This is a genomic window from Liquorilactobacillus uvarum DSM 19971 (assembly GCF_001434935.1).
In the GTDB taxonomy this organism is placed as follows: Bacteria; Bacillota; Bacilli; order Lactobacillales; family Lactobacillaceae; genus Liquorilactobacillus; species Liquorilactobacillus uvarum.
Genome location: NZ_AZEG01000012.1, coordinates 1 through 57671, shown reverse-complemented (window position 1 = coordinate 57671; position 57671 = coordinate 1). Strand labels below are relative to the sequence as shown.

Sequence of the window (57671 nt, the reverse complement as noted above, 5' to 3'; positions counted from 1 at the left end):
CCAACACCACCTAAGTTTTGGGTTCTTTTGAACCGTTACTCGGTTACGGTATTCTTTACCATTATTGCTGTTATCAATGCTTTTTTAAGTCGAGAACCGCTGACTGTACGTTTCCTGTTTTTGGTGTGGAACTTTGGAACAGCGCTATTCAACGAAAAATTACTTTTCCATTTTTTCTATGCATCCTCGACTTCTGCACGTTATTCGAAATTAAAGGCCGTTTTGTGCCTTTGGCAGGTAATTCTTGCCGTATTGGGCTTTTATGTTTTTAGAATGTAGGAACTACGAAGAAATCAAACCTTTTTCTAGGCTTCATTTTGAAAGTACCTCAATACTCAAACTGCAGCTAGAGAGACAATTGAATCTTGGAAACACATTAATTTATATAGTAAAAATAAAAAGAGGCCTGACAAAACAAACTTTGTCACAGCCCCTTTTTATCTTTTATCTATCCACTCTTAATGCATGTGTATGGCACTTGCTGCAACTACTACAATTTACGACCTGGATTTAAGATCCCCGCTGGGTCAAAAGCAGCTTTGAGTTCCCGTTGAACCCTGACTAGATGCTCGCCAAGCTGTGGAAGTACCCATGCATCCTTTACATCTCCAACACCGTGTTCAGCTGAAATTGTTCCTCCTATAGACTGCACGTAAGTAAACAGCTTGTTAATAGCCTTCTCAACATCAGTTGGAATTGCTTCCAAATTACTTGGGATTGCAATATTCGGATGAAAGTTTCCATCTCCTGCGTGTCCGCCTAAAAATGTCTTAACAGGTGTCGAAAACTTAAGTTTATCCACAAACTCAGCCAATTCAGGAAGTTTTGAAAGTGGAACAGCCACATCTTCAACTATTAATCTTCCATAAGCTGCTTCCGCTTCATAATAATCTTGTCGAATCTTAATAATGTTTTGAGCATATTCTGCATCATCAGTGACAGAAACATATAATGCTTTATCAGCGTGCAAAATTTTCTTTAAAGCTTCAAGTGCACCAGCGGGAGTCACATCTAGTTGAAAAATAAGCAACGCTTCAGCTCCGCCCTTTGAAAGATCTGTTTTTTCCAATCTATCAAGCGCTTCGATCGAGTTTTTGTTGAGGGCCTCAAGCATTGAAGGATAAAGACCACTTCCTGAAAGATGCTCAACTGCCATACTCAAAGCTTCCATACTTTCAAAAGTTGCCAGTCCCGTTGTCGGATTACCAAATGGAATCGGCAGGATCCTGACAGTTGCCTCCACAATAATTCCCAACGTCCCTTCTGAGCCGATAAAAAGATCCGTCAAATCATAGCCGACATTATCTTTGAAACATTTACTTCCTGTTTCAATCAAAGTTCCGTCCGCAAGAACCACTTTCAAGCCAACAACTGATTGTTTAGTTGTTCCATATTTTAATGAACTCATCCCTCCAGCATTGGTTGCAATATTCCCTCCTATTGTGCTAATCGGCTTTGATCCCGGATCTGGTGCAAAAAAATACCCCTGTTTGCGAACAGCCTGATCAAGAACACCATTTAATACTCCTGCTTGGACAATTGCATATTGATCAGGGACACTAATTTCAAGAATCTTATCTAGCGGCGACAAATCTAACACTAGACCTTTTTCTTCCCCAGCAGACCCATTAACAATTGATGTTCCACCTCCTAGAGCCGTCACAGATAGATGCTCTTTATTTGCAAAACGCAGAGTAGCTTGAACATCACGAATGCTGGCAGCATGTACTACTGCTAGCGGGGTATTAACGGAAATAATGCTTTGCGTATATTTGTTTTGACCATATTTGTGTCTCACTTCTAAATCTGTTTCAATTTCCCCATCTAAATTTTTTAGTTCTTCGAAATCACTGACCATAACTATCTGCTTCTTCCCATTATATTAAATTTGAATAGTCCTCAGATATAAAAAAAGTACCCTTATTTTACAAGGATATCTCACCGTTACCAACTTTATCCTGTGCTGATAAACAATTCTGGCAATAACTCGTCTTTTCTTGCCTTTTCACTCAATTAAACAAACAAGTGTTTCCTGCAGGATTTTGTACAATCCACATAAACCTTAGTTTTTTAAAGCTGTCTCCCTTGTTTTACAATTCAGCTTGAACACAATTATGAGTATTAGATGAGAGGATGTCAAGTTTCATTTCCTAAACTTGAAATACATAATAATAAACTAAAAAAGCCCTTCTCCATAAAAAGAAAGCTTTTTCTTATTAATCTTGTATTGTTTTTATATACTTACTAATTCTTATTGTTTATTACTACTGGTAACACCACTGCTCAGCCGATAGTAAACAGGCAGTGCAACTAATGCACCAACTATACCTTGAAATAAATTAGTCGGGACACCCACCAGACCTGTCTGCACTGTGTAAAGCAGAGAATCTGCTGCAAAGTAGCCACCAACCATAACGATAATCCCCACAAATGATGCTAACAGAAATGCTGATTTTCCCTTGGTTGTCGTGCTGAGCAACATACCAGCCAAATATCCTTCCAACCCATGGATGACTAAAGAAAAAAGCATATACTGCGGATAGCCAGCAATCAGGTCCAACAAAAAACCGCTCAAACCACCGACGATTGCACCCTCGCGTTTTCCAAACAATAACGCGGCAATAAAAATTCCTGCATCACAAAGGTTAATATATCCATGAGTCATTGGGATCGGAATTAAAAATACTCTGGCAACAACAATATTGACAGCGATTAAAACTGCTACCAATGTCAACCGCTTCAAAGAAGATTTAGAATTATTTTTTTGCTTCATCTTTAGCGCACGCCCTCCCTTATATGCTACAGCTACGTTACATGAGAAAACAAAATAAAACATCTTAAATTACTCATAAATTATTAATCCATATTATAGCACTTACTCATAATTATGCCAGCCTATTTAGCGCTTTTTTGGGCCAGTTTCTGCATAACTGTGCTTATATCAACTCCATAACGTTTTTCACGCTTGGTGTCAGCCGTATGTTTTAACGCTTGGTATGTTAAAGAAGTAGCTTCGCTGACAGAACTCGAGAAAGACTTACCACACCACAAAAAGCCTGCCAACAAAGCTGCAAAAACATCCCCACTTCCATAAAAATGACCACTTAAGCGTGGAAACATCCTTTTCATCATCTGACCATCTTCATTCAGCCAAATACATCCAATTTTTTTTGCTTCTTCAACCCCCGTAATAACGGCTTTCCCTTCTTTTTGCATCATTTTTTCTAATTTTTTCAATAATTCAAATTCAGTAAATACTTTTTGTTCTCCCAAACCCGCTTTAGAATTTGCCTCCACCAAAAACTTGGCTTCGGTATAGTTCGGTGTAATGATATCGGCTTGTTCAATCAACTGCTGTGTAATTTTCAGTTGCGTATCTGACAACGCAGGATAGAGTATTCCTCTGTCAGCAAAAACCGGATCAATCAAGACGAAGGGTAATTTATTTTGCACTAAAAAAGAAACTAGTTTTTCTCCTATTTGAGTATCTTCAATATATCCAATTAATGCACCCTTAATTTTAATCTGTTGGTTTTTCCAATGCTGCAAAGTACGCGGCAACCATTGGGAGACCGATAAACTCACTGGCTTACCAAAGCCCTCGCTTTGCGTCGATAAAATACTTGTTGGCAATGACACTGTGGAAACTCCTTGCATCATCAGTAAAGGAAGAGCAACAGTCATTGACAAATCACCGAGCGCTGATATATCCTGAGCGACCATTAGGCATCCTTGTTTTTTAAAATTTTCCACCGCTGAATCCTCCTCTGCTTTAATACAACAAATCAACCATATTATAAAAAATTGAGAATTAACCGTTAAGTTTTCTCAACTTCTTGCGTCAGCTTGAATGCTTTCTGAAATCAAACCAACATCTATATACAAAAACCACCGATATACAGCACTTCACTGCTTTCAACCGCGATAGTTTGAAAATAAACCCCAACCGCCGACTCCAAGTGCAACCACAATTCCAATTACAAGCAGTATTTTCCCTGTATCATTTGACTTTGTTTTTTTTGAGCCCTTATCCGATTCTTTTTTTGAAGGCACATCGGTCGCGGCCGTTTTTGCATTATTTATACTCTTTTTACCAGTATTCTTTCCTGCTTTTATTTCACCTTGATTAGATTCATCAGCCGCTTCGTTTTTTGCAGTTTTATCTGTCACCTGATTATTTTTTCCCGCGTCACTTTGAGTAACACTTGATCCAGATTCTAATTTTGCTGCTGTTTCAGTTGCTGTTTTTGTGAGTTCGGGTATTTTTGCTGCATCTAGATCAAGATTAAAGCCGCCTTGATAATGATAATTGCTGCTATCAATATCAGCTTTAAACTCACCATATATTTTTTGATGAACATCTTGCGTTATAAATGAGAATGTATAATAATCCTGCTGCCCAAAAATCTTTTTCTCCACTTCAGGCAGTAAACCATTTATTTTTAAAATCTGAAACGGAAACGAACCTAGGTTATGATTAGTAATAATGCTGATTATAACTTTATAGTGATTTTTTTCTATCCTGACAATTGCCGGTTTATTGAAATATGTATCAACCTCAGCTTTTTTATTAGTGATTGGTTGCCGGATGGTATAATTCACATGATATTCAGTTGTATCAGCGGCTGCTGTAATACAGTTAAATGATAACCAAATAACTGCCCCTAATAATGCTCCAAGCCAAACTTTTTTCCCCATGCGTCCTCCTAAAGACATACAGTATTCTTATTTTTTTGTTTTTACTTGTTGATTCAGTTCATAAGCCACCATTGTCTCACGACTGGTATAACTATCTTGTATACCCATGAAATAACAGCCTAAACTTCCGATGACAACAAAAATAAAATCAATTGGATAAGACAACCAGCCATTACCCCCGAACTGATTACTGCCTACCAATGACATGATTGTCAGCCATAACATTTCACAAAAGAGCCAGCGTGTGCCACGAAGACTCGAAAACAACTTTTTTCTATTAGATGGCTGACGAAATTCATAAAAAACGTAAAAAACTAAGCCAAGCATAATCACTCCAAAAACTTCAATCGTTGTCGGCCACTTTGCCCAGTAAATAGCTAAACTGGCTAATATATAAGCTACAGGAGCCAATATTGCAGCTCCTCGCAGACGAAAAGGCCTTTTTAAATTTGTCCCATGTCGACGAAAAGACATCAAGGTGATTGGACCAGTTAAATACGCGATAAGTGTAGAGGTCGAAATAACATTGGACAGTGCACTCCAATTTCGAAAAACAGCTACCATAATAACTCCCAAAAACATGTTGACGACCATCGCTCTTCGGGGAGTTTTATATTTCTGATTCAGCTGTCCCAGAAGCGTAGGCAAATGCCTTGTTTGTGTCATTGCAGCTAAAGCCCTCGAAGTCGTTGCAACAAAGGAGACTCCCGTTCCAAACGGAGACACAAACGCATCAAGATAAAGAAGATTTGCCAGCCAAGACAAATTAAGCAGAATCGCAATATCTGCAAATGGTGATTGAAAATTAATTCCATGCCAGCCCATACTTTCAAGCCTGCTAGTGGGGACAGCACCAATAAAAGCAATTTGAAGAAAAGTATAAATGACCATACTTATTCCGAAAGCAATCACAATTCCCCAGAAAATATTTTTTTCTGGTTTTTCGATTTCATTTCCCATATTGATCGTTGTTTGAAAAGCATTGTACGAAAAAATAATTCCTGCCGAGGTCGTTGCCGTAAAAATTGTTGCACTTCCATATGGCATGAATCCAGCAGCTGTTTGAAAATTAGAACCATGAAACCCTGTTATAAAAAGAATAATGATCGTCATTAACGGAATAAGAATCTTAAAGACTGAAATCAAACTCGTAAAACTCGTTAATAAGCGTATAGACCAAAAATTCAATAGCGTGAAGGCAAGAATAAATAAGAAAACAACCGCCAATCCTAAATTCGTAATATTTTCTTTTTGAATAAATGCCTGAGTCCAATTTGCCCAACTCCATGGCCATGAGCTCATATATTGAACTGCAGCAACTGCTTCAATCGGAATGATAGTTAACAGTGAAATCCAGTTTGCCCAACCAGCAACGAAACCTAGTAATGGTCCGTGAGAAAATGATGCATACTGACTCATTCCACCACTAGTAGGAAACATCGTACCCAATTCTATATAGTTCAGTGCAATGACACCAATAATTATACCGCCTAATACCCATGAGAGAATTGCTGCTGGCCCGGCAATATGTGCAGCCATTCCTGACCCAAACAGCCACCCTGACCCAATAATTGCACTCAACGTCAGCATTACAATCGAAAATAAACTCATTTTACGCGGCATTTTTTTCTCTCCTTTATTCGAAATTCAATGCTTAATTATACCACAGCAGCTAAATAATACACTGCAAATTCCTGTAACCACGCATTTCAATCAAACATTCCGCTTAATGTTTTCTCTTAAGATGTGCGCTTTTATCTCAAAACTAATCATTTCTTTAATTGCTAAAAAAGCAACACAAAAAGCTTGCCTGTGAGGTTCACCTCTCAAACAAGCTTTTATTTTTTAATTGAAGTGTTTCTTTCCAATATGCAAAGCCCCTGCGCCGAAGGTAAAAAGAGAATACTGAACTTTCTCCAACCCGGCAGACGAAAACATCTCGGCTAATTTTTGAACTGATACAAAAGCCTTTGTCGTTTTTTGAAGATAATCGTAGTCTTGATAGCGACTGCCTGTTAACTTAGCCATCAGCGGAACAATATGAAAGTATCCTTCCCAGCCCAATCGAATAAGCGGTTGCTGTGGCTGCGATGTTTCGAGGCAAGCTGCTTGTCCGCCTGGTCTTAAAACCCGCACCATTTCACGTAAGACCTGATCAGCATCTGGAACATTGCGCAGGCCAAAACCGATTGTAACAAGGTCAAAATAGTTAGTTTCGAAAGGCAATTGCATTGAATCACCTGCAACAAAAGTCACTCGATCAGCAAGATGCGCTGCTCTGATCTTCTTTTTCGCTAATTTTAACATTTCTGTGCTTAAATCAAGTGCCACAACATGACCGCTCGGTCCAACAATTTGTGCCAAATCAAGTGTTAGATCACCTGTCCCACAACACAAATCAAGTGCAAAATCTCCTTTTTTTACATTTAATTTTTTTATTGTTTCTGTACGCCAATGCCGATGTAATCCTAAAGTGATCAGATTATTCATCTTGTCATATTTTGGTGCAACTCTGTCAAATAATGAATGTACCTGTTTCTGAGGTGTGTTATTTGTTTTTACCATCAAAAAAACTCCCTTTTGCAGCAACATTCGTACTGCTTTTTATTGCTAATCTTTCAATCAATATTACCACATCATATTTCACAAAATAAAAAAGATAACCGAATAAATTACTAGTTGACGCAAAAAAGCCAACACAAATTGTGCTGACCCTTTTGTATTCTGTTAAATTTTTTTATTTACTATAATTAGGTGATTCTTTTGTAATTTGAACATCATGTGGATGTGATTCAAGTAAACCCGCATTAGAAATCTGAACAAACTGTGCATCGTCTTGCAATCCTTGAAGATGTGCGGCTCCAACATAACCCATGCCGGCACGCAAACCACCAACTAACTGATAAACCATATCAGAAAGGCTGCCTTTATAAGCAACACGGCCTTCAATACCCTCAGGAACAAGTTTGTTGGCCTCATTAACCCCGCTTTGGAAATAACGATCAGATGAACCATGCTTGCTATCCATTGCACCCAAACTCCCCATGCCACGATAAGTTTTGAAGCGACGGCCTTGATAAATTTCTGTTTCGCCAGGTGCTTCATCAGTTCCAGCCAGCATTCCGCCAAGCATCACTGCATTCCCACCAGCAGCCAACGCTTTAACAATATCTCCGGAATATTTGATTCCGCCATCAGCAATAATAGTCTTACCATATTTACGTGCTATACTTGCAGCATCATAAACGGCAGTTAACTGAGGCACTCCCACACCTGCAACAATACGTGTTGTACAAATCGATCCTGGTCCAATACCGACTTTAACGATATCGACCCCAGCGTCATACAGTGCCTCAGTTGCAGCAGCTGTTGCTACATTTCCTGCAATCAGTGTTGCTTCAGGGAACGTTTTACGAATCTCCTTGATTTTGCGAATGACACCAGCAGAATGCCCATGAGCCGTGTCAATTACAATTGCATCCACACCGGCATCAAGCAACGCTCTGGCACGATCAAATGTATCACTTGTTACGCCAACCGCAGCAGCTACCAGTAAACGACCATGCTCATCCTTAGCAGCATTAGGAAATTCCACAACTTTTTCAATATCTTTGATTGTTATCAAGCCAGTTAATCTGCCATCTTTATCAACCATTGGTAGTTTTTCTATTTTATGCTTCTGCAAAATAGCTTCAGCTGTCTTTAAAGATGTCCCTTCTGGTGCAGTTACAAGATCATCTTTAGTCATCACTTTATCAATAGCTACAGTTAGGTCGCTAACAAAACGCAGGTCACGATTCGTAATAATACCTACAAATTTGCGATTTTGTAATGTGTCAACAATAGGAACACCGCTAATGCGATATTTTCTCATTAGTTTTTCTGCTTCAGCTACAGAATTTTCTGGTGTTAAAAAGAAAGGATCAATAATAACGCCACTTTCAGAACGTTTGACCTTACGGACCTCATCTGCTTGCCGTTCAATCGTCATATTCTTATGGATAACACCCAGCCCGCCTTGACGAGCCATTGCGATTGCCATAGCAGACTCGGTAACCGTATCCATTCCGGCACTAATGATCGGGATATTTAATTTGATATTCTTAGCAAGTTGCACGGTTAAATCAACATCATTTGGTAAAACATGGCTTTCCGCCGGTATTAATAGAACATCATCAAAAGTGAATCCTTTTTTTGCAAATTTAGTATCCCAGTTGGACATTACAATAGCGCTCCTTTTAATATTTTATTTTCTAACTTAACCAATTTTAGCAATAAAAGCAAGCATTCTCATCTATTTTTCACAAAAACTGCTTTTTTACTGCAAAAAAATAATTAATTCTAAATCAGGGTATATTTATAGTTGTTTTTACTTCGTCCTCAATTGCATTTTGATTAATTTAGCATTATGTATTGACTTGATTCATTAATAATGATTTAATTATTCTAACATTATTAACAGGAAGGGAATAATAACCTTGAATAATAGCAGAACTTCACAAACAAGTTCATATTATTATGGCTTTGCTTACTTTATGTAGACGTCCGTACTTCTGATACGGGCGTTAATCACACGTTCGTGTCTAAAGTTGCAAGGTTATTTTTGCTTTGTCAGTTAGACACTTAATAAAAGTCTAGCTGGCTTCATTGATTCTTTATTTTTAATTAATGACTATTAAACCAGCTGGATTTTAAAAATCCTAGCTGGTTTTTGTTTTTTAAATTAAGGAGGAATCTCTAATGAATGCACGTATGCAGAATCGACTCTCACTAAGCCTTTATTTAAACTATTTCGTCCATGGTATCGGCCTGATAATTTTAGCACAAAACATGCAGGCCCTAGGAAAGCTTTGGCAAACGCCTCTTGCAACTGTATCGTATGTTATATCCGGTGTTGGTATCGGTCGACTTGTCGCTTATTTGATCCTTGGCACTCTATCTGATCGTTATGGTCGTAAAAATTTTGTTTTTTTAGGAATGATTTGCTATTTTATTTTTTTCCTTGGTATGCTTGGTGCTCCTAATATACAGATAGCTTACCTTTTAGCTATCGTTGCCGGCATCGCTAACTCTGCACTCGATTCAGGTACATACACAACCTTTATTGAACTCGGTGGAAATGAGGGTGCCTCAAATGTCCTGATCAAAGCCTTTATGTCATTAGGCGAATTCGTTTTGCCTCTCCTTGTTGCTTCTTTGGAAAACAATAACTTGTGGTTTGGCTGGTCATTTATTTTAGCTGCTTTAGTTTTGATTATCAATTTTTTCTTGCTGTTACCAGTGAAGTTTCCTAAAACAAATCAATCTAAATCATCAATGATAGGTACTTTGAAAGGAGTTAACAAACTCAAAAAAATAATAATAACTGCTGCACTTGCTCTTTATGGATACACATCCATGGCTCTAATGATTCTATTTACTCAGTGGATTACTCTGTATGCATCCGAAACTTTACACATGAACAATGTTGCCTCACATTTTCTGCTTTCGCTTTACAGCATTGGTTCTATCAGCGGGGTTTTGATCATGTTCTGGTTGCTGCGGAAAAATATTTCAGAATTAACATTGCTGGTTTCATTAAATATTGCAGCGCTCATCTCATTAAGCATTATCTGTTTTATTCATGTCGCGTGGCTAACTCAAATCGCATCATTCGTATTTGGTTTAACTGCAGCCAGCGGTGTCATGCAAGTTGGACTTAACACCTTCTTGAAACTTTATCCTCAAATAAAGGGGATGATCACAGGTGTCTTTTTCACTTTTGGAAGTCTAGCTTCATTCACCATTCCGGTTATCACTGGTTGGCTATCTCAAAAAAGTGTTGCTGCAGCTTTAGAATTCGATCTGCTGATCAGCTGCGCAAGTTTGCTCCTTGTTGTGATCATTCGTATCGCTTTAGGTAAACAAAGAACTCTTGCAGGAACTAGAAGAACCATCTCATTTCTTGATAAAATAATTGTCCGTCTCCTAATTCACCGTTTTAAGGCCGTCGATACAATTATTACGCTTAAAGAGGAAATAAATATCCCTGTCCTCGACAGCAAGCGTGAAGAGAAAGTCTTATCAAATGTCTCTGCCGGATGTTCTGATCAAAAAATCGTTCCCCGACTGCAGGAAATCTACACTGCAATAATGGCTTCTTCACGCAAATATCAAGAAAATAAACGTCATAATAACAACTAAAATATCAAAACAACGGAGGTAAATATTTATGTATTTTTTAACAGCTGGTGAATCACATGGTCCTCAACTTACCGGAATTATTGAAGGTATTCCTGCCGGACTCAAAATCAACGTTGAACAGATCAATCTGGCTCTAGCAGCTCGTCAAGGTGGTTATGGTCGTGGTAATCGTCAAAAAATAGAACATGATCAAGTTCAGATTGTCGGTGGACTGCGTCATGGAATCGCTCTTGGTTCTCCTTTGGCACTAACAATCAAAAATCGTGATCATGCTCACTGGTCTAAAATAATGGATCCTATCAGCCCTGAAACTGCTGAAAACACTCTTCGCAGAGTAGATCGTCCTCGTCCAGGACATGCAGATCTTGTTGGTGGAATGAAGTATCGCCATCAAGATCTGCGCAATGTCTTGGAACGTTCTTCCGCTCGGGAAACTGCTATGCGAGTTGCAATCGGATCGATCTGCAAACAGCTGCTGAACCAATTAGATATTAATTTAATCGGCTACGTTCAAAAAATTGGCAAAATTGAAGGTTCAAAAGACTTTCCAACTAACGTTGAACAAATTGAAAAAAAGATAACACAAAATGATTTGCGTATTTTAGACACCCAGCAAGTCACAGCCATACATGAATTGATTGATAACACTAAACGCGATGGCAATACTTTAGGCGGAATCATTCGAGTTGTTGCTGAAAACGTGCCGGCTGGTTTAGGCAGCTACATCAGCTGGGATACAAAATTGGATGCTAAGCTTGCCGCGGCTGTTATGGGGGTCAATGCTATGAAGGGTGTTGCAATCGGTGATGGATTCACTGCCGCAGAAAATTTCGGCAGCGAGGTCATGGATCCTATTACTTGGAACGAAGGAAATGGCTGGAGCAGACTGTCCAATCATCTTGGCGGCTTTGAGGGCGGAATGACCAATGGGATGCCACTAATAATTCAAGCAGCAATGAAGCCCATCCCTACTCTTTACAAGGCACTCCAAAGTATTAACCTTAAAACACGCGAAGTTCAAAAAGCAAATGTTGAACGTTCAGATACCACTGCAATCGTTCCAGCATCGATCGTTATTGAAAGCGTGGTTGCAATCGAACTAGCTAAAATCATCACTGATACCTTTGAGAGCAGTAACATGTCACGTCTGCAAAAAGAAGTAACTGATTATCGTCAAGAATTGAAAGAATATTAATTCCGAGGTGAGTTCCTTGATTATCCACACTCTTGGTCCACAGGAAACTGACAGCAATGATGCAGCTCACTATTATCTCAGCAAAAGTCCAGATAAAAAAGCCCAAATTATTCTGCACAATAGTTATGAAGAAATTATCAGTGCCTTTGCCAAATACAGAAATGAGTTTTTTTTGATCCCAACAGCATTCAAATCTGCCACATTAAATATGACATGGGGTGAACTACACTACCATTATCTTGATCAATTAATTTTAAAGAACTGCTTTATGCATCGACTGAATCCATTAGTGATTCTTGAACGATGCGATCGAAAAAATGGGATCGCCTATTCCCATCCTGCAACAGCACAATTGTTGACTTCACGAATTCATTCCTGCCAAGTACGCTATTCTCCTAGCAAGTATCTTGCATATCAGCAATATATGAAAGATGGACAATATACACTGACAAACGAAAAGAATATTGTACTTTCTTCAAAGGAAAAGATCATTGCGCGCTATGAACCGCAAATGATCTGGAGTTTATATCAAATTAAGGGGTAATTAAAATGACACAAAGGAAGATGTTTAAGTTACCAAAGTCAGGCTTGCACGGAAAATTACTGCTACCTGGAGACAAAAGTATTTCTCACCGTGCTCTTCTAATCGGCGCTATCAGCAATGGACCGACTGTTATCAAACACTTTTTGCGTTCTAATGATTGTCTAAGTACTCTTCAAGCTATTAAAGATTTAGGAATCAATGTCGAGCAACACAATACAGATATCATCGTCCACGGTAAAGGGATAAAGGGACTGCAGCAAGCTGCGAAGCCTCTTGATATGGGCAATTCAGGTACAACAACACGGCTAATAATGGGCCTGCTTGCGGGCCAGGCCTTTGCAAGCGAACTAATCGGAGATGCATCCCTGCAAAAAAGACCAATGCGCCGAGTAAGCGAACCTCTAACTATGATGGGAGCTAAAATCCAAACAACAGATGATGGCACTCTTCCAGTTAAAATTACTGGTCAGGCACTCCATGGAGCCAAAATCAAACTGCAAATTGCCAGTGCTCAGGTAAAAAGCGCACTGATTCTGGCAGCTTTGCAAGCAGATAGTCCTTCAACTATCATCGAAAAGCTGCCTACACGAGACCATACAGAACAAATGCTACGCAAATTTGGGGCAAATATTCAAACCGCCCAAGATCAATTGACTATCAGTGTCGAACCTCATCCTGAACTTGAAGGCCAGACCGTTAACGTTCCCGGTGATATATCTTCGGCAGCTTTCTTCCTTGTTGCAGCAACAATCATTCCTAACTCAGATATAACTTTGTGCAATGTTAATATCAATAAGACAAGAACTGGGATTCTAAATGCCTTATTAAAAATGGGGGCAAACATCCAAGTCACTGAGCTTGAATCCCAAGGAGAACCGGCAGCAGACATTCGCGTTAGGTATGCACATCTTTTTCCTATCAAAATCAGTGAAGAAGATATTCCAGCAATTATCGACGAGCTGCCTTTGATTGCGTTACTTGCTGCATGTGCAGATGGTCAGAGTACTATTACCGGTGCGCAGGAGTTGCGTTTCAAGGAAACTGACCGCATTGCAACCGTCGCCCAAGAGCTTCGTAAATTAGGCATCCAATTGAAAGAACTGCCCGACGGTCTTATCATCGAAGGACAAACTGCATGGAACGTAACTGATCCTGTTTTGGATAGCCACGGTGATCACCGTATTGGAATGATGATGGCAATTGCCGCTTTGCGGTCAACCGATGATCTCTTTTTGAATGAACCCGAAGCAGTTTCAGTTTCTTATCCTGAATTTTTTACCGATTTGAATTCATTACTCAAAACAAGAAAGGAAGTGTAACTCAGCATGACAACTGTCTTCATTAAAGGACTAGGCCTAATTGGAAGCTCCTTAGTCAGAGCAATTCGCGCGCAGCATCCAACTTTTAAAATAATCGGAAATGACATTGATGAAAAAGCTTGTTCGTATGCACTAGAACACAAAATAATTGATCAAGCTGCTACTGATTTAGATGAAGCAGCTGCCGCTGATTTCATTATTCTAGCCACCCCGGTTTCTACAATAATTAATGATCTGCAGCAACTTGCTAAGTTGCCTTTAAAGAAAAAAGTAATCATTTCCGATGTCGGCAGTACCAAACAAGAAGTTCTAAAAGCAGCCATTCCTTTGCAAAAAAAAGGCATTACTTTTATTGGTGGACATCCCATGGCCGGTTCACATAAAACTGGTGTAACAGCAGGCAGAATTGATCTTTTTGAAAATGCTTTTTACTTTCTTGTAGAAACAGAAAGTAATAATCCTGCATGCCTGCAGCTTCAAAATCTACTCCAAAGAACAAGAGTCAAGTGGCTACTTATTTCTTCTAAAGAACACGATCAATTAGTTGGACAAATTAGCCATTTGCCACATGTTATCGCCTCCTCATTGGTTAATCAAACACAGCATTTTTTTGAAGACTCACCTTTAGGAATGCGGATGGCTGCCGGAGGATTCAAATCAATAACAAGAATTGCTTCCTCAGATCCAGTAATGTGGAGTGCAATCTTACAATCTAATTCAAAAATTATTGTCCACCAGATCGAACAGTACATCAGAGAATTAGAAAATATTAAACGTGCTATTGAAAATAATGATCAGACCCGTATTTTTTCTTTTTTCGAATCTGCCAAAAACAGCCGCGATCAGCTTGGGCCTGAAAAAGTTGGACAACTGCCTGATTTTTTTGATCTTTTTATTAACATACCTGATCAAGTAGGCGCAATTGCCGATATTACGCATTTGCTTGCGCTCAATCAAATCAATCTTGTAAATATCCATATTTTGGAAATCAGAGAAGATATTGATGGTGTTTTACAACTTACCTTTATGCGTGAGGAAGATCGTGTCCAAGCCGAAAAAAAATTATCACAGAATAATTATGTTGTTTTAAGAAGGGATTGAAGATAATGAAAGCTATTTTGATTGGTTTTATGGGTAGTGGAAAAACAACTGTCGGCAAACTTTTAGCAAAGCAACTTAGACTGCCGCATATTGATCTTGATGATCAAATCACTGTTGTAGCGGGAACTGCAATTAAAGACATTTTCAGTCAGCACGGTGAGCACTATTTTCGTCAACTTGAACATGAAGTTCTGTTGGACACTATCTCACAAGATGGCGTTCTTTCCACTGGTGGTGGAACTCCTGTTCAAGCAGAAAATCTCAAGGCTTTGAAAAAAGCTGAAATTCCGGTTATTCTGCTAGAGGCTGCAGCTGATACAATTTTAGAACGCGTCAGTGGAGACAGCCAACGACCACTTGTAAACTCATTGAACAAGACTGATTTGGTCTCTTTAAAAAAACATCGGCAACCACAATACCACGCATGTGCTGATTTAACTATCAAAACAGATGGTTCAAGCCCTGAAGAAATTGTCACTCAAATTCTAAACTACTTAGATAATCGAAATAACTAGATTTATTTTGGGTATAATCATACTTTGAACACAAGCTTGCCTATGTTTAAAACCTAAATGCTACGTATTCTGAAATGAAATCAAAAAAGCACCCTGAAAACAGCTGGGCGAAGTGGATCGTCAAAGCTAGGTTTTTCCCTAACTCTGGGAGACACTTCAGTACCCTATGTCCTCAAGAAGCTTTTATCTAGTCTCACAGCATCAATGTGTAAGGATCCTCCAAATACGAAATAATTTCAGCCAGAAAATCAGCAGCCGGAGCACCATCGATAATTTGATGATCAAAGGTCAGACTCAATGGCAATTTAGATAATTGTTTAATTTCCTGATCTTCGCCAAAAGCGAGCTCATTCAGTAAGGTTCCAACACCAAGAATGCCAATCTCAGGCTGATTGATAACTGGTGTAAAATACTCAATTCCGCTTCGCCCTAAATTACTGATTGTAAACGTTCCGCCGCTATAGGCACTGCTATCAAGTGTGCCTTCGCGTGCATTCGTTATCACGGTGTTTAAAGATCGGCCCAGCTCGGTTAAAGTCATGGAACCTGCTTCTTTAACAACTGGAACCACAAGTCCCTCGTCTAATGCTACAGCCATGCCGATGTTAACACTGTCAACTTGCTCATACTTACCGTCACGATACCAAGCATTCATCGTCGGCGTATCTTTCAGTGCCAGAATAACAGCTTTGGCTACTAATGTTGTAATACTTAGTTGCCCATCAACTAACGATTGGTTAACTTTCTGTTTCAAGTCTTTCCTAAACGCCATCAAATTCGTAATGTCAGCCTTGCGCTGCAATGTAACTTGAGCTGTGTTCTGTAAACTGTTCATCATCCGTTGTGCAATAATTTGCCGCATACCCGTTAACCCAGCTCCTGCAATTGCAGTTTCAGCTGCCGTGATCGCAGGCTGTTCAGCCGGAACATAATTTTCAACATCACGTCTGGTTATCCTTCCATTACCACCAGTACCTTTAATTTGGCGATAATCTAACCCTTTATCTTCAGCTATTTTACGCGCTAGAGGTGTAATGAAAATACGACTTGTCCCCATCTGCATATCTGACTTTTTAGGTTCATCCTCGCCAGGTTTTGCTGGTTCACCTGCATTATTTTCAGAAGAGACAGTTTCTTTCTCCGGTGTCTGTACCTGCTCAGAGGCACTACCTTCTCCGATCTTTTCTCCCGCGGCACCGATATATCCAATCGGTTCCTTGCACTTTGCATCTTCACCCTCTGGAACCACTATTTTAATCAATGTTCCGTCTGCGGGGGCATCAACATCGGCAGTCAGCTTTTCGGAATTGATCGTGGCGACGATCTCGCCTTTTTTAACTTCGTCACCTTCATTTTTAATCCACTCAAAAACGGTTCCTTCTGTCATAGTCAAACCAAGTTTTGGCATTATAATTTCTGTTGCCATGCTTACACCCCCCTTATTTTTTCAAATCATCAATCAGTTCTGCTGCAGTTTCAAGGACACGGTCAGCATTAGGCAGATACAATTGTTCAAGATTCGTTGCAAATGGAACTGGTGTATTTGGTGCGCATACTTTTTTAATTGGTCCGTCTAAATAATCAAATGCCTGATCGCCAACAACTGAAGCGATGTCCGTTGCTGTATTATTGTGCGGATTAGCTTCATCGATCACTATTAAACGTCCAGTTTTTTTAACCGAAGTGATCACAGTCTCTTGGTCCCATGGAGCGACTGTAATAAGATCAATAACTTCAACTTCAATCCCGTCTTTCGACAGTCGATCAGCGACTTCTAAGGCAACATAAAGCATTTTGCCGATGGTTACGATCGTAAGATCAGTCCCTTCCCGTTTTATTTTTGCCTTACCGATCTCAACTTTATAATAATCTTCTGGAACCTCATCCTTTATCCCATAGAGCGTCTTATCCTCTGAAAATACAACAACATTATCATCTTCAATTGCCGCTATCAAAAGTCCTTTGGCATCGTACGGATTGGAAGGAACCACCACTTTGATTCCTGGAATAGATGCCAAAATTCCATAATAAGAACCGGAATGCTGTGCTGCAGCACTAGCTCCTGCCCCATGGCAAGTTCGAATCGTCATTGGAATCTTTGCTTTACCACCAAACATATAGCGCATTTTAGATCCTTGGGCCAAAATTGTGTCTAAACAAAATCCAATAAAATCATTAAACATTAGTTCTGGAACAGGCCGCAATCCTGTCGCCGCAGCTCCTACTGATGCTCCCATATAACCCATTTCGGAAATTGGAGTATCAATAACACGTTCACGTCCGTATTTAGGCATCAATCCCTTAGTTACACCGAATACCCCACCCCAAGCATCCTCATTTTCTTTCTCCAAGTGTTCGACTCCAGCCCCACCAGCAATATCCTCACCTAAAAGAATGACACGTTCATCCTTTTCCATTGCCATGTCCAAGCCTTCATTGATCGCTTTCATAAATGTTATTCGTCTAGCCATTTTGCATTCTCCTTTCTTTTAAATCAATCAACAAAAACATCTTCATACAAAGACTCTGGTTTTGGAATCGGACTTTCTTCTGCAAATTTGATTGCATGCTCAATGTCTTCAACTGAATCTGCTTCAATTGAATCTGCTTTTTTAGCACTCAGTATTTTTTTAGAAATTGCATATTTGCGAAACTCTTTAAGGCAATCGCGATCAGCCAACTTCTTTTCTCCGCCTTCCTTTGCTTTATACTTCTGCTCATCACCTTCAAAATGACCATAGTTACGATAAGTAATGCATTCTATAATTGATGGTCCCTCACCTTTTCTGGCACGGTCAATTGCCTTACCAGCTGCTTCATAAACAGCCGTTAAGTCTTTTCCGTCAACTGTTTCACCCGGAATTCCATATGCCGATGCACGATCTGCAATGTGTTCAGATCCAGAAGCATATTTTTGTGGAGTTGCCTCACCAAACGAATTGTTTTCATTTACAAAAACGACCGGCAGCTTCCAAATTGACGCCATATTGATACTTTCATGGAAAGTTCCTTCATTGGCAGCTCCATCACCAAAAAAGCAAACCGCAACATCATCTGTTTTCAGATATTTATTACGTAAAGCAGCTCCAATTGCAATTGGGAAACCACCACCAACCATTCCATTAGCTCCTAGCATACCTTTGTCAATATCTGCAATATGCATCGACCCGCCTTTACCCTTACAAAGACCTGTCTCTTTGCCATATATTTCGGCCATCATTTTATCTAAATCGCATCCCTTGGCAATACAATGTCCGTGCCCTCGGTGAGTACTAGTAATATAATCGTTATCTGTCAGATGCGCACAAACGCCGGTTGCAATGGCCTCTTCACCAGCGTATAAATGAACAAAACCCGGGATTGATCCTGTTGAGAATATTTGGTGCACCTCATCTTCAAAGTTACGAATGTCATTCATTTTCTTATAAATCCATTCTGCTCGTTCCTTTGTTAATTTATCCATTCTTATTACCTCCTTGTATTGTTAAAATGCAAAACATACTTTAAAACAACTTAACATCCCCTAATTATGAATTGCTTTGCCAAATAATGAAGCAGCAACCTCACCCGTCAATTCTGATAAGGATGGATGTGCAAAAATAATCTTATCTAGCTCATCAACCGTTCCCTCTGCTTCACAAACAGCTAAAATAGTGTGAATCATTTCGGTGGCATTACTGCCGACAATCACAGCACCCAAAATTTCATGATATTTTTTCTCGCTTATTATTTTCACAAAACCGTTCGTTTCTTCACCAGCAATCGCCTTGCCGTTACCGCTATATGGTGCACTTTTAACAACAATATCAAATCCTTTTTCTCTTGCCTGAGTCTCATTCAAGCCGAAACTCGCAACCTCTGGATCTGTGTACAAACAGCGTGGAACATAACGTTGTGCTACAGGGTCCTCCTGCTTGCCACAAATTATATCTACTGTTCGAATTCCCTCTGCACTAGCAACATGAGCTAATTGATAACCCTTGATTAAATCACCAATCGCATAAATATGTGGGATATTAGTCTGATAATGCTGGTCGACCTTGATAAAACGTTTCTTCTCGTCTAAGGTAATGCCCGCCTGTTCTGCCAATTCTAGATTAGCTCTGCGACCGGTCGCTATCAGGAGCTGTCCAAATTCGTATGTCCCCGCACTTGACTGTATTTTTTGCCGAGAAACCTGTTTAATTTTCACACCAGTCTTAACAGTGATACCCATACTTACAAGTTTATTTTTAATTATCAGTCGTGCATCTTCATCTTCAGTTAACAAAATATCTGGTGCAACTTCGAGTAATGTCACTGCAACGCCTAGCGGCTGCATTGCAAAAGCTAGTTCGACTGCAATGATACCGCCGCCGATAACAACCAGTTTTTGAGGCAGCTCAGTCATTTGAAAGAACGTATCCGTTGTTAAGTAATCAACCTCATCGACACCTGCAATTGGCGGAACAAATGGATGTCCTCCTGTTGCCAAAAGAATATCCCGTGCAGCTATTTTTTCCCCGTCAACTTTTAACTGATGATCTTCTGTAAAAGAAGCCTCACCTTCAATATACGTGATCTGGTTTTCCTTAAATAAATGCTTGATACCGCCTTGAAGTGTCGTAACAACCCGGTTTTTACGCTGCACTAATTTAGGAAAATCAACTTTTTTTATCTCCATTGCAATCCCTAACCTGCTAGCTTCTTGAGCAGCTAATGCCCAATGACTGTGTTTCAAATAACTTTTTGATGGTATGCATCCAGCATTCAAGCACACTCCACCAATATCTTTTTTCTCGATCACAACAACTTTTTTCCCCATTTGCGCTGCATGAATTGCAGCAACATAGCCCCCTGGGCCCGCACCAATGACCGCAATATCATAGCTTGTCATAATTTGCATCCCTCCTCGCTAAAATTCTGGTCAAGCTCTTACTCTCTCACTCAAATAAAAAGCAATTTTCATGCCAACAATAATGTCTAAGCGCAATTGAAGACTCAAATATGTTAAATCTTTTTCTATGATTAAAATTTAAGAGTGCTTTCCGGATAAATTATTTTTTTCAAATCTTTGTATATTTTTACAAACAATGTTCCTATCTATATCCTTCATCATTCAAAAAAACGAACTATGACTTGAAAAATCAAGACATAATTCGTTTCATAATTTATGCACATTTAGACACTTAAGTAAAAAATAGACTGCTAAAAAACCTTAGTTCAATCTTGTCTTATTTTAGATTCAGATGTTCTATAAAACACCTACAAAATGTTTCATGTGTAACAGTTTGTTGCATTTGAACTGTTATACTACTTTTGTGCATTTTACTTGTTCAAGCCGTATTTCTTCATTTTTCGATAAAGAGTCGTTCTTGATATATGCAGATCACGAGCCGTTTGGCTAAGATGATAATGATTTTTTTCTAATTTTTGCCGTAGCTCATCGATTTCCTTAACCGCTCCATTTTTCCTTCTATAGCTTGGTATATCCTCAACATCTGCTGCAAGCTTAACGCTGTCATTGGGTAAAACACCGGCTTCTATCAATTTCTTGAGTTGCTCACGTGTTGGCACTTGAGATTCATAGAATATATGCAAACGCTCTAAAAAATTATTAAACTCTCGAATATTTCCATACCACGGGTAATCACAGCTTATATTGTAAATATCATTCTGCCAATTGATCCGCCACTTTTTGGATTCACAAAATGCTGCAATCAATTGTTTGATATCTTCTTTCCGTTCACGCAGAGGAGGAATTTGGATAGGGCAGACATAAATTCGATAAAAAAGATCCTTACGAAATTTATCTTGGTTAACTAAATCACGCAAGTCTTGATTGCTGGCAGTTATTAATCGAAAAGAAACCTTTCTGGGTTCGCCATTAACCGGCACGACTTTTTTTTCTTCGACTACACGCAAAAGAGCTGTCTGCATCTGTGCCGACATACTTTCAACCTCATCTAAAAACAAAGTTCCCCCATCTGCTTGTTCTATTTTTCCTTTCTGTCCTTTGGCATTAGAGCCGGTGAACGCTCCAGGAGCGTACCCAAAAAGTTCGCTCTCAAGCAAATTTTGATTTATAGCACCGCAATTAATAGCCACAAGCGGCCCATTTTTGACCTGACTGTTATAGTGGATTGTTTGAGCAATCACTTCTTTGCCTGTACCTGATTCTCCAAAAAGATGAATTGGTAAACTACTATCAGCTAAGCGTAAAACTTGTTGCAAAAACTGCTGGTAAGTTTTGTTGGCAGTTGGAACACCGGGATAGTAGAATTTATTTTGAGGAGATAAATCGGAAAAAATACGCACCTTATATCCAATCAGTCTGTTTTCAAAGTATATTTTTTCGCTTTTGTATATCGTTTTTGCTTTGATGTACATATGGATATCATTGCCTACGGCAAAACATTCTGCATATTTTTCAGGTACGCTAACTATTTTAAAATGTGTGTCGCACAAAAAATCATCCCGCTGGTGAAGGACACTATATTGCAGTAATTCTTTTTGCCGTTCAAGGTCTTCCCTTATCAAAATATTTGAAATACGTTGTGTTAGGAGTGTCAGCAACAAAAATGCATCTTTGGCAGACTCATTGTGTAATGTCGAAACATCCAAGACCCCCAAAAGGCTACCAGTTTCATCGAAAATTGGTGAAGCTGAGCAGCTCCATTGTCTTGATGCATAAGCATAATGCTCATTCAAAGATACATATTTATCTTTTTTAGTTCTCAATGCAATACCTATTGCATTGGTTCCGACATTGAGTTCAGTCCACTTTGTTCCTTCTTTGAAATAAAATTCGTTTGCACGTTCTTGCGCTTGAATATTTCCACCACGCCACAAAATATTACCAGTTTCATCTGTTAAAATAAAAACTGGCAGTTTCAAAAGCAAATCACCTTCAACTTTTTTGATTTGTTTTTTTACAATTTCAATCAAGTTACTGTACTGCTGTTGTTTATTAACTAGTTCCAAAACCGAAAGAATCTTTTGCGGTTTGACAAGGTACGGATCAATTTCAGCATGCGAGCAAAGCTTCCATGACTCAGCTATCTTTGCATCCAGTACATTTACAACAAACTCATCCCCAGAAATAAATTGTTTCCACAACTGCTGATCCTGCATGAACTCAACCTCCATTCCAAACACAAAAAAGCGCTCTTCACATATATTATATATGAGATCGCTTTTATTACTACTTTTTAGTTTTTTATTAACAGAGATAACTTTCACTAAAAACCCTTTTAATAATTCGAATAAGGGTTAATTCAGAGATTGCACAACATCCACTTGAAAAAACACGTATACCTTCTTTTTATTTTTATTTGAATAAATGCAGTTCACTGATCCGTTTCACGGCTTCAATCAATCTTTCAGGTGAAACAAGCAAACCGATCCGAACATACCCATCACCCATTGGGCCGAATCCTTTTCCAGGAGCAACTGCCACATTGGCCTTATCCAATAAAAGATCAGCAAAGCTTTCACTTGTATACCCTTCTGGGACCGGCATCCATGTATAAAAAGTCCCACCGGGAACAAATGCATTCCAACCAATCTTAGCCGCCTCAGAAATAAATGCATCGCGCCGCTGCTGATAGCGTGCCACTAAAGCATCAACTTCTTTTCTTCTTTGTTCTGAACGCAACGCTTCGATCCCAGCTTCTTGAATTGCCGGAAAAACACTGACAAATAAATGATCTTGAATCAAATTTAGAGCTTCAATAATCTCTGCGTTTCCAACAGCAAATGCCAAACGCCAGCCGGCCATGTTAAAGGTCTTAGAAAATGTATAGATTTCAATTCCAACATCTTTTGCACCCTCAGCTTGCAGAAAGCTTGGATTTTTATAATTATCAAAACCTAACGCACCGTATGCAAAATCACTCACAACACCAATGTCGTACTTTTGAGCAAACGCAACAGTTTCCTGATAGAACTTCTTCGTTGCTACAGCTCCAGTGGGGTTGTTCGGATAATTCAAATAAATGAATTTAGCCTTGCGAGCAACTTCTTCAGGAATTTCATTATAATCAGGCAGAAAATCATTTTCCCTGCGCAAAGGGACCGTATCATACTTTACTTTACCTAAAGCAACACCCGACAGATAATCTGGATAGCCCGGATCCGGCAGTAGAAGGCTTTCACCCGGATTCATCAAAGCCCATGGAAGCTCAACCAAACCAATTTTCGAACCGCCTAAAATTGCGATTTCCTTTTCAGGATTGACCTTAACACCATATTCTTGTTCGTAAAAATCAGCAGCTGCCTTCTTTAATTCAGCAAGTCCCCTGAACGGTGAATACTTATGTGTGCTTGGATCTTTTGCTGCTTCTCCAAGCGCCGAAACAATATAATCAAACGTTGGCTGATCCGGATTCCCTTGTCCAAGATTAATTACATCATTTCCCGCATCAATTTTTTTATTTACCTTTGCTACCAGAGCTGCAAAAAATTGCGCTGGCAGTTTCTTTAACATCTGTGACTCGTCAAATTTCATTAGCCATTTCCTTCCAATCCAATCATCTCTCGCAGCTGTTTCTTCAAAAGAGTGAGCATACCAAGCTTACTCAAAAAAACTTAACGCAATTTTTTTATAAATTTCTATTGTCTTCAAATAACTATCCACTGTTGTAAATTCATTCGCTTGATGTGCAGATTTCCAAGCATCTGGACCTAGGACAATAACTGGCATATTAGGTTTGCTTTGAATAAATACGCTAGCATCCGTTGCTCCATTAATTGTTTTCAAATCAATCTCACGATCCTTGTACTGTTCAGATGCAATTTTTTGCGCAAGCTTTACAAAACTATTATTAGGCGACGTCCCAATTGGATAGAAATTATGAACAATTGAAAATTCCAATTTGAATAGACTCTCATGATTTATTTTCTTGATTTTATTCCGTACTCGTTCAATAATCTGATCATTATTGAAACTTTTTGTAGGCCGGATATTACCATAGAGTTCTGCATAGCTTGGAATACTATTAACCTGCTGTCCACCTTTGATTAAGGTGACACTGTGTTGAACACGCCCTAAAAAAGGATCTGATGGAGTGTCATCAAACAATGTTTTCTCTGCATTGATATATTGTACGAGCCCACTGATTGCGTTGATTCCCTGTGCTGGTCGGGAACTGTGTGCAGATTTCCCGTAACTCCTAATTTGATAATTTAAACTTCCTGAGTGAGCATAAATGATTTGTCCGCTTGTCGGTTCACCTACCACCATTGCATCGATGTCCTCTGTTATTTCTTGAGAGTTTAAGCGATAGGCACCTTGCGCGCCATATTCTTCACCTGCAGTGGCAACAAAACGAACTATACCATTGAGGTTACGCTGTTCTTCGACTAGCTCAATTAGCATAATTATCTGGGCAGCAAGTCCGCTCTTCATATCTGCAGCACCACGCCCATAAACCTTTCCGTCTACAATCTGTCCTGAAAAAGGTCCATATTCCCAATTATCCCTTTCAGCAACAGCGACTGTATCTTGATGTCCAGTAAAACACAGAGCGCCTTTACTACTCGACTTACCAATTTCGGCGATCAAATTTGCCCGCTTGTCGTCAAAACGATCGATTTTAACTGCTATATTCCTTTTTTTTAATAACGCAACAATGTATTCAGAAACAGCAAGTTCATTGCCATTCACAGACCGTATTTTAATCAGATCCGTTAATATTTTCAATTTTTCTTTTTTATTCATAGATAATCGCATCTCTCTAAAAAATCAAGCTGGCAATTTTAAATCAGCTATTCTTATGATTCAAGATCCTCGCCAAAAAATCGCCAATCAACTGTACAAGCAACACAAAGATCAATACCAGTAAAGTTGCAATAAAGGTTGTATCATTTGCAAAGCGGTTATAACCATAAGCGATCGCCATATTACCCAAACCTCCAGCACCAATAGCTCCAGCCATTGCTGTTAACCCAATCAAGCTGATCAGCGTAACAGTTGTCACCCTTATCAGTTCCGAACGTGCTTCACGCAGATAAACGTCAAAAATGATGTCACTGAAGGTGGCTCCTAGAGACTGCGCAGCTTCAATAATTCCATGGTCAACACTTGCCAGTGCCACTTGAACCTGACGAGCATAGAATGGGAAAACACCTAGTGAAAGTGGAACAAGTGCAGCTGTTGTTCCAATTTGCGTTCCAACGATTTTCTGTGTCACTGGTGCAATAAACGCCAATAAAATAATAAACGGAATGGCTCTAAAAAAGGAAACGACTTTATCAAAAAAACTAAAAGTCCCTCGGTTGGGTAGAATTCCATCTGAATCTGTCAAAACGAGACCTATTCCAAATATGAGACCCAAGATTCCACCAAAAATAGCGGACCAAAACGTCATATACAGCGTTTGACCAATTGCTGGAAGCCACCCGCCATCACCGCCCCAACCTTGATAAACAACATTCGGAAAATACTTAGTAAATAACTCAGCCATTGAATATTTCACCTGCTTCCACTTTTGTCACAATAATATCCTGTTCCTTTAAAAATGTGATAGCTTTTTCACGATTTTCTGCACTTCCCTTAACGATAACAAAAAGTGCTCCGACAGGTGTCTCCTGAAGAATCTCAATATTACCATAAATAATGCTGGCAATAATATCAAAATCCTTGTACAGCTTAACTATCAGCGACTCACTGACAGATGAGCCAATATAAGTTAACTGAATGCATTCTTGATCACTATCAAGCTGGACCAGCTTAGCAGCTTTCAAAGTTGCCAATGCCTTAGCAGATCCGCTCTCCGTCCCAACAAATTCTCTTGTCAGCTTATGCTTAGCGTGCACAAAAATGTCCAATAAATTACCAGTTTCAATAATTTCACCATTTTCCATTACTGCTACACGATCAGCAATCCGTTTAACAGCTTCCATTTCATGTGTGATCAAAACCACTGTCAAGCCCAATTCATTGTTCAAACGTTTCAGCAGATCCAGAATTTGGATCGTATTCTTAGGATCCAAAGCTGAAGTTCCTTCATCAGAAATCAATATTTCTGGATCATTTGCCAATGCACGTGCAATAGCAACACGTTGCTGCTGACCGCCGGATAATTGTGAAGGATATGCGTTGGCACGTTCCTCCAAACCGACGAGTTTCAGCAAGTCCAAAGATTTTTTCGTTATTTCTTTTTCCTTCAATGAGCTGTGTTTAAGCGCAAAGGCAACATTTTGAACAACTGTCTGTTCATTAAGCAAATTAAAATGTTGAAAGATCATTCCTATTTTGCGTCGTTTTTTTCTTAGTTTATTGATTTCAATGATTTTCTCATGCCCATCAATATTTTCATAAAAAACATCACCATTGATTACAGCTTTTCCAGAAGAGGGTTTCTGAAGCAAATTAATAACCCTGACCAAAGTTGATTTACCCGCTCCTGAATAACCAACGATTCCATAGACATCACCCTTATTAATATCCAAAGAAACATTTTTTACAGCCTCGATCGTTTGATCTTTTTGTTTAAAAGTAACACTAATATTATCCAGTTCAATAATTTTTTCTGTCATTCTGCTGCACCCCATGACTTTCATAAATTGCTTCTGCTTAGCCAGCAAAGGCACATATTTACTTCAATTTAATATCCCATGCTGGCACTTCAGCAGTTCCATATGCATCTTTGATCGCTTTCTTTGTCGCTTCTGATTGGTAAGCTTTTACAACTTCCTTATATGCTTTCTTATTTTTGTTCTTTTTATTTGCCGCAATAATGTTTATCCATTGTTCAGAATCTTTGTTAACCGGTTCAACATAGATTGCAGACTTATAATTGATTCCTGCAGTTTGTGCATAGTTCCCATTGATAACTGCCGCTGTTACATCTGATAAGGAACGCGCAGTTTGACTTGCATCAAGTTCTTTGATTTGAAGATTCTTAGGGTTTTTAGCAATTGATTTAACTGTTGCTAACCCGCTGTTAGACTTCAACGTGATAAGTCCTGCATTCTTCAAAACATACAGTGCACGTGATTCGTTAGTTGCATCATTAGGAACGGCGATTGTTGCCCCATTTTCGATTTCTTTGATGCTTTTTACCTTATTTGAATACAGTCGGATCGGCATAATTACCGTCTTCCCAATGGCTTCAATGTTTGTTTTATTTGCCTTGTTCCACGCATTCAAGAAGGCATAATGTTGAAATGAATTAAGATCGATATTTCCGCTTGTCAGTGCTTTATTAGGTTGTGAATAGTCTGTAAATTTCTTGAATTTCAAATTAAGATTGTATTTTTCCTTAGCTGTTTTTGAAACAGCCTTCCAAACTTGGTCATCTTGTTTAGAACCTGACATAATTCCGACAGTGACCGTTTCAGCTTCAGCTTTTTTCCCACCACCAAAACTAAAGTAACCTGCAACAACAATAACTATCAAAACAAGTACCCCTATAATATACTTTAATGATTTTTTCATTATTTTCTCTCCCCTGTGTAGTTTTTATAATATGAATATGATAAAGATTAGAAGAAGCTGCCCTTTTTTAGACAAAAAAACACCCGTCCCTCTAAAAGGACGGATGCTTCCGTGATGCCACCTTCATTCGCAGCCTGCTCACACCGACTGCCTCGATAAGATACACTACTCTACACCTGTGTAAGATAAAGCAGTATAACTTTGCATCATTAACGGTCGCAACCCCGTCAGCGGCTAAACAACATTACCGCTACCATTCCAAGTCCATATTCCAAATCTTCATCACACTTCTTCGCACCACCCAGAAGCTCTCTTAGAGAATCCAACTTGTACTCTACTCTTCAATATGTTTATCGTTCATATAATTATTATAACCGTATTTTAACTTAATTAATAAAATTGTCAAGTGTTTTTTAATTAAGTATGCCTCTCAACGTAAACATAAAAATGATCACTATACTTAAGACTCATATGCTAAAAGATTCTTGCTTCTGGAAGTAAAAACTTTTTTAAGCCAGTTGTTATAGAACCCTTTTTGTGTCTCTTCCCAGCTAAAGATAGGCATCTCCATTTTCGCCGGATATTTAAAGTAATTCTTTGGCTTAACCAAATTCTGCTCGCTATTCGGATAGGCTACTACTTCACGCTGGTATTCCTTTAGAAGAGCATCCTTATCATATTCCAGGTGAGAAAATAAAAACGTTTGGTGTGCTTTCGCCGCTTCCACCAAAGTCAAATGTCCGTTCACATCTGAAGCCAAAATAGTGAGTGCCTCATGCTCAGCAATCTGGCGGTGGTCCATTTCGGCATAACGTGCATGTGGCGCTAAAAAGCCATCATGAGCGCCCTGCAAAAGTTCACTTTTGGCTTGAATATAGTTTGGATAAATACCAAAAACCTTGGCTGCCATCATATTTTTCTGTATTCTGTAAAAATAATTGAGTGCAGCCATTGCCCCCCAGCAGACATAAAGCTGTTCAATTGCATTTTCTTCCAGAACATCCAAAAGTTCTTCCACTTCAGGCATATAGCGAATTTCTCTGAAGTCTAGTTTTTCAATTGGAGCTCCCGAAACAATAAACGCATCCTGTTGTTTAACTTCTTCTAAATTCAATGGTCTGGCGATCTGTTGAAGTTTCTCTGGAACTGGTCGCTTTTTGTAATGTGTTGCCGGATAATAAAAAGTTAATTCAATCGGCATAGCTTTATTGCTTAAGACTTTTGCAAACTGTTGTTGCGATTCTTCTTTATTATGCATCAGATTAAGTATTCCAATTTTTACTTTCTCCTGCTTTTTCATATGTTTCTCCCTTTACAAGTCGTTTCTGTTTAGTATTAAATTCATTATTAATTTTTGGCTCTCCATTAAAGATACAAAAAAGGCACCAATCTCCATGAGATTCGTGCTTTCGAACATAGAATTGCTATTTTAAAAGATGAATAGCTCAACCGCCAACGCAGAAACAGCCATACTCCAAAATAGACGTATTCCAAATGCTCGTGCACGAAATACGACAACAACAATTTTGTACTGTTTTTGCGTTAAAAGCCATCATCCTTAATCCCCATCCTTTAATTATCTTAGATTTTACATTGCTCCCGCCTAAATTGCAAACTATTGCTAGTCCCTTAAATATTTTTTATCCATTTAGTCTTGAATTTGCATTAAAAAAGCTTTGACAGCTTTTTAGTGGTGGAAACTACCTTTATGCCCCAACTTCCAAAATAATGCTTTGGGCTGCAATAATGTCATCATATAACACCTTTGTTAAGTCAGCACTATACTTGCCCTCTGTATTTCGTTCCTTTATAAATCCAAGTTCAAACTGCAGAACATTCATCAGATCTATATTTTGCTGGTTTTCGATGTCCTGTGTACGTACATTTAACTTTTCGTTATTAATTTTTTCACGTAAGGCAACAACCAGCCCCTTATCTGAATTCTGCTTATCAACTTTTTCAATAAATGCGGCAACATCATCAGCCATTGCATCATCGATTTCCTTCATGGCCTTTATCCATCGATCTTTTTGTTCAGCATCCCCATAAACTTGTATCAGCGATATTTTTCTTTCAAATCTAGTAATCTTGGCTTGAACGTCTGCACGTTCCTCATTATTTACTGTACATTCTTTTTTATGCTCAAGTTTCCCAATTCGATGCCGATATTTTTTCACTCGATATTCTGTTTTCTGTTTATCCGTTAAAAATAAATTAAGCAATCTTTCCCAAAAACGATACAGCATATGCCTATATATTATTCCCTTTTTAATCCTTTTAACGTTTTGTTGCTTGTACTTTTTGCCTTCATTCATTCTATTCCAGAGCTTAATTGCATCTGTTGACAGCAAATCATCTTCGATTGCATTTTCAACCGCTTGATTGCGTACGTAATCCAATTGTTTAATCACCTGATTCCACGTCTCAGGATCCTTATTATATTTGTACCCTCGCTGCGTTTGGATTCGTTGTGTCAATTTTTGCCTTCGTTTGTCTGAAATCTCTAAAGTAGTAATATAAGCCATCGCCGCGTTCACGATTTCATTGTAAGCTTGATCTAATTCATCAACATCAAAAGCTTCATGTTCTTTAGATAAAACCATAGGCAGTAGAATCAACGGAACCACCAAACTGAACAGAATTACCAATGCTGAAACTGTTAGAATGTTTTCCCTAACTTTAAAAACCTGGTGATTGGCTAAAAAAAGCGGCAACGAAAAAGCCATTGCGAGAGTTACAGTTCCGTGAACCCCTCCTAATGAAAAAACGAGGGCATCTTTAAACACACCTTCGGGTATCTCTTTGTTTACTCTTTTTGCATCGTAAAGTGCATAAAAATATCTTAATATCAGCATACTTGCATAAATAAGAAAAGCGGTCAGAATAATGCCAGCACTTTTTTCTAAGCGAAAGGCAAAAATGTTCTTCAAAATTGGTACCAAACTCAACCCTAAAATAACGAAAACAACACCATTTAGTACTTGTGTAATAATTTTCCATAATTGTGTACTCAGATTATTCATTTGCGAAGAAACCAACAATGTTCGACTGCGCTCTTCATGGTGAATAATACCAGCGATTACTGCCGCAATAATTCCTGAAACTCCAATTTCTTCTGCTGCAACATAGATCAATATTGGTGTTAAAAGCTGCAGCATAACTTGAGCTGTCATATCATCAAATTGTTTTCGCAATAAATATTTTCGCAATTGAATAACTAAAAAGCCTGCCGCAAAGCCGAAAATGATCCCCCCAAGAGCAACAAATGCAAACTTCCGCAAAGCTTCGCCAACTGAGAGATGCCCCGTATTGATCCAAACGATGGCCAACTCTAAAGCAACGATGCCAGTTGCATCATTGAACATTGACTCAAGATTCAATGAACGCAAAACTCCTTTGGGCATCACTAGCCCCTTGTTAACTGAATTTAAAGCAGTCGCATCAGTCGGAGTTACAATTGCCGCTAGCGCAAGTGCAACCGCAAAAGGCCAATTCAAGAAATGATGAATCCCCCAACCTAGAAAAAACATAGTTATCAGGGCAAGTAAAATTGAAAGGCGCAGAATATTTCTTATATTCTGCGAAATAACTCTTCCTTGTGTCTGCTGGCCTTCAAAAAACAACAATGGAGCTATAATCAGCATCATGAACCATTCAGGATCCAAATTAACTATATAGCTGGATAATGATGGCGTCATTGCACACAGCAGTCCTAAAATAATCTGCCAGATAGATTGCGGAAAAAACGTAAATTTCTGTGCTATGAAGTTTGCCAGTATCACAGCCATTATTAATAAAAGTATTGAATAAACAAACGTCACTTTTTCTGTCCTCACTTTTCGTGCTATTTTACGTTCACATGTTAGAACAACTGCTCAAAAATTACTACTCAATTTTTTGATGTTCCACCAATGCTTTTTCACAATAACTAGGAATGAATAATTTTTTAGTATTAAACCAAAAACTGTCTGGTTATATTGCTTTAATTCTTCAACAGATTTTCTGTTTTTGACCTTAAAGCAGGTATCACTTGTGTAGCAAACCAGGAATTCCTAGCCATCCATATTTGATTACGCGGTGAAGGATGTACTATCGGAAAATATTCAGGCAGATAAGACTGATATGCACGGACAACATCTGTCAATTTAGCTGAACTTTTCAAGTTTAAGTAATGTTTGACTGCATAGCTTCCGACCAAAACTGTCAGCTGGATCTCAGGCATCGTTTTCAATAATAGCGGATGCCACTTAGCTGCAAATCCTTTTCTAGGAGGAAGATCACCTGATTTGCCTTTTCCCGGAAAATAAAAATCCATCGGCAGCACAGCAATTTTTCCAGAATGATAAAAAACTTCATCTGACACCCCAAGCCACTGACGCAGTCTCACCCCACTCACATCATTCCAAATGATGTGTGTGTCTTGTGCCTTTCTTCCAGGTGCCTGCCCGATAATTAAAATCTTTGCTTTTGGATTTGCATAATAAAGTGGCCTGATCTTGCCTCGTGTATATACAGCATTTTGTGGATCTTTGCGTATTTCCTCATTAATTTCATTGTAGTTTGCTTGTAGCAATATAAGTTCCTCCTTAACAGGAACAATCTACTTTTATTGTAGCATTAACCGCTGTTAAAGTTTGACATCAGGTTCTTGAATCCCAACAATATTTCGCTTATTCCAACATTTGATATTTTAAACAAAAAAATGTGGAAAACCAACTTTTAAAACCCGTTAACTCGCATAATAGAGATAAATAAAAAAGCTGAGTCAAAATAACTTTTAACCCAGCTCTCGTTCAAATTAGTTTATCTTTGTCACACTACCGTTTTTCAATTGCGGCATCTATTTGCTTTCTTGATCCAACATTTTTTTAATGACTGGCACTTGTCCTAAAGTTGTCATCTCATCTTTAGACAGCACGACTAAGTTAGTATTGGAGTTTGCTAAGCCTTCGAAAGCATGAATGCTTTGATCCTTAAAGTAATTACCATTAACATCTCTCAAGCTGTCTTGAATCTTATTGATTCGATAACTTTCGGCGTCTGCGCGTGTTTTAGTAGCCTGAGCTTGCGCCTGTGCTGTTTCAATGAGTGCTCTATTTTGAGCATCTGTTGTCAGCTTAATATTTTGTGCCTGTCCTTGCGCCTTAGCAATCGTTGCAATTCGTTCACGATCAGCAGTTAATTGTTTATCCATCGCTTCTTGAATTGCAGTAGAGGGGGTCAATTCATCGATATTGACACGATCAACATTGATTCCATAAACGTTTGTTAAATCTCCAATTGCAGCGGCAAGATCTGCATTTATTTTCGATGTTGAGCCTAATGCGTCTGTTAAGTCTAGGCGCCCGATAATGTCACGTAAATGGCCTCGAACTAATTGAGCCATTGATTCAACTGAATCAGTATTTTCGTAAGTGTATTTTTGTGCATCAGTAACATGATAGTTAAGTGTCACACTCGCTTTGATATCCGCATTATCTTTAGTGATAACCGAATACTGCGATAGCTGCAATGGCCTCATTGCTAGGTTGACTGAGCGGATTCGCTGAGCTAGTGGAATATAAAAATGCAGCCCCGCTTCAACATTTCTCCGATACTTTCCTAAAGTCTCTACTAATCCCTGACAATTCTGTTGCACAATCTTAACTCCAAACAATATAAAATCTCCCTTATTGCGCCAGACACGATCAAAGTTCAACCGGTCTCAGCGTTAATATGTTGCCATTTGCTTCAATCACGATATAGCTCTTACGTGAATCAAAATCCAAATTACTTTCAATCAAATAACGATAGAAAATTCCGTTAACCTGTACCAAACCATTATCCTGATCAATCTGCTTACTCGAAATAACTTGACCAATGAATTGACGATGTTCAAGTGAGGTAACTGGCTTATCAGCCATTCCCAATTCATCTTCAATCATTGTCTGCAGCATGCTGTTAACGCTTCTATTTTGCTTTTTTGCGCTTTCCTCAAGCCTTTTCTTCAAATCTTGCGGCAAACGCAATAAAAATGTTGCCATCTTATCCAAGATGATCACTTCCTTGCAAGTTGAGATCTTTTCAATTGATATCCTTATGATATCATTAAGATATCATAAGTCAACTATTTATTTTATCATCTCCAGCAGTCAGCATCGTGTAATAGCGCTGCTGTACAGGTACTTTAAGCCGTAGATCCAAGGCTACAATTGCTTTTTTGCGTCCATTTTTACCTAGAATCATTTTTTCCGATGCTGAGCTTCTGATTATTTCACTCTCGCCCAAATAAAAAAAATCTTTGCCTTCAGCATCACTTTTTTTGACAAATAAGTGAATTTTTACAACCGGTTTTCCTTCCTTGTCAGTTTGCAACAATCTCTGTACTTCATCCGAATAAAGATGACGCGGGCTGCGCGTAAACCAGTGAATAATAGATGTACTTAGAAATTCGTTCTCATAGTTTTCACCCTTACGTTTGCCACTCGTATCCTTTGTGTAAGTTATAAAAATAGGACAGTCATTTCTACCAACACGATATCCATACATTGGTGCACTCACATCTTTTTTCCAATTCAAAAGACGACAAACATCTTTGCGCGTGTACTTTTGATAGAGAGTAAAAGGAGTTGAATGATCAAACCTTTTTGCCTGTGTCAAACCTGTTTTAATAACGTCATTAAACAAACACTTGAAAGATGTATTTGTGTCGAGCATCTTTAAAAGCCGCTGATTCAAATAATATCTCCCCTCTTCATGATAAACTAATGGTTCTCCACCATATCTAGCTGATTTAAATTTCTTGCCTGCTTTAACATGAAAAAATTCAAGACTTAGAATTGTATCTACTGATTTCAAAACAGCATTATCTGCATAACATCCTTCAGTATGCAATAAGTTAGCAAATTTTGCTTCCGTAATCATGCTATTTTTCTCCAATTCTTGTAATAACAACAGTTCGTGACTCCTCATCCCATTTAATAATTCCTTTGTTAAAAAGTATAGAGTCTGATCTTGATAAGGAACCAACTTGATATCTTCTTTCATTTTTAAAAGGAAATGATAGTAATTAGGAAAAAGATTACTATTTGCAAAAACCATTGGATCAATTGAACCATACTTCTCAAAATCAATAAGTAAGGGAATTCTTCCAATCTTGCGTTTTAATTCCTGATAATCTTTGCGCATCTCCATCAATGAATCAAGCTTAGTTGCTTGAATCGAAGCATATATCTGCTGCCGTGCAATTTCAGTGAAGTTGATCGTAGAAATTCCAATAGTTGGTTGCATACTAACTTCAGCACGTGCGCTATCCTTGCTCCGCGACCTGTCTCCTGTTAATGCCATTGGTATTAAATAATTATTTTTGTAATTTCCAATAAAATCCAAAATCGTTACATAGTCCTTATGCGGAAACTTGCGCAAACCACGTCCAAGCTGCTGAATAAATACTATACTAGATTGAGTATTACGCAGCATCACAATCTGATTAAGACATGGAATATCAATTCCTTCGTTAAAAATATTAACAGTCACTATGTATTCGATTTCTCCATTTTCAAGCATTTTAATCGTTTCTTCACGTACTTTAATCGTCTCATCTGTAAGTGCAATTGCTGGGTGGCCCTTTTGGGTCATCAGCTTTGCCAGTTCATATGCCTCTTTTTGACGACTGCAAAAAAGCAGCCCATGGACTTTGTCACCTGAACACCCGTAATATTCCAACTGTTGCAGCACATAATCGATTCGTGGTTCGGAAGCTAAGTGCCGCAAAGGTGCTTTGTCATCAATTAGTTTCCCCTGATATTCATAATCTTGAAGTCCGACATAATGAAATGGTGCTAACATCCGTTCATTCAACGCATCCTGCAACCTGATCTCATAAGCAATATTATAATCAAATAATTGATAAACGTTAAAATCATCAGTTCGTTCTGGTGTCGCTGTCATTCCCAGACAGAACTCCGGCTTAAAATAAGCTAATACGCGACGATAGCTTTCGGAACCGGTTCGATGCGCCTCATCAATAAGAATATAATCAAACTCATCTGGATCAAATTGTTTAAGCCTTTCTAACTTAGAAAGTGTTTGAATTGTTGCAAACAAATACTTTGCTTTTTTATCAGTGTGATGACCCGATAAAATACCGTAGTCACTTGCTGGACCACCAAGCACTTTATGAAAGCTTGAACGGGATTTTTCCAAAATCTGTTCACGATGGACGATAAATAAAAAACGATGTGGTTTAAATTGACTGACATCAAAGGCACCCAGGTATGTTTTACCTGTTCCAGTCGCGGAAATAACCAAACCACGCTGCTCGCCGGTCTGACGCAACTCCTGTAATTTTTGCAAAGCGTGTTGTTGCATTTTATTTGGTGCAATCACTGAATCCGTTGAATATAATGCTTTTCGCTCGTTAAGTCGATCTGTTCCTTCAACAATTTCAACTCTTTTTTCTGAAAAAAGATGTTCATATTCATTTAGCCATTTGGATGTCAACGGTTCGGCTTCTGTCCAAGTACGTGAAATTTCAGTGTTGATCTGCTTAGTGATTGCTCCTTCTGCATACGAAGTAAAACGTATATTCCACTCATAATTGCGCAGCAATGCCGCTCTTGTCAGATTAGAACTGCCAATGATCACTGACTGATAATTCTGCTTTGCATGTTGAAATAAATAACCCTTAGCATGAAAACCTGGTTGTCGCACTATTCTAACATTCACGTTCGGAATTTTCAGCAGTTCGGCAAATACCTTTGGGTGGTTAAAATACAAATAATTTGAAGTTAAAATCTTTCCCTGAACACCATGTGAATTGAGATCGACAAGTACGGCTTTCAGTGGTGTCAGTATATCATCGGTAATAAAAGCAACCGCAAAAGTAAAACTTGAACAGCTATTTAATTCAAATCTGATACGTTCCCAAACTGTCTCTTGCTCACTGTTATTCAATAACTGCGGAGAAAATTCGGCTGCTGCGTAATTTTGATTCCGATCAACGTAACCATTTAAAATAGCAGATTGCAGCTCGTTCTTTATAATATCAGTCATCAAAATTCACCCTTCTCAAATCAGTCTGTGCAATTTTTTCAATAATCGGCCAATCAACCGGCGGCCATTCCAAGCTGCGTAATTCTGATGATCTAACCCAACAAATCTGGCTATGCGCGACCAGATTAAAGTTTTGAGTCAGCAATTTTGCATAATAAACCGTTAAATGAACCCTTCCAAAGCTATACTCGTAATCCGCCGTTACTGCAGCTTGCGGCCCAATGATAATTTTGTCAGAAAATTCCTCCTCAAGCTCTCTTTTAAGAGCTTCTTGTGGGGTCTCATTTTCTTTGATTTTGCCGCCAGGAAATTCCCACATCCCTCCTAGAGTCCGATTATTTTTTCTTTTTGCTGCTAGAATTCGATTATCATTAAGCAATGCTGCGCCCACTACATAAATTTCTTTTTTCAATTTAGCTGCCTTATCCTTTCATTATTCCTATATGCATTGAGTATAACAAATACTTTGTCATTTCTCTGATTCCAAAGTTCAATATTCAAAATATGGTTTTTTAATCATTTTAACGTGAAAGAATTCATAAAAAGTGTATAATTACAAAATGAGTAAAATTAAGACTTTTAATATATATCAATGAGGTGCAAATAATGAATGACCAGAAAAAAATTGAGATCCTCCAAAAAATTATTCAAATTAATTCAGTTAACTCCAATGAAACTCAAGTTGCAGATTATATAAGTTCACTATTTTCCAAATTCCCTGAAGTTGATATTCAAAAAATCGCTTATGCCCCTAACAGAGACAATCTTGTGCTGACAATCGGCAAAAATAAAGGCCCAATGCTAGGACTGACCGGTCACATGGATGTTGTTGCACCTGGAAACCTTGAAGATTGGAACTATGATCCTTTCTCCGCAACAATTGCTGATGATAAAGTTTACGGCCGAGGTGCTACTGATATGAAAAGTGGTTTAGCAGCACTCGTAGTTGCATTACTTGAACTGTTAGAACACAAAATAGAGCTTCCTGGAAAAATTCGTCTTTTAGCAACCGTCGGAGAAGAAACAGGTGAATACGGTGCAGCTCAACTGACTAAGGAAGGATTTGCTGACAATCTAGCCGGTCTACTCGTTGCTGAACCGACCTCTAACATGCAAAATATTGTCTATACTGCACGCGGTGTAATTGATTACAAAGTCAAATCATACGGCAAAACGGCTCACAGTGCCGAACCCCAGCTTGGAATCAATGCAATTGATAATCTAATTGTTTTTTACCATCTTGCTTTAGAAAGGCTCCTTAAGTTCAACAAAACTGACCCTGTTCTTGGTGGTGTAACTCATAACATCACTAAAATAAAAGGTGGTGAACAGGTCAACAGTATTCCTTCGTATGCCGAATTGATGGGGAATATCCGTACTATCCCAGATTATCCAAACCAGTACTTTTATGACGAATTGGAAAAAATCATTGCCGAGTTAAACCAAAAAGAAGGTTTCAAGTTGGCAATTACATATAGTTTTCCTGAAGAAGCTATTTCTGGCAAACCCGATTCGCAAATTATCAAAATTGCACAAAAAACACATCAGACCGTTCTGGGCTCTGCAGCCAAGATAACTGGTAGTTCCGGTGCAAATGATGGTGCTGAATTTTTGCAGGCGAAAGGTGATTTTAATAGTATCGAACTTGGCCCCGGTTCAAATACTTCGCACCAAAGCAATGAATATGTTGAAATAAGCGACTATCTGAATGCAGTCAAATTCTACAAACAATTTGCATTAGATTTTCTTCAAAATAAACAAATCAGAAAAACCATTTCTGAAACTGATTAGGAATATCATTACTGATACTTTTGGTGTATTGAGCATTTACTTTGTCCAAATAGCTGGCCTGCGCTACTGTTGAGTAGAGAGAAAAAACAATAGGAGGCTGGTTATATTGGAAAATGAGTACGATTATGATGTCCTATATCTTGGAAGCGGCCATGGCACTTTCGATGGTGCTATACCTTTAGCGGCTAAGGGTTTCAAAGTTGCCATCGTTGAAAGCGGCTTGATTGGTGGCACTTGCCCCAATCGCGGCTGCAATGCCAAAATTACGCTGGATGCCCCTGTTCCCTTGCAACGACAGGCTGAGGATCTGCAAGGTATTGTCACTGCACCGGTAGCATTGAATTGGTCTGAGACAGTCAAGCATAAGCATGATGTTATTAAGGGTCTGCCTGATTTTATAGCTGGCTTGCTAAAAAATAACGAGGTTACTGTTCTTCATGGTCATGGTAAACTCCTAAATCAGCACACAGTTGATGTCAACGGTCAAAGTACAACTGCTGCTAAAATAGTCATTGCAACTGGGCTGCGCCCGCACCACATGGATATTCCCGGTAGTGAATTGGCACATGATAGCTCTGAATTCATGGACTTAAAAGAATTGCCAGCTAAAATAGCAATTATCGGTGCTGGTTACATTAGTTTGGAGTTCGCCACAATTGCAAATGCCTTCGGTTCAGAAGTTACTATTTTAATGCACGGTCAAAAAGCTCTCCGTAAGTTTCATCAGCCATTCGTCGAACATATTATCGCCGATTTGGAAAAACGAGGTGTGCATTTTGTACGTAATGCTGCTGTATCGCGTCTTGAAAAGCATGGTATGGGAACAACTGTTCATTATGCTGGTAATAAAGCTGTTCATGTTGATTGGGTTCTTGATGCAACTGGCCGCATCCCCAATGTTGAAAATATCGGGCTTGAAAACACCGGTGTTGAGTATGATAAAGACGGTGTTATCGTTAATGATCACCTTCAGACAACAATTCCCAATATTTATGCAAGTGGAGACGTCATCAAGAAATCACAACCTAAATTAACACCAACAGCTATTTTTGAATCAACCTATTTAATGCATCTTTTGGCTGGTGAAACGAGTGCCGCTATCAACTATCCAGCAATTCCTTCTGTTGTTTTCACATCGCCACGCATTGCACGCGTCGGTGTTCCTGTTGAAGAAGCGGAAAAAAGCGATGAATACACAGTGGTTAAAAACAATGTCTTAGATAACTGGTATCGTCAAGTTACACGTGAAACATTTGGTGAGAACGCCCTTGTCTTCGACAAAGCACATCATCTTGTCGGTGCAACAGAAGTCAGTGAACATGCTGAAGATGTTGTTAACAGCCTGCTCCCAGCTATTGAACTTAAGCTGAAACCAGAACAAATTGAACGCATAATTCATCTCTTCCCAACTATTAGCTCGGCCTCATGGGAACTGCTGTAAAAAATTAATTTTTACTTTAGCACAAAAATCCAGCAAGAAACTGTTAATCAGATTTCTCGCTGGATTTTTATTTTGACTTCTGTGATATATATAATATGGAAACCAAAATCACTGTGTACTTTCCCAGAAGGACTCAATCTGTATTTGAATACTGATTCCATTTGGATCTGTAATTGATAGAACACCGGTCTTGTCTTTTTCATACACAACATCATGCTCTTGCCAATGCTGCTCTATCCTTGCCAATTCAATTGTATTTTCAACAAAAAAAGTGTAGTAATCCAAGCCTATATCATTTTTATCCATAGCAGGAATATTCTTCCCTGTCCAAATATTAGTTCCAATATGATGATGGTAACTTCCTGTTGCAAAAAATTTGGCTTGATTTCCAAAATTGGTCTTTAGCGACAAGCCTAAAATATCGTTATAAAAGGTCTGCGTTGCTTTTAGTTCTGAAACTTTAAGGTGTACATGGCCTACTTTAGTCCCCCGCGGGAATCCATTCCATTTCCTATCAGATGCATCAATAACGCCTTGAGCATCCATTTCAATCGTAATTGCCGGGATCTCACCATCTTCACGTACATCCCAGTAACGACGAGGTTTATCATGATACACTTCAATTCCATTACTTTCTAGATCAGTTAAATAAAGGGCCTCGCTGTATCCATGATCACTTGCTCCGATAAAAGGCGCTTTGACTGTCAAATAATGAATTAGAGCATTGCCTAAATCTCTGCGGCTTGGAAGAAGAAAAGCTACATGATACAGTCCTGTTTTTCTTGCAGCTGGAGCAGCATCCTCAACTTTATTCAAAATAAGCAGTGGAGTCTCATCGTTTTCAGCTCCCAAAATACTTTGTTTTTCTGTTTTTTGTATTATCTTCAACCCAATAACATTTTGATAAAAAAGAGTTTGTTTCTCTAAATCAGCCACCTTCAAAGCAACGGTCCCCGTATGCGTGTTCTCTGATAATCTGAACTTTGGTATAACTGCTGGCATTGTCATCAAACCTTTCTTCTTAACCAATTTTTTAAATCACTAACTGTTTTGCGATGTACTCCATGACCAATCGGATATTCCCGGTAAAAAACATGGTATCCGTGTTTTTGCAGATAATTAGCGAGATACTGCCCTGTTTGAGGTGCGAATAGTGGATCTTTCTCGCCTTGTGAAACAAAGATTTCTGGATACTTCACATCATTTTTGTCAATAAACATTCTTTCAAAAAAAACGGGCAGGCGTCCGCTTAACACTATTCCGCCTCTTAGCCATCCAGGATAAAGCAAGCTTAAACTGACCGTCAGAATTGCTCCCTGGCTGAACCCTAAAATAAATTTGGGTTGTTTTGCGATTTTTTCTTTGCTTAATATTGCATTGATCTGCCGATAAACAGCGGAGATTACCGGTCCGATTACCTGCTCCTCTGTCTGTTGCGAAAAATCAGGCTCAAAGAATGCAAAACCATTTCCAAATGGGATATTACCTTGAATATGCAATTGAATAACTGGAGTTTCAAAAATCCCAAGCAAAGGTCTTAAGTCGTAAAAGTTTGACCCCATTCCGTGCATCGTAATCACAATAGGAGTCTTTGCCTCAACTTTTTCCTTTGGATAAAGAAGTTCATACCGATAACCCATTCAACCATCTCACCTTCATATAACTATTGGTATCATTATATACACTTGTTATTAGTAAGTATATTTTTTGTTCTCGTTCGGAAATATGCAACCACAAAAGGAAATACTGAAACATAGAATATAGATTTTCATGTAATTTGAATTAAAATCTGCTTGCATCATTTAATTATATGTTCAAAAAAATTGATTGGCAGACGCAACAGCTGAGATAGCTTAGAGTGCAAAAAAAAGCTGTAGCAAAACGTTCGTTTTGCCACAGCCCATTTCTACATCTTTAAAAAATTTACAACTTGAAAAGCGGTAGTTCTTCTAAAAACTGAATATCTTTACGTTTAGCCGCTGATCCCTCAGCTAAAATAGCAAAACGATCAACTACATCTGCTTCTGCTTTGTGCAGCAATTTTGCGGCCGCTGCTATTGAGCCACCACTACTAATGACATCATCAATAATGACAACTTTTTTCCCTTTCAATAAAGCAGCATCATTTCCATCAATTACAAGTTTCTGTTGGGCACTCGTTGTAATTGCACTAACTGGAACGCTTAGAGGTGCATGCATGTAGTCTTTAATACTCTTACGTAAAACCACATACCGCGGTTTATTCAAAAAATGGCACATTTCCTGCGCCAATGGAATCCCTTTGCTTTCCATAGTTACCAGATAATCAAATTCGAAGTCTATTTTTTGAGCTAATCTCTCAGCCGCATAATGAGTTAGTTCAGCATCACCCAAAAGAACAAATGAGGCGATTGCTAATTCATCGTTAAGTTTTATCAACGGTAATTGCCGTGTTAAATTATCTATTCGAAGCTCATAATATTTTTCCAACTACTATACCCCCAGCCCTAATAATGGCAGAACAAATTTTAAGGCAGCGCCTGTTACTAACCCTGCAAATGGATCAAAAATAGCTGTCACGACTAGAGTAATTGCAGCAATCGTCATTCCAGAACCAGACATAGCTGCAGCTGCATTTTCGGGAAAGATCACAACTGCACCTAAGATGAACAAGAAACCTGCAATTGAGGTACTAGGAACATAGCGGCCGATCTTAGGAAGCCAACCTGCAAATAATATCACAGCCATAATCAGCATCATTAGAATTCCCGCAATCACTGGTTCAGGAGCACTGGCAGTTGCCGAAATAATCGTTTCAACTGGAGCACCACCTAGTAAACTCGTTCCCATGTCTGCTATTGCCTGCGTTGTCGTCAACAAGTTCAAATTAACCGGATTCGGTTTAACCCCCGTCATTTGACCAGTAATCAATCCATAAGAAATATTAGCCCCAATATTCAAGCAAGCCAGTCCAAGCGCACCGCGCAAAATTCGCAGATTGAATTGTGGACGCATAAAATTAAATTTTCGTTCTGTTACATAATTAGGAAGTTCCGCACGATAATGCTCAATTTTTACTGCATAGAGGCTGGAAAAGACTACGGAAATTGTAATCGTCCATACTAAATCTTTAGTTATTAAATATGTAACTGCCGCTAAAGCGATTGAAATCCAGCCTACCTTGCGCTGCTTTTTGGTCATTTCAATTGCAATCTTAGCCAGCATCAATCCGACACCAGCCATCATCCCTGTCATGATATTGTTTCCCAGATAAGAAACGATCTTTGTTAAAGTTCCAGTTAATCCGATGAAAACCATGATTAGCGAACCGCCAAAGATAATTGAAGTCCGTTCACGAATCGTTTTACCGAGATTCCCAGTCAACGCTAATGATTCAGCTTGAAAGGAAAGCGGCGCCACAGATCCATAAAACCCGTTGATCGCTGAAGCAAAAACAAATGAAAAAGTTGTTGGAAAGACCGCAAATCCCAATCCCATTGCCATTATACCTTGCGGAATTCCGTTCAAAACAACTCCGAGTGCTGCCATTAAGTCAGCTATAAAATGCATAATAATTTCTCCTTGCAGTAAACGTTTTACACTTTTCAGTGTTTATAGTTCGTATTTATGAACTATTTTATTATAAATAACCTCTTATAGCAATCATTTTTTACAATATTATGAACAATAAAAAAGCAGCCCTGTATTTAAGACTGCTTTTTCACCTGAAAACATAGGCGTGTACTATAAGTCAGTAAAATTTGAGCACTAAAGCAAAGCTACGAACACAGCTTGTTCCTTTGCTATGAAATGCAAAGTTAGCCGGGAAATTTTGACTTATAAACCACATTGCTATGGAATCCACAAAAGAACTAGAATCAAAAGTCAGTTTTTGACATTCATCTCTTCTTTTTACTAAACGTTTTAAATCCGAACAATGCAGCTACTGAAAAAAGTATTATTCCTGCTAATGAGGCTGGAGCATCCTTTTCTTCTCCAAGCTGTGGAAGTGAATAATTAGATCGTTTTTGACTTTTCTGTTTGCGTGTTGGAAGAAGTGCTGTCTCGTGTGAGGATGAATCACTTTTTTCATCGCTGCCTGAAATTTTCAACCTGCTTGTCACCATTTTGTTGCTTGAACCATTTTTTCTAATTAACTGCTGTTTTTCTTTTCTTAGAGCTTCAACTTGTACCAATTTTCTTGGTTCTGAGTGCATACTTTTTAGATCTTGTAGAGTCGAAAGTTCATTCTGATAATTCAGATACAAAGCTCCTAAGGCTGTCTCATGCAATGTATTAATTTGATTTAACTCGGCCTGCCGCTGACTTTGAAGCAGTATTGAAGCATGTTGACTTTCATTCTTGATGTTTAAAATATTTGCTTTGGCTATGCGAACACCCTCATCAGCTTCGACAAATGCAGTTATAGCAGCAGCACGTTTACCTTCAATAAACGCCTCCGAAGTTAACTGAACATCTGGTGCTTGAGTATTCTTCGAGCCACTTAACTCTGCCATTTCAAAAACCAGCTGATATGGATAAGTCATATTTTTATTGGCTTGAACACCAAATCCCATGTATTCTGCATTCTCGAAGTTCAATAAATGTCCATTATAATGAGCTTTATCCTGCCATATCATCGCCGTGATTGCATTCAACGTTTCCACTTTTAGCTGCAGTAATGTCGTTTCTTGTGAAATAGAGACTCCAAGATTTTCCCCCACTAAACTTAAATCATATTTTGAAAAAATCGCTGTTTCTTGATTATTAAAAGTAATGTGCTCAAAATCTTTGTTTTCTTCGTTTCGTAAATTGATTAATTCTAAAGTAGCCTCTTCAACGTTTTGATTATAATGAATTTGATCCATTCCATTGGCTGTACGCCAATTATTCAGTAATGTTAGCGCATAATCTGCCAATTCATACTGCTGATCATGTGTTAAAGTTCCGTTGATCTTATCCGAAGTGTCATTTTCTCCATTGTAGCCATAAAAATCATAATAGGTCGGCGCTGCAGCGTTCGTTATTTGTGGTTGAATCAAGTGAGTTGGAAGATCACCGTCTGCATTGACCACATGTCCTGTTTGATAAGCTTTCGCAGGATCATCTGTTTGTGCAATCGGAACTGCCGCTTTAATCTCCTCTTTTGCCGAATTTTGAGCTTGGGTTTGTGCTTGTGCAAGTTTTGCCTGTGCCTCATTTTGCTCCTGATCATTGTCCTGTTCTTGCTGGTCAGCTTGAGTATTGTAATCGTCATTGACCTTAACCGTTTTTTCGGTCAAAGTCTTATCAGCTAAATTTTTATTGTTCGTGTAATTTGCAGTTACTTCTGTGACCTGCTGTTTTGAGCTTACACTCTGCTCAGCTTTACTATCGGTTGCTGCCGCAACAGTTTTGCTCTGCTGCTCTTCCTTAGCTGAAGAACTGCTGCTTTGACTTGACGTTTCTGACTGCTGCCGTTGTGAAACTGTTTCCTGCCCATTCTTATTTTCCGAGGTCTCACTGCTATTAGACACCATATTGCTAGAAGAGCTGCTGCTTTCCTGATCATTCCCAGTTGAGACTGATTTTTCGGTCGTCTGGACAACGTTATCCGCCATAATCTCATCGTTATGTACTGTAACAAGTGTTAGTGCTGTTATTGTTGCTGCTGTTGCTGTAATAATTTTTTTCCTTTTTTCCATAAAAACCAACTCCGTATCCCGTTTCTTTTTATCAACAGCATGGTCCATGATCATGTGCCAAAAGGTCTTTTATCTGCTTTTCTATCATTAATTTATCCCTAATAAAACAAACACTAGCATAATGCATTTTAAGGCACAATAGTAAAATAAGAACCAAAACAGTACAGTAGTACATGCATTTCAATAATTGTCATTCAGCACATACTCTACATTTAATAATAACTATTTTATATTTATTCTTCAATAATAAAAAAAGATCCGAGGCAAACTTCTCTACCTCAGTTCTTTTTTTATTCTCAATCTAAGTCTTTTCCATTCGAAAAAATGACTTTTTTATACCAGTAAAAAGAATCTTTTTTAATTCGTTTCAATGATCCATTGCCATCATCATCCTGATCAACATAGATAAATCCATACCGTTTGGACATTTCTGAAGTTGAAAAACTAATAAGGTCAATCGGTCCCCACATCGTATAACCCATAAGTTGAACACCGTCTTCGATAGCCTGCTTCATTTGCTCGATATGCTTTCTCAAATAATCAATTCGATAATTATCATGAACATTTCCAGCTTCAAGCTTGTCTAAAGCACCAAGACCATTTTCAACGATGAATAACGGTTTTCGATAGCGATCCCACATCTCATTCAAAGTAATACGTAACCCAACAGGATCAATCTGCCAGCCCCAGTCAGATTCTTCAAGATATTTGTTACGGCCGCCTGTTGCCATATTGCCATTAACTTCTTCTCCGGCTTCAGCACTGGTAACAGTGGTCATATAATAACTGAAGCTCACAAAATCAACTGGTGATTCCGCAAGAACTTGCTGATCATCAGCAGACATTTTTATCTGAATTCCATTTTCGGAAAAATATCTGTTCATAAACTCCGGATACTCGCCACGTGCCTGCACATCAGTAAAAAACAAATTTTTCTGGTCTTCTAACTGTGCTGCACGAACATCTTCTGGTCTACAAGTTGCTGGATATGTTTGCATTCTTGCCAGCATACAACCCATTTTTGCCTCTGGATCAATTTCATGCAGTTGTTTAGTAGCTATCGCGCTAGCCACTAACTGATGATGAAGTGCTTGGTAACGAACGCTCTCCTGTTCTTGTTTCTTTAAATGACTATCAACAACGCCCGTTTCATGAAAACCCCAAGTCCCCGTGTTAATCTCGTTAAAAGTCAGCCAATAACGAACACGGCCACGATAACGTTTAAAAACAATTTCAGTATAGTGGGTGAAATCTGCAATTGTTTTGCGATCCAGCCAGCCATTTTGTTTCTGTGTAAGTGCGAGTGGCATCTCATAATGCGAGAGTGTAATCAATGGCTCGATACCATATTTTTCCAATTCGTCTAACACACGGTCATAAAACTCTAACCCTTTTTCATTTGCCTGCTGTTCATTACCCTTCGGAAAAATACGTGCCCATGCAATTGAAAAACGAAATACTTTAAAACCCATTTCCGCAAAAAGTTTAATATCTTCTTTATAGTGATGATAGAAATCAATTCCACGCCGCTTAGGATAATTAACTGTTGTCATATCATTGATGGCTTCTTTAATTGATTCAGAATCAACTACATTCATCGACATTTTTTTCCGATCATCCGCTTTTCTTACAACTTCTGCAGTCGTTAAACCTTTACCATCAACATTCCAGGCACCTTCGATTTGATTAGCGGCAGTCGCACCACCCCATAAAAAATCTTTCGGAAATTCTTTTGGAAAACCTGCTTTATACATGTAAATATCTCCTCTCATCAAAAAACATCTTATTTTGTCAACTGTAATGTTAGAACCATGTTTTGATCTGCTTCTGTATCTTTAGTAGTCTCGACTTCATACTGTTTAGTATTCGTGATGATCATCATAACTGTGTTGTCATATCCACTCGCCTTGATTTTTTCAGAATCAAACACGATCAGTTCCGCGCCTTGATTGACATGTTGACCTTGCTTAACTTTTGTTTCAAAATATTTTCCATTCAATTTTACCGTATCTATCCCGATATGGATCAATATTTCTGCTCCTTGATCCGAAATAATCCCAATTGCATGTCCAGTTGGATAGACCGCACTAATTGTTCCACTGACAGGCGAAGTAACCCTATCATTTGTCGGAACAATCGCTATTCCCTTACCCATAGCTTCCGATGCAAAGACCTCATCTTTAACACTCGTCAATGGAATAATCGTGCCCTTTACCGGTGCAGATAATTTGTCTAAATTCTGGTCATTTTCCTGTGTGTCTGCTTTACCCATTCCAAATAAAAATGTTAGAACTGCACCTAGAACAAATGATACTGCAATTCCGATCAAGGAACCAACAAATCCTTTGCCGACATATGTTGGGATAGCCAGTAAACTAGGAAGTGTGAAAGAACTGGCCCTAACTTGAAAACCGCCGATAATTGCTCCACCGATACCGCCAGCAATAACTGCACAAATAAATGGACGTTTCAGTTTTAGGGTCAAACCATAAATAATTGGTTCAGTAATCCCAAAGACACCAGTGATGACTCCTGAACCAGCTAAGGCCTTTTGTTTTTTGTTCTTTGTTTTCAAAAAGATCCCTAATGCTGCACCTGCCTGAGAAATAACAGCAGCACATAAAATTGGCAACAGCGGATCGTAACCCATTTTACTAAGATTATTCATCATTACTGGGACAAAGGTCCAATGTACCCCAAAAATGACAAATACTTGCCAGAAAGCACCCATGATCGCACCGGCTAATGCTGGCGCAAAATTATAAACTGATGAAACCAGCGTTGATAAAACATTTCCCACGGATGAACCAAGGGGTCCAACAACAATCATTGTTAGCGGGACCATAATTGCCAATGAAAACAACGGTGTAAAAATATTCCTGATTGCTTCAGGAAAAATTTTATTTAATACTGGTTCGATAAATGACAGGACCCAAACAGCCAAAAGAATCGGGATAACTGACGATGTATATGTGGTCGGGACAACTGGAATGCCCATGAAATGAAGAGTTTGCGACTTAGCAGCAGCTGTGACAAGTGTCGGATACACCAGTGCAGCAGCTAAAGCAACCGCTACAAATTGATTGACATTCAGTCGCTTAGAGGCTGTGAAAGCAAGAAAAATCGGCAAAAAGTTGAACAATGCATCACCAGCAGCATATAGAATTTCATAAGTTCCGCTCGCAGTGTTCATCCAATCCAAAGCCACAAACAGCGCAAGCAGCCCCTTTAAAATTCCGGCTCCTGCCAAAGCACCCAGAAATGGAGTAAAAGTCCCTGAAATAAATGCTATAAAACGATTAACAATATTTTTCTCTTTTTCTTGCGGTTGAGAACTCTGTTCTTCATTCTCCAAACCAGTTTGTTTGGCTAGAGCATTAAAAACGTTTGCTACAGCATTCCCAACAACAATTTGATATTGTCCTGCGGATTTAACAACTGTGATTACCCCATCTAAATCCTCAATTTTTTGTGTATCCGCCTTCGCTTCGTCTTTCAACTTAAATCTAAGCCGCGTTGCACAATGCCACGCAGTATTAATATTATCTTTTCCTCCGATATCTTTTACAATATCTGATGCTAGTTTTTCATAATCCATTTTATTTCACCCCTAAAGTTATTTTTAAAACAAAAACCCAAGTCGATATCAGACTCAGACTAAGAGGGTCTGGATCTCATATTGACTTGGGTTTTGCCTAATTTAATAGTTACAATCCCGTTTATTCGGTTTTTTTATTAATATCATCTAAAATACGCTGTACATGTATTGTTAAATAAATTTGCTCGTTTATTGAAAGATCAATCTGCAACTGTCCGCTAATAAAAGCTGTTACTTTCTTGGTACACTCAAACGATGTCGGATACTTTTTAACCAAATGCTGAAATAAAAAATCATCATCACTTCCAGAATAATTGATCTTCTTTTGCAAAATACGTTCAGCCAAGAACCTCAGATGGACTAAAAAGCGCCGATAGCTCATTGTATCCGGATCAAGCTTAATCTGTAATTGATACTGGACGATTTGAACGATATCTCCTATCAGCTTAGTCATTTTAACCGTATCACTGCTCTGGGGGTGGTCAACACTGCTCTCAAGCAGTTTCATTGCAATGAAACCAGCTTCATCTTCTGGCAGCTTTATTCCTATTTGCTGATTAACAGTTTCAAGTGCCACACTAGCAGCTTGATACTCATTCGGATAATAATTCTTTATTTCCCATAAAATCTCATTATGAATCTGAATACCCTGCTTATATCTAGTGACTGCAAAATCAAGATGGTCTGTCAGCGATATTAATAAATAATCATTGAATTTTGCGTGAAGTATCTCACCCGCCTGTTGGATTATTCGAGCCGATAACTCAAGGTATTCTGGTGAAATGTTTTGAATCAAATCATGAAACAACGTGAACCATTTATCGTCAGTTGGCGCAAACACCTGACTAACCTTATTTTTTTCAATAGGCATCCCCGGTTTCTGCTTAAATCCTATTCCACGACCAACTAATACCACTTCCTGGTCGCCTTGATTTGCTAAAAGAACATTGTTATTAAAAACCTGTTTGACCTTCATAGATTCTCCCCAGATTTCCCAGATGATAATGATGTAAAAAAACCTGTACACAAACCGTGATGTAAACTATTGCTAGTCTATACATCCAATCTGTGACAGGTTTTGCCCACTTATGACAGCGGTAACAATCCTTCGACAACTAGAATATTACTACTTTTAAATGATTTTTGCAAGTGCTTTATTTAACTTTCTGAACCGATTCCTGCCAGCTCACTATCAAATCGACTTGCAGCTTCTTGCCAATTTACAATGTGCCAAAATGCTTCAACATATTTTGGCCTGCGATTCTGATATTTTAAATAGTATGCATGTTCCCAAACGTCGAGTCCTAAGACAGGGGTTAACCCATCAGAAAGCGGAGAATCTTGATTTGCTGTTGTCACGATTTTTAACTCACCAGCCTCATCCTTCACAAGCCATGCCCAACCCGAACCAAAGACGCTCAAGGAAGCTTCTGTGAACTGCTGTTTGAATTTTTCAAGACTGCCAAATTTGCTATCAATCGCTTCACGTAATGGTCCTTCTGGATCAGTATCAAAATGTGGTGAAAGAAGTTTCCAAAAAAGTGAATGGTTGGCATGCCCACCACCACTATTGCGTACGGCCTTTTTAATCCCTTCAGGTACCTTATCCAATTGTCCCATCAACTCTTCTACTGGAAGTTCAGACAGTTCCGGATGATCTTTCAAAGCTGCATTCAAATTATTGACATAAGTTTGATGATGCTTATCGTGGTGCAAGCGCATTGTTTGTTCATCAATATAAGGTTCTAACGCGCTATAATCGTACGGTAAATCTGGAAGTGTATATGCCATATTATCGATCTCCTTTCGCTTGTAAGGGCTTCATTCTTATTTAATTCTAACCTACTGAGGCCAAAAACTCCAAGAAGATGCTTGTGTTTTTTCCATGTTTAAGTATCATCTCTATGCGTCTTTAAATCATATCCTTCAAATATATTGCTTGAATCCCACATGGGCTCAATTAAAGTTAAACCTACAAAAAAGCTGAAGAAAAAAATTTTTTTCCAGCTTTTCGTATATTCAATTTTGATTGCCTTTTGCCCAAGAGTCATACTTTTTTTCTTTATGCTAAATTTTCCCCATTAGAAGCAATCACATTCTTGTACCAGGCAAATGAATCCTTTCGAATACGGTTAAGTGTCCCATTGCCTTCATCATCCTGGTCGACATAGATAAATCCATATCTTTTAGACATTTCCGACGTTGAAGCACTTATAAGATCGATGGGGCCCCACATTGTATATCCAATCAAATTGACACCATCTTTGATTGCTTCTTTCATCTGCTCAATGTGCTTGCGTAAATAATCAATTCGATAATCATCATGTATTTTCCCGTCTGAGGCAACTTCATCAATTGCACCTAAACCATTTTCAACGATAAATAAAGGTACTCGATAACGATCCCAAAATTCGTTCAAGGTAATTCTCAGGCCAAGCGGGTCGATCTGCCAACCCCAGTCGCTAGTTTCCAAGTAAGGATTTTTACCTCCAAATGCAAAATTGCCTGTTGCTTTTTCAACTTCGTCATTTGCAGATGTAACTGTTGACATATAATAACTAAATCCAAGATAATCAACTTTACCATCGCTGATTATTTGCTGGTCATCGGATTGCATTTTGATTGAAATTCCATTCTCAGCGAAATAACGATTCATATATTCAGGGTATTCTCCGCGCACTTGAACATCTGTGAAGAACAGATTCAATTGATCCTGCAACTGTGCTGCCCTCACATCAATTGGATTAGGCGTGTTTGAATAAGTTTGCATCCTTGCCAGCATGCAACCAATTTTCGCCTCGGGGTCAATTTGATGGCACTGCTTGACTGCAAACGCACTTGCCATAAACTCATGGTGCAAGGCTTGATAACGCAGCTGCATCTTATCTTGTTCATCCAGCTCGCTATCGACCGCCCCCGTTCCTGTGAATCCCCAAGTTGAAGCGTTAATTTCATTAAAGGTCATCCAATACTTAACAACTCCCCGGTAACGTTTGAACAGAACTTCCGTATATTTCGTGAAAAATTCAATTGTTTTGCGGTTAGCCCAACCATTATACTTCAATGTTAAGCCAAGCGGCATCTCATAATGTGAGATTGTTACAACCGGTTCAATACCGTAATGCCTACATTCAGCAAAAACATCATCATAAAATTGCAAACCTGCTTCATTTGGTTCTGTTTCATCTCCGTTAGGAAATATCCGGGCCCAAGCGATTGAAAGCCTGAATGCCTTGAACCCCATCTCAGCGAAAAGTTTAATATCTTCTTTATAGTGATGATAAAAATCAATTCCACGCCGTTTCGGGTATAACTCATCTGTCTTGTCAGCAATTGCTGCTTCCAAACTCCCTGGTGTAACTTCATTCATGGTAAAATTCTGTCGATCTTCGGCTTTTTGGACAACTTCGGCTGTCGTCAAACCTTTGCCGTCAAGATTCCAGCCCCCTTCGAGCTGATTAGCAGCCGTAGCACCGCCCCATAAAAAATTGTCTGGAAATCTGTCTGGAATTGTTTTTGAATACATTTAAACATTCGCCCTTTCTTTTTCAAATAAAAGCTGCCCATTGCTTGCAATTACCTCAGCATACCAACTGAAAGAATCTTTTTTATATCTTTTCTGGGTTCCTTTTCCTTGATCATCACGATCAACATAGATATATCCGTAACGTTTGCTCATTTCACCCGATCCCGCGGAAACAAGATCAATACACCCCCAACTGGTGTAGCCCCAGCACTCAACGCCATCAGCGATCGCTTCACCCATTTCTTTGATGTTTTCCCTTAGGTAAGCAATTCGGTATTCATCATGAACTTCGTGTTCTTCAGTCAGTACATCTTTTTCACCAAGACCATTTTCAACAACAAATAGGGGCTTTTGATAACGATCATATATTTGATTCATTGTGATCCTTAATCCTAAGGCATCAGTCTGCCACCCCCATGAACTCGTCTTCAAGTACGGATTCTTCAATGAATCAAAAATATTATCTGCTGTTTTGCTGTTAACTTTAGGATCTGTACTTGTCAACCGCGATGAATAATAACTGAATGAAATGAAATCAACTGTATTTTTACGTAGTATTTGCTTGTCGTCTTCAGCCATTTTAATTTTTACTTGTTTATTTTCGAAAATCCGCTTAGCGTAGCTTGGATAATAGCCACGTGCTTGAACATCGATGAAGAAATAGCCCTCACGATCTGCCTGCATTGCAGCAAAAACATCTTCCGGTGCACATGTATACGGATATGTCTGACCTGCTGCCAGCATGCATCCCACCTTATTTTCGGGATCAATTTCATGCGCTAATTTAGTCACCAAAGCAGAAGCAACAAGTTGATGATGTGCAGCCTGATATTTTAATTGCTCAGCATTCTCAGCCCTATTTACATCCATCCCACCGCCTAAAAAAGGAATATGCAGAATCATATTTATTTCATTGAAGGTCAGCCAGTAATGGACTTGACCTTGATAGCGTTCTAAGACCGTTTTGCAATATTTGACGTAAAGTTCAATCAGACTGCGATTCGACCAGCCGTTATACTTATCAAATAAGGCCAATGGTGTGTCGAAGTGATTCAATGTAACTAGAGGCTCGATTTTGTATTTTCGACATTCTGCAAATACATCATCGTAAAATTTCAAACCTGCTTCATTAGGCTCATTATCATCCCCATTAGGAAAAATACGTGGCCAGCTCAACGACATCCTGAAAACACGGTACCCCATTTCAGCAAAAAGCTTAATATCTTCTTTATAATGATGGTAAAAATCAATTGATTCATGGCTCGGATAGTATTGATAATTCTTTTTCTCAGCCTCTTTAGGGTGGAAAAGTGCGTACTGTCTATCTTCTGAAGCAGTCGGTAGAATATCGACTAGCGAGAGCCCTTTCCCATCATCTCGATATGCTCCTTCACATTGATTTGCAGCAGTTGCGCCGCCCCATAAAAAATTTTTAGGAAAACTCATATTCAAACCTCCAATTTATTTTAGGTCAAGTAATACATCATTTCTTTTAATGCCTTTTCTTTGTGGATCAACTATACTAATTTCATGGTATTCTTTCGTATTCGTCACAACAATCGGTGTCGTCAGTTTGAAACCGGCTTTCTTGATTAAATCAATATCGAATTTGAGTAGTTCTTGTCCAGCAGTTATCTTGTCGCCTTGTTCAACTAGCAATTCAAATCCCTTACCATCAAGTTCAACGGTGTCCATTCCGATATGCATTAATAATTCAGTCCCTGTCTCTAACCTAAGTCCTACGGCATGTCCCGTTGGAAAAGCAAGTGTCACTGTCCCAACAGCTGGTGCAGTGAGCACACCTTCATCAGGTTCGATTGCAACACCTTTCCCCATCGCCCCAGAAGAAAAAACCTCATCCTCAATCTCTTCGAGTGCCACAAGTTTACCCGAAAGTGGACTATTTATCTTAGTTGCAGATTTGTATTCCTGTTTTTGATCGACAGCAGTTTCCTCTTTTGCTGGTTTTTCCACTGAAGACGGTACACTGCTTGCGACTACAGTTGCAGATTCAGTGTCATCCACAAATTTTCTTCCAAATAAAAGCTGTAATGCTAATCCCAATACAGTTGAAATTACCATTGAGAAAATTAACCCATAGACAGAGCTATCAATACCTGTCTTAGTCCCAATTGCCGAAGGAATACTAAAAATTCCCATGCCTCCCATCATATACATTTTCGAACCGGCTAAACCAATAATACCGCCGCCAATTGCAGCTGCGATACAGCTCAATATGAACGGACGTTTACGCGGCAAAGTAAGTCCGTAAATTGCAGGCTCTGTTACTCCGAAAATACCAGAGATAAATGCCGGAATAGCAATGCTGCGTGTTTTAGGATTCTTAGTCTGCATAATCATTCCCAATACAACACCTGTTTGTGCAAATGAAGCTCCCAAAGACAAGATAACAATCGGGTCATACCCCTTTGAAGCCAAATTAGCCATCGCAACGGCGACAAATCCCCAATGCAGTCCAAACATAACAAAGACCTGCCAGAAAGCGCCCATCACGATCCCAGCTACCAGTGGACTGAAATCATAAATACCAACGAAGATCGTTGAAATAGCATCACTTAACCATGTCGCAATCGGTCCAATTACGAGAAAGGTCAAAGGCACAGCGATCAACAACGTTACAAATGGAACTAAGAAGGTTTTAACAACATCTGGAATAACTTTTCGTGCCCACCTCTGGACATGGGATGCAAACCAGACAGCTAGAATAATTGGAATAACAGATGAAGTATAGCTCATCATGATAATTGGCAATTTCAAAAAGGTCGCATGTATGTCAGATTGGAAGAAAGTCCCATTAAATATCGTATATAAAACTGTCTTGCTGCCATTCAATGCTACAATCTCGGGATAACATAAGGCTGCTCCAATAGCCATTCCGATAAATTGATCTACTTTGAATTTCTTTGCTGCTGTCACTCCTAAAATAATCGGCAGGAAATAAAAGAAGCCGTCACCAATTGCGTACAATACTTTATATGTCCCTGAATTGGCACTTAGCCACCCTAGTGAAGTAAACATTGCTGAAAATCCTTTAATCATTCCGGCCGCACACAGAGGACCCAGGATAGGGGTAAAAATTCCTGAAACTAAATCAATGAACTTGTCTAAAACACTTAAGTTTTCATCTTCCTCATAATCGTCAGCAACAACCCCTCCATCTGCAAAGCCGCCCACTTTAATCAAGTCTTCATACACGTCTGCAACGTGATTTCCAATTACAACTTGATATTGTCCGCCTGATTTTACAACAGTGATAACACCATCCGTATTTTTTAATGCCTCATCCTTGGTTACACTTTCGTCTTTAAGCTTGAAACGCAGCCGCGTTGTACAATGAACAACACTTTTTACATTGTTTTTACCGCCTACACCATCGACTATCGCGCGACTCAATTCTTCGTACTTCATAATGGTTTCCTCCTTGTTTGTTTTGCCTGAGTAAAACAAAAACCCAAACATCCTTACTTAAATGACCTAGCAGACAGAACAGCTCTGTTGCATCACTTAAATAAAGATATTTGGGTTAATGCCAGTTTCCTGTAACACACCTAAAAATCCTTTCTTATTCAATTTTCTGGCGATGTGTAACTCGCCAAATATGAAGTGCCATATAAACCTTTCCATCTGATTCCAATTTCCAGCCCGCCTTTTCTTGCATAAAAGCATCGATCCGTTCAACTGTCGAAAAAGCCAGCGGATACTTGACGCGCATGAGTTCCAACAGTGAAGGATCTAGTTCACTTCCTCCACTTTGAGATTTACTGAGCTGCTGTACCATCATTGCTCTGAGATGAGTAATAAACCGATTATAATTGAATGATTCCGTATCTAAAGTTATATGATATTGATACTGGACGATTTCAACGATTCCAGCAATAAGCCGCGAAATTTTAATCGTTTCTTGTAGTTTAGAACCATCCGACTCCGCATTGACAAAGTGGTACGTCAGAAAAACAACCTCACTGTCAGAAAAAGTCATGCCTGTCTTTTTTTTAATCAATTCAACTGCTTTTTGAGCAACTTTGAATTCACATGTAAATAGCTTACGAACTTCCCATCTAACCGTCCCATTATCAATTTCAATTCCATCACGAGCACGTTTTAATGCAAAATCAATATGATCAGCTAAAGTAAAATATTGGTAATCATTGTAAGTAAGCTTCAACAATGGTTCAATCAGCTTGACTACCTCAGTTGTAAGCTGTAAAGCCTGTGGTTTAATATCCTTGAATTCCTCAATCTCTGGTGAATTTTTATCTGCTGCAACAAACTTATGTTCCACCAGTGAATCATCAACCATCTCACCTGTTTTTCTGCCAAAACCCACTCCCTTGCCAACAACAACCCATTCGACCCCTTCTTTATCACTAACCAGTGCAGCATTATTATTAAAATTCCTGATAAAATTCATAGTCACCGCCCCTAAAAAGTGATAAAAAAAACCTACACCTAGCCCAGCAATTTAATTCCATGCTAAACAAGTATTGTAGGTTTATGCCTGATCGAATCAGTAACACACGCTATCTTTAAAGTTATATTAGCAGTAAATGAAAACGGTGTCAATGTGCTCTTATCCTAGTATTTGGTACACAAATATTTAGACAGTTGTGCCATAATAAAAT

Annotated in this window: 46 protein-coding genes and 1 other annotated feature (1 of these 47 running past the window's edge); of the genes, 9 read left to right on the top strand and 37 right to left on the bottom strand. The window is 38.8% G+C overall.

What is annotated here, in order from left to right:
* On the top strand, positions 1-279 hold the 3' portion of the coding sequence (locus tag FD20_RS07270) for a hypothetical protein (protein WP_057737214.1). 3 nt of this gene lie to the left of the window's left edge; 279 of the gene's 282 nt are visible here — the last part of the coding sequence; its start codon lies beyond the left edge, outside the window; it ends in the stop codon at positions 277-279.
* 211 nt (positions 280-490) lie between these two features.
* Here FD20_RS07270 and FD20_RS07265 read toward each other — a convergent pair whose 3' ends face one another.
* From FD20_RS07265 to guaB, 7 genes are all read right to left on the bottom strand, one after another.
* Positions 491-1858, bottom strand: coding sequence for an FAD-binding oxidoreductase (locus FD20_RS07265; protein ID WP_057737212.1), 1368 nt, complete (start codon positions 1856-1858; stop codon positions 491-493).
* Positions 1859-2251: 393 nt separating this feature from the next.
* Complete coding sequence (locus FD20_RS07260) at positions 2252-2773, bottom strand: ECF transporter S component (protein WP_057737210.1); 522 nt, start codon at positions 2771-2773, stop codon at positions 2252-2254.
* Between the two features lie 122 nt (positions 2774-2895).
* The gene (locus tag FD20_RS07255) at positions 2896-3753 is read right to left on the bottom strand and encodes a PfkB family carbohydrate kinase (protein ID WP_057737208.1); all 858 of its coding nucleotides are present in this window, start codon (positions 3751-3753) and stop codon (positions 2896-2898) included.
* Positions 3754-3915: 162 nt separating this feature from the next.
* Positions 3916-4698: a hypothetical protein gene (locus tag FD20_RS07250; RefSeq protein WP_057737206.1), complete on the bottom strand. Its 783-nt coding sequence runs from the start codon at positions 4696-4698 to the stop codon at positions 3916-3918.
* Positions 4699-4725: 27 nt separating this feature from the next.
* Positions 4726-6321 (bottom strand): APC family permease, encoded by a 1596-nt coding sequence (locus tag FD20_RS07245; RefSeq protein WP_057737204.1) that lies wholly within the window; start codon positions 6319-6321, stop codon positions 4726-4728.
* Positions 6322-6543: 222 nt separating this feature from the next.
* Positions 6544-7263 carry a demethylmenaquinone methyltransferase gene (locus FD20_RS07240; RefSeq protein ID WP_057737202.1) on the bottom strand — a complete coding sequence of 240 codons (720 nt, stop codon included), beginning with the start codon at positions 7261-7263 and terminating at the stop codon, positions 6544-6546.
* Between the two features lie 172 nt (positions 7264-7435).
* Positions 7436-8920, bottom strand: a complete 1485-nt coding sequence (guaB, locus tag FD20_RS07235; RefSeq protein WP_057737200.1) for an IMP dehydrogenase — start codon at positions 8918-8920, stop codon at positions 7436-7438.
* 518 nt (positions 8921-9438) lie between these two features.
* On the opposite strand from guaB, the gene FD20_RS07230 reads away from it, so the two are divergent.
* The 6 genes from FD20_RS07230 to FD20_RS07205 are packed head-to-tail and all read left to right on the top strand — an operon-like array spanning position 9439 to position 15555.
* A complete protein-coding gene (locus FD20_RS07230) occupies positions 9439-10881 on the top strand; it encodes an MFS transporter (protein WP_057737198.1) in 1443 nt (480 codons plus the stop codon).
* 28 nt (positions 10882-10909) lie between these two features.
* Positions 10910-12076, top strand: coding sequence for a chorismate synthase (gene aroC, locus FD20_RS07225; RefSeq protein ID WP_057737196.1), 1167 nt, complete (start codon positions 10910-10912; stop codon positions 12074-12076).
* A 16-nt stretch (positions 12077-12092) separates the two neighbouring features.
* On the top strand, positions 12093-12620 hold the full coding sequence (locus tag FD20_RS07220) for a hypothetical protein (RefSeq protein WP_057737194.1): 528 nt from the start codon (positions 12093-12095) through the stop codon (positions 12618-12620).
* A 5-nt stretch (positions 12621-12625) separates the two neighbouring features.
* The gene (aroA, locus tag FD20_RS07215; RefSeq protein ID WP_057737192.1) at positions 12626-13939 is read left to right on the top strand and encodes a 3-phosphoshikimate 1-carboxyvinyltransferase; all 1314 of its coding nucleotides are present in this window, start codon (positions 12626-12628) and stop codon (positions 13937-13939) included.
* A gap of 6 nt (positions 13940-13945) precedes the next feature.
* Positions 13946-15040 carry a prephenate dehydrogenase gene (locus FD20_RS07210; RefSeq protein ID WP_057737190.1) on the top strand — a complete coding sequence of 365 codons (1095 nt, stop codon included), beginning with the start codon at positions 13946-13948 and terminating at the stop codon, positions 15038-15040.
* Between the two features lie 5 nt (positions 15041-15045).
* Positions 15046-15555, top strand: coding sequence for a shikimate kinase (locus tag FD20_RS07205; RefSeq protein WP_057737188.1), 510 nt, complete (start codon positions 15046-15048; stop codon positions 15553-15555).
* Positions 15556-15748: 193 nt separating this feature from the next.
* On the opposite strand, the gene FD20_RS07200 is transcribed toward FD20_RS07205, so the two are convergent.
* The 17 genes from FD20_RS07200 to FD20_RS07120 all read right to left on the bottom strand — a co-directional run bounded on the left by FD20_RS07200 (position 15749) and on the right by FD20_RS07120 (position 37421).
* Positions 15749-16981, bottom strand: coding sequence for a dihydrolipoamide acetyltransferase family protein (locus tag FD20_RS07200; RefSeq protein WP_057737186.1), 1233 nt, complete (start codon positions 16979-16981; stop codon positions 15749-15751).
* A 13-nt stretch (positions 16982-16994) separates the two neighbouring features.
* Positions 16995-18026 carry an alpha-ketoacid dehydrogenase subunit beta gene (locus FD20_RS07195; RefSeq protein WP_057737184.1) on the bottom strand — a complete coding sequence of 344 codons (1032 nt, stop codon included), beginning with the start codon at positions 18024-18026 and terminating at the stop codon, positions 16995-16997.
* A gap of 23 nt (positions 18027-18049) precedes the next feature.
* Positions 18050-19018 carry a thiamine pyrophosphate-dependent dehydrogenase E1 component subunit alpha gene (locus FD20_RS07190; RefSeq protein WP_057737181.1) on the bottom strand — a complete coding sequence of 323 codons (969 nt, stop codon included), beginning with the start codon at positions 19016-19018 and terminating at the stop codon, positions 18050-18052.
* Positions 19019-19078: 60 nt separating this feature from the next.
* Positions 19079-20431 (bottom strand): dihydrolipoyl dehydrogenase, encoded by a 1353-nt coding sequence (gene lpdA / locus FD20_RS07185; RefSeq protein WP_057737179.1) that lies wholly within the window; start codon positions 20429-20431, stop codon positions 19079-19081.
* A 431-nt stretch (positions 20432-20862) separates the two neighbouring features.
* The gene (locus FD20_RS07180; RefSeq protein WP_057737177.1) at positions 20863-22668 is read right to left on the bottom strand and encodes a sigma-54-dependent Fis family transcriptional regulator; all 1806 of its coding nucleotides are present in this window, start codon (positions 22666-22668) and stop codon (positions 20863-20865) included.
* A gap of 196 nt (positions 22669-22864) precedes the next feature.
* Positions 22865-24043: a pyridoxal phosphate-dependent aminotransferase gene (locus FD20_RS07175; protein ID WP_057737175.1), complete on the bottom strand. Its 1179-nt coding sequence runs from the start codon at positions 24041-24043 to the stop codon at positions 22865-22867.
* Positions 24044-24109: 66 nt separating this feature from the next.
* Positions 24110-25255 carry an ArgE/DapE family deacylase gene (locus FD20_RS07170; RefSeq protein ID WP_057737173.1) on the bottom strand — a complete coding sequence of 382 codons (1146 nt, stop codon included), beginning with the start codon at positions 25253-25255 and terminating at the stop codon, positions 24110-24112.
* Between the two features lie 43 nt (positions 25256-25298).
* The gene (locus FD20_RS07165; protein WP_057737171.1) at positions 25299-26000 is read right to left on the bottom strand and encodes a methionine ABC transporter permease; all 702 of its coding nucleotides are present in this window, start codon (positions 25998-26000) and stop codon (positions 25299-25301) included.
* On the bottom strand, positions 25993-27075 hold the full coding sequence (locus FD20_RS07160; RefSeq protein WP_057737169.1) for a methionine ABC transporter ATP-binding protein: 1083 nt from the start codon (positions 27073-27075) through the stop codon (positions 25993-25995). The genes FD20_RS07165 and FD20_RS07160 overlap by 8 nt, the downstream gene beginning before the upstream one ends.
* A gap of 58 nt (positions 27076-27133) precedes the next feature.
* The gene (locus FD20_RS07155; protein ID WP_057737167.1) at positions 27134-27976 is read right to left on the bottom strand and encodes a MetQ/NlpA family ABC transporter substrate-binding protein; all 843 of its coding nucleotides are present in this window, start codon (positions 27974-27976) and stop codon (positions 27134-27136) included.
* Between the two features lie 92 nt (positions 27977-28068).
* Positions 28069-28330 (bottom strand) — a binding site (T-box leader).
* A 106-nt stretch (positions 28331-28436) separates the two neighbouring features.
* Entirely contained in the window at positions 28437-29276 is an 840-nt protein-coding gene (locus tag FD20_RS07150) for a homoserine O-acetyltransferase/O-succinyltransferase family protein (RefSeq protein ID WP_057737165.1), read from the bottom strand.
* Positions 29277-29682: 406 nt separating this feature from the next.
* Entirely contained in the window at positions 29683-31764 is a 2082-nt protein-coding gene (locus FD20_RS07145) for a cation:proton antiporter (RefSeq protein ID WP_235807734.1), read from the bottom strand.
* A 194-nt stretch (positions 31765-31958) separates the two neighbouring features.
* Positions 31959-32549, bottom strand: coding sequence for a uracil-DNA glycosylase family protein (locus FD20_RS07140; protein WP_083489075.1), 591 nt, complete (start codon positions 32547-32549; stop codon positions 31959-31961).
* Positions 32550-32816: 267 nt separating this feature from the next.
* Positions 32817-33632, bottom strand: a complete 816-nt coding sequence (locus FD20_RS07135) for an SPFH domain-containing protein (protein WP_057737160.1) — start codon at positions 33630-33632, stop codon at positions 32817-32819.
* 31 nt (positions 33633-33663) lie between these two features.
* On the bottom strand, positions 33664-33999 hold the full coding sequence (locus tag FD20_RS07130) for an Arc family DNA-binding protein (RefSeq protein WP_057737235.1): 336 nt from the start codon (positions 33997-33999) through the stop codon (positions 33664-33666).
* Between the two features lie 79 nt (positions 34000-34078).
* The gene (locus FD20_RS07125; protein ID WP_057737159.1) at positions 34079-37009 is read right to left on the bottom strand and encodes a DUF3427 domain-containing protein; all 2931 of its coding nucleotides are present in this window, start codon (positions 37007-37009) and stop codon (positions 34079-34081) included.
* Positions 37002-37421, bottom strand: a complete 420-nt coding sequence (locus tag FD20_RS07120) for a (deoxy)nucleoside triphosphate pyrophosphohydrolase (RefSeq protein ID WP_057737158.1) — start codon at positions 37419-37421, stop codon at positions 37002-37004. Before FD20_RS07120 ends, FD20_RS07125 begins: the two co-directional genes overlap by 8 nt.
* Positions 37422-37615: 194 nt before the next feature.
* On the opposite strand from FD20_RS07120, the gene FD20_RS07115 reads away from it, so the two are divergent.
* Positions 37616-38800 (top strand): ArgE/DapE family deacylase, encoded by a 1185-nt coding sequence (locus tag FD20_RS07115; RefSeq protein ID WP_057737157.1) that lies wholly within the window; start codon positions 37616-37618, stop codon positions 38798-38800.
* Positions 38801-38906: 106 nt separating this feature from the next.
* A complete protein-coding gene (locus tag FD20_RS07110) occupies positions 38907-40241 on the top strand; it encodes a dihydrolipoyl dehydrogenase family protein (protein WP_057737156.1) in 1335 nt (444 codons plus the stop codon).
* A gap of 108 nt (positions 40242-40349) precedes the next feature.
* Here the strand turns inward: FD20_RS07110 and FD20_RS07105 are convergent, their stop codons facing one another.
* The 13 genes from FD20_RS07105 to FD20_RS07045 form a co-directional block, all read right to left on the bottom strand.
* Positions 40350-41243, bottom strand: coding sequence for a VOC family protein (locus FD20_RS07105; protein ID WP_057737233.1), 894 nt, complete (start codon positions 41241-41243; stop codon positions 40350-40352).
* Positions 41244-41248: 5 nt separating this feature from the next.
* Positions 41249-41881, bottom strand: coding sequence for an alpha/beta hydrolase (locus FD20_RS07100; protein ID WP_057737155.1), 633 nt, complete (start codon positions 41879-41881; stop codon positions 41249-41251).
* A 283-nt stretch (positions 41882-42164) separates the two neighbouring features.
* On the bottom strand, positions 42165-42710 hold the full coding sequence (locus FD20_RS07095) for a phosphoribosyltransferase family protein (RefSeq protein ID WP_057737153.1): 546 nt from the start codon (positions 42708-42710) through the stop codon (positions 42165-42167).
* Between the two features lie 3 nt (positions 42711-42713).
* A complete protein-coding gene (locus tag FD20_RS07090; RefSeq protein WP_057737151.1) occupies positions 42714-43790 on the bottom strand; it encodes a hypothetical protein in 1077 nt (358 codons plus the stop codon).
* A 329-nt stretch (positions 43791-44119) separates the two neighbouring features.
* On the bottom strand, positions 44120-45958 hold the full coding sequence (locus FD20_RS07085; protein ID WP_057737149.1) for a hypothetical protein: 1839 nt from the start codon (positions 45956-45958) through the stop codon (positions 44120-44122).
* A 242-nt stretch (positions 45959-46200) separates the two neighbouring features.
* On the bottom strand, positions 46201-47658 hold the full coding sequence (locus FD20_RS07080; protein ID WP_057737147.1) for a glycoside hydrolase family 1 protein: 1458 nt from the start codon (positions 47656-47658) through the stop codon (positions 46201-46203).
* Positions 47659-47687: 29 nt separating this feature from the next.
* Entirely contained in the window at positions 47688-49502 is a 1815-nt protein-coding gene (locus tag FD20_RS07075) for a beta-glucoside-specific PTS transporter subunit IIABC (protein ID WP_057737145.1), read from the bottom strand.
* 121 nt (positions 49503-49623) lie between these two features.
* Positions 49624-50478: a BglG family transcription antiterminator LicT gene (gene licT, locus FD20_RS07070; protein WP_057737143.1), complete on the bottom strand. Its 855-nt coding sequence runs from the start codon at positions 50476-50478 to the stop codon at positions 49624-49626.
* 182 nt (positions 50479-50660) lie between these two features.
* Complete coding sequence (locus FD20_RS07065; protein ID WP_057737141.1) at positions 50661-51293, bottom strand: superoxide dismutase; 633 nt, start codon at positions 51291-51293, stop codon at positions 50661-50663.
* Positions 51294-51564: 271 nt separating this feature from the next.
* Positions 51565-53028: a glycoside hydrolase family 1 protein gene (locus FD20_RS07060; RefSeq protein WP_057737139.1), complete on the bottom strand. Its 1464-nt coding sequence runs from the start codon at positions 53026-53028 to the stop codon at positions 51565-51567.
* Entirely contained in the window at positions 53029-54474 is a 1446-nt protein-coding gene (locus FD20_RS07055) for a 6-phospho-beta-glucosidase (RefSeq protein ID WP_057737137.1), read from the bottom strand.
* A gap of 15 nt (positions 54475-54489) precedes the next feature.
* Positions 54490-56457, bottom strand: coding sequence for a beta-glucoside-specific PTS transporter subunit IIABC (locus tag FD20_RS07050; RefSeq protein ID WP_057737135.1), 1968 nt, complete (start codon positions 56455-56457; stop codon positions 54490-54492).
* Between the two features lie 154 nt (positions 56458-56611).
* Positions 56612-57460, bottom strand: a complete 849-nt coding sequence (locus FD20_RS07045) for a BglG family transcription antiterminator (protein WP_057737133.1) — start codon at positions 57458-57460, stop codon at positions 56612-56614.
* Positions 57461-57671: the final 211 nt, after the last annotated feature.

What these genes read in the sequence shown, in the direction of transcription:
- FD20_RS07160 (WP_057737169.1), bottom strand. Translation starts at nt 27,075, where the DNA reads ATGACAGAAAAAATTATTGAACTGGATAATATTAGTGTTACTTTTAAA.
- FD20_RS07245 (WP_057737204.1), bottom strand. Translation starts at nt 6,321, where the DNA reads ATGCCGCGTAAAATGAGTTTATTTTCGATTGTAATGCTGACGTTGAGT.
- FD20_RS07240 (WP_057737202.1), bottom strand. Translation starts at nt 7,263, where the DNA reads ATGGTAAAAACAAATAACACACCTCAGAAACAGGTACATTCATTATTT.
- FD20_RS07065 (WP_057737141.1), bottom strand. Translation starts at nt 51,293, where the DNA reads ATGGCATATACACTTCCAGATTTACCGTACGATTATAGCGCGTTAGAA.
- FD20_RS07175 (WP_057737175.1), bottom strand. Translation starts at nt 24,043, where the DNA reads ATGAAATTTGACGAGTCACAGATGTTAAAGAAACTGCCAGCGCAATTT.
- FD20_RS07130 (WP_057737235.1), bottom strand. Translation starts at nt 33,999, where the DNA reads ATGGCAACATTTTTATTGCGTTTGCCGCAAGATTTGAAGAAAAGGCTT.
- aroC (WP_057737196.1), top strand. Translation starts at nt 10,910, where the DNA reads ATGTATTTTTTAACAGCTGGTGAATCACATGGTCCTCAACTTACCGGA.
- FD20_RS07170 (WP_057737173.1), bottom strand. Translation starts at nt 25,255, where the DNA reads ATGAATAAAAAAGAAAAATTGAAAATATTAACGGATCTGATTAAAATA.
- FD20_RS07145 (WP_235807734.1), bottom strand. Translation starts at nt 31,764, where the DNA reads ATGGCTGTGATACTGGCAAACTTCATAGCACAGAAATTTACGTTTTTT.
- FD20_RS07080 (WP_057737147.1), bottom strand. Translation starts at nt 47,658, where the DNA reads ATGTATAAAGCAGGTTTTCCAAAAGAATTTCCGAAAGATTTTTTATGG.
- aroA (WP_057737192.1), top strand. Translation starts at nt 12,626, where the DNA reads ATGACACAAAGGAAGATGTTTAAGTTACCAAAGTCAGGCTTGCACGGA.
- FD20_RS07190 (WP_057737181.1), bottom strand. Translation starts at nt 19,018, where the DNA reads ATGGATAAATTAACAAAGGAACGAGCAGAATGGATTTATAAGAAAATG.
- FD20_RS07085 (WP_057737149.1), bottom strand. Translation starts at nt 45,958, where the DNA reads ATGATCATGGACCATGCTGTTGATAAAAAGAAACGGGATACGGAGTTG.
- FD20_RS07265 (WP_057737212.1), bottom strand. Translation starts at nt 1,858, where the DNA reads ATGGTCAGTGATTTCGAAGAACTAAAAAATTTAGATGGGGAAATTGAA.
- FD20_RS07060 (WP_057737139.1), bottom strand. Translation starts at nt 53,028, where the DNA reads ATGTATTCAAAAACAATTCCAGACAGATTTCCAGACAATTTTTTATGG.
- FD20_RS07150 (WP_057737165.1), bottom strand. Translation starts at nt 29,276, where the DNA reads ATGAAAAAGCAGGAGAAAGTAAAAATTGGAATACTTAATCTGATGCAT.
- FD20_RS07050 (WP_057737135.1), bottom strand. Translation starts at nt 56,457, where the DNA reads ATGAAGTACGAAGAATTGAGTCGCGCGATAGTCGATGGTGTAGGCGGT.
- licT (WP_057737143.1), bottom strand. Translation starts at nt 50,478, where the DNA reads ATGAAGGTCAAACAGGTTTTTAATAACAATGTTCTTTTAGCAAATCAA.
- FD20_RS07090 (WP_057737151.1), bottom strand. Translation starts at nt 43,790, where the DNA reads ATGCATTTTATAGCTGACTTAATGGCAGCACTCGGAGTTGTTTTGAAC.
- FD20_RS07155 (WP_057737167.1), bottom strand. Translation starts at nt 27,976, where the DNA reads ATGAAAAAATCATTAAAGTATATTATAGGGGTACTTGTTTTGATAGTT.
- FD20_RS07230 (WP_057737198.1), top strand. Translation starts at nt 9,439, where the DNA reads ATGAATGCACGTATGCAGAATCGACTCTCACTAAGCCTTTATTTAAAC.
- FD20_RS07250 (WP_057737206.1), bottom strand. Translation starts at nt 4,698, where the DNA reads ATGGGGAAAAAAGTTTGGCTTGGAGCATTATTAGGGGCAGTTATTTGG.
- FD20_RS07075 (WP_057737145.1), bottom strand. Translation starts at nt 49,502, where the DNA reads ATGGATTATGAAAAACTAGCATCAGATATTGTAAAAGATATCGGAGGA.
- FD20_RS07180 (WP_057737177.1), bottom strand. Translation starts at nt 22,668, where the DNA reads ATGCAGGATCAGCAGTTGTGGAAACAATTTATTTCTGGGGATGAGTTT.
- FD20_RS07055 (WP_057737137.1), bottom strand. Translation starts at nt 54,474, where the DNA reads ATGAGTTTTCCTAAAAATTTTTTATGGGGCGGCGCAACTGCTGCAAAT.
- FD20_RS07200 (WP_057737186.1), bottom strand. Translation starts at nt 16,981, where the DNA reads ATGGCAACAGAAATTATAATGCCAAAACTTGGTTTGACTATGACAGAA.
- FD20_RS07210 (WP_057737190.1), top strand. Translation starts at nt 13,946, where the DNA reads ATGACAACTGTCTTCATTAAAGGACTAGGCCTAATTGGAAGCTCCTTA.
- FD20_RS07105 (WP_057737233.1), bottom strand. Translation starts at nt 41,243, where the DNA reads ATGCCAGCAGTTATACCAAAGTTCAGATTATCAGAGAACACGCATACG.
- FD20_RS07115 (WP_057737157.1), top strand. Translation starts at nt 37,616, where the DNA reads ATGAATGACCAGAAAAAAATTGAGATCCTCCAAAAAATTATTCAAATT.
- FD20_RS07205 (WP_057737188.1), top strand. Translation starts at nt 15,046, where the DNA reads ATGAAAGCTATTTTGATTGGTTTTATGGGTAGTGGAAAAACAACTGTC.
- FD20_RS07195 (WP_057737184.1), bottom strand. Translation starts at nt 18,026, where the DNA reads ATGGCTAGACGAATAACATTTATGAAAGCGATCAATGAAGGCTTGGAC.
- lpdA (WP_057737179.1), bottom strand. Translation starts at nt 20,431, where the DNA reads ATGACAAGCTATGATATTGCGGTCATTGGTGCGGGCCCAGGGGGCTAT.
- FD20_RS07260 (WP_057737210.1), bottom strand. Translation starts at nt 2,773, where the DNA reads ATGAAGCAAAAAAATAATTCTAAATCTTCTTTGAAGCGGTTGACATTG.
- FD20_RS07165 (WP_057737171.1), bottom strand. Translation starts at nt 26,000, where the DNA reads ATGGCTGAGTTATTTACTAAGTATTTTCCGAATGTTGTTTATCAAGGT.
- guaB (WP_057737200.1), bottom strand. Translation starts at nt 8,920, where the DNA reads ATGTCCAACTGGGATACTAAATTTGCAAAAAAAGGATTCACTTTTGAT.
- FD20_RS07045 (WP_057737133.1), bottom strand. Translation starts at nt 57,460, where the DNA reads ATGAATTTTATCAGGAATTTTAATAATAATGCTGCACTGGTTAGTGAT.
- FD20_RS07125 (WP_057737159.1), bottom strand. Translation starts at nt 37,009, where the DNA reads ATGACTGATATTATAAAGAACGAGCTGCAATCTGCTATTTTAAATGGT.
- FD20_RS07100 (WP_057737155.1), bottom strand. Translation starts at nt 41,881, where the DNA reads ATGGGTTATCGGTATGAACTTCTTTATCCAAAGGAAAAAGTTGAGGCA.